This window comes from Pedobacter sp. UYP1 (assembly GCF_040547305.1).
In the GTDB taxonomy this organism is placed as follows: Bacteria; Bacteroidota; Bacteroidia; order Sphingobacteriales; family Sphingobacteriaceae; genus Pedobacter.
This window is the reverse complement of sequence record NZ_JBEPPL010000003.1, coordinates 461,371-519,041: the sequence shown is the minus strand read 5'-3', so window position 1 is coordinate 519,041 and position 57,671 is coordinate 461,371. Positions and strand designations below refer to the sequence as shown.

Genomic DNA, 57,671 nt, shown 5'->3' with positions numbered 1-57,671 from the left:
CAGCTGTGGTTTTATATAGATCCTCATGAAAATTTAGGTGCTGCATAAATCCCAATGCAAATTGCTCATCGATTCCATTGAAAAGCGTATCTATATGTCCATCGAACACTTCTAAGTAGATATCTTGGTAATTTAAACTTGTACGTCTAGTTATCATTTATGATAAAGTTAATTTAAAAACAAGGTAACATTAGTTTTTACAAGACAACCGAACTTCTTATATCAGATTAATCTATTTTAATGCCCTTTCTAATAATTCATCTGTTTGCTCATCTGAAAGGAGTATTTGTAACGTATCCTTTATTTCTCAGTTAGATTCCATAATGCCAAAAATTGACATTGGTCACCTTTTAAACATTATTTTCGCCAATCATTGGACAGGCAAAGATATCTATGTACTTTTTTTAGGGTATCACTTAATATTCCCTTATTGAACAATTTTTAGAATTTCAATAATAAACTTCACCAATAATACAACTTGATTGATGGCTTTAATCCATTCAATTATTTTATCCTTATGATCATACCAATCTTTAAGAAAGGCATATGCTTTTAATTTATACTTATCTGCCGTCAGGCAAATCTTTTTAATAAATAACTCCATATATCAAGTTCTAATACTTGATACAAACTTGCTTAAAACAGAGGTATGGTAACCGGTTATAAGCGATTACAAATTTTATATAGCATCCAAGATCGCTATTTTTAGGACTGCAATGTCAGCCATGATTTTGACTTTAAAACTTTCATTGTTGTTAAGAAGTGAAGCCACAGATTCAAAAAGTTGGATTTTGTTCGCGTTCTTTTTCTTTGAATCTTCCATACCGATTCGATTGGCTTTAGTACGGTAATAGGTGTAACGATTGAATAACGCATCGCCTGAAGCATGCCCATATTCTTCTGCGATTATCTTTGCGGTCTGTCTTGTGACTACCTGATCTGAATAATGGCAAATGAGCGCTATTTGTCGTAAGGTAAGTTTTGTATTTGTTTTTTTTGAAATTATTCCAATTGGTGTAACTTTAATTGGAACTTCTGGATTTTTATGGCCATTATAGGTTAGGAACTCAGAAAACACGTCTATGGTCAAGAACTCTTGATATTGCTCTTCATTGCGATATTCCCAGTCCTTACAAGCTTGTAACCAAACATTAAATTCATAATTGTAGATACTCTGTCTGATTAGAAATGCTTTTCGCTCATTTAAATTTTTGACCAACCCGCAATTTACAGCTTCAGTAAAAAGGTCGCTGAAGTTTTGAAAGACCTTCTGTTCTGATTCATCTATATCCATTGCCGCCAATATCTCATTGACATCAACATTGTTGTTAATCGCTGTGGTAAATGCTATCCCGTATTTTTCAAATTTGTTGCGCATAGCCTGATTCGCTCTACAAAATTTCTTTTCGGGAGTTTCACTTTCGAAGGCTAAGAATTCTTTCTGAACAAGTTTTAAAGTTTTGTCAAATTCCTCATCCATGTTATTGACCGGGTAGCCACCGAACCATTTCAGGATAAATCCATAAAGGGTGTGCTTTTTCCGATCCGATAACGGCAGGTCTTTTAGGTGTTGGACAACCAGTTCGCCTTTGTCATAATTTAATTTAGTAAATTCATATTGCTTATCTAAAAGGTTGAGAAACTCAAGTGGGGTAAATGTATCGGAACCTTCTCCGGTTTTAAAGTAAAAAATTGTATCGTTTACCAGTTCCTGATTGGGAATGTTTTTTTTGTCTGTGTAATATTCAATTAAGTGGCTGGAAGAAATATCCTTCGGTTTGTCGTAACTATTATCGTCCCTGTCATCCAAGAGAATTATAGCTTCATTCCGTAACACCTTAATCAAGCTTTTCAAATCGAACATACCCTTTTTCCATTCTCGCTTGATGTGTTCACGATCTGTAGTACTAATTTTGAGGGCACCAACTTTGGTGTCAAAATCAATCTCATTCCAAGCTTCAATATGCCTTTGACAACCAGGAAAACGGATATTGATAAAGGCAGCAATCTCTTTAAGGATATCGTCAAGTTTGGAGTAGGTATCCAAAAGCAAAGCCTTGTCTTCATCGTTAAACTTATATCCGACTTCAGCAGCTCGCAAATGCAATATATTAGGGAGGTTTTCTGTATCAAAAAGGAGCTTGTCTAGGATTCTAATATCTTTATTGGTTATTCTGTCTGGCATAATAATATTGTTTTGTGATCATTCCTGTCTTTTTAAATACTTTTGGATTTTTAGTGTTTGCTATTTTTAACAACGCGATTTACAATACCTTCTGAACCTGATATAGATGTCACTTATAATTTATAATGCAGATTATTAAAGTGGGTCATGGCCAAATAAATCGCTAAAAGTCATATTATTTTGAGCTGCAAGAGCAATGTGCTTATCCTGTTCAAGCTTTGCCAAGGTATGAATAAAGTCAAAATTACGGCTATCATAGTAAAGTGTATTGACGATATAATCTGTATCTAGATAGGTGCCTGCCAGCGTACGGATCACCTCTTCCGCAAACCCAACCAATACAAAACAATCATCGGTATTAATGAAAGTGTCAGTTTGCTCAAAGGGATCTTTGTCAGTATGGGCGTATAGTTTATCTCTTAACCTTGATACTTCTTTTATTGTAGGTATTAGCTCTGCCACCCGTTGGTTGAATTCTACAAGTGTTTCTGTATTGAATTTAAGCACTCCATAATAACCAGTTTTATCCATTTTTTGCAAAAGCTTCAGAATATTGAATTTTTGATTTGTTGAGTCACCAAATAGCTTACATAGTTCAATAACGGCTAAACGCCATAAAGACCAACCAATAAATCCCAAGTGCCGATGTTGACGAATATAATATTGTTCAAGCTGTGTTTCTGGTTGCTCAAAATACGCTGCAAATTTTAACACTTCTTTGATGATAATCAATATTTTCCATCTGATTTCTATTTCTGTTTTCAGAAGAAGCTTTTTCGATGCCATTTAGTTATTTTAATATGTGAATTTACAAAATGCTATATAATTTAGTAGTATCATTATTTGATCGTATTTTTATACCTGTTATGATGAACGAATTTTTCGATATAAGCACAGAAACAGAGTTGTCTGACGACGCGTTGCAACTCTCCAATTTAGGGAACCAAAAGATTTTCATGAGTATTGGTCACAGGGTACGGGGGGATTGGGGTGAAGATGAAGGAATTGAGACTAGCAACTTTTATGTGGATGTGACTGCTGATGATTATGACGACCAATTTATTTCCAAGCTACTGCGTATTAGACCATCCTATAAGATTGATGTACTAATTAACCATCATTTTAATTATTATATCTCAAAACACCCAGAGAATAAAACTGAATTTGTAATGCACATGCTGTATGAAATATTTCCTGCTTTGAAAAAACGAAGTGCTAGTGAAGCTTATATTGATTTGTTCGGTAAATGGCTAAACGGACAAGTTCCCCAAACGCAGGATAATAACCCTAACCAGACGGTAAACAACAATACTATTAACTTTGGGAGTGTTCATGCACCTATTCAATTCCAACAAAATTCACCAAATTCAGCTCAAACGCAGCATAACCGAATTAGCCAGGAACAGCTGAAAGATTTTTTCAAGTTGCTGCGTGATGATATTCGTAATATAGATGAAAAAATTCGTGAAGATTTTGCTATGGAAATGAACTATGCAATTAAGCAACTTGAAAAAGGACATGACCCTAAGCCACAGCTTTCCGCACTGGGAGATTTGATGAAAGATGTTGGCATCAACACATTTGCAAATGTACTTTCAGCGCCAGTATTTGAGTGGATGAAACCCTTCCTTGGATTTCAATGATTTAAATAGGTACGCAATGGAACATGTGAAAATTGACCGGCAATTTACCCTCGTCTATGATAATATCTTTGACGTAGAAATTGACATTCCTACAACTTTGAAAGATTTACCTCAGCTTTCGTCGGTCGAATTTATCAGTATGCTGCTACACTTGTTTAACATTCGTAAAAAGAGCGATACTGAATTTCAGAATATCCACCTTTATAGGTGGATGATGCGGATGGAAGGTCACGAGAAATCATTAGTGTTAGCTTTTGTCATGCAACATGCTGAGTTGATAAATAGTCCTTCTTTCATCCTACTAAGCAGAAGACCCTGCTTGGATCTTATTCAACACCTTCTGGTATACGCAAAGCCAAAAAGCGATCAGGAATTAAGCAAAAAGGATTATGCTGATTTGTTTAAAGTATTGCTCTTGTTTAATAAAAAAGAAGCAAATCTTCAGAAAGATGTTTTTCATTGGAATGGGGATGGGGATTTTGAAGAGTTCGCTGACAGGGTTTTAAGTGTACAAATTAGGAACATCGAGAACGAGCGACCTAAGAATTACGCCTTACAATTTTTAAAAGCTTACTACTTCTTCGGATTCTGTGAAACGGATGCCCAATACTCGACATATTTACAGACTTTTCTGGTTACGTTGGAACTTACATCTTACAAAAGTTACCTATGGCACATACTTTCCCCTTATCTAGATTTAATCACCAGCGAAGTATCTATACCAAAAATGTATGTCGCCCCTTCAATAGCCTTGAATTTCTTCATGCGACTTACCATTAATGAACGCGCAGGGTTAGATGATGATTACAAACAAATACGTTCGTATCCCTTACTGGAGCTAGTGGATAATACTTTCCTGTTTCTCGACTTCCGATTTTTTGTCGACAAATTCTATCACGGTTTTCTTTTTGATTTTGCAGCAACTACTGGACTGAACTTCCCTAAATTAAAGCAGGAACTGGGTGAAGGATTTTCTGAACAAGTGCTTTTCTATACCATTATGAAAAGCTGCTTCTGTGAATACGGAGATATTAATCTGAACGGTCAGATATTGAAAGCCAAACTTGGAAGTGCGGAGCCTGATTATTATATCCGTCAAGGAAATGCGGTATTTATTTTTGAATTTAAGGATATTGTTATACCAGCGCAGATCAAATATGCCGAAAATATTGAAAAAATTAAGGGTGGCATATTTGAAAAGCTAGAACGCGATGCCAAAGGATACCGCAAAGGTATTACACAGTTACTCAACAGTATAAAATCACTCTGCAACGGAGATTATAAGAGGGCGGAAATAGATATACTTCCAGATCGCATGATTGTTTATCCGATTATTGTGCACACTGACATTAGCTTAGAAAGCCAGGGGATTAATTATTTTTTAAACAAGCGAATACATCAACTCGCTGATGAGATGGATTTATCCAGGTCATTGATTGGAAATCTTATTTTAATTAACATTGAAACACTTATGCAACTTCAAGATTACTTTTGTGACGGAACGCTTGATCTGGTTAAATGTGTGGAATTGTATACACAATTTATCACAAGTGGAAATCCCGTTAATGATACTTTTGCGTTTGATGAATTTATAAAACGCCATTGTGTCAAAACAATAGGGAAGCGAATTAGACCACCAAAGATTTTCTTCAATATCATAAGGGATTATGAACGCAATGCTTAGATTTCGCTGTTCATAGGGAGGACATGAAAATATCACATTGGTGAGATTCAAGGTGTGTGTTATTGATGGTGTCTGAGATCAGCTTTTGATCGAACATATTCGAATCCTTATATAGGAGCAATCCACTTTAAAGCCCTTTCTAACAATTCCCCTGCTGGTCTGTCAGGATAGAACTTTGTTGCATATTCAAGAAACGCTTCTCTTTTATCTGGTCGGTCAAATTCCATAACGGTAAAAATGAGCATTGGCCATCTTTTAGTTTGGTTCATAAAGGCATAGATTGGGAGATAAGGAGGTGCGTAATAAAGGGAATTGGCAACGAGTTTTTCATAAAACGGTTTGCTGAAAACGCGCTTGAAATCCCTTACCACATCAAAGGCAATTACATTCTTGCACCCTTGCAATAGCACATCGCCAAAAGCTGGATTTCCTTCATCCCAAAAGAATGTATACAGATATTCAATAAATCCCTTCTCCATGATGTCGCATAAATCTTTACTGTAGTAGGCATAGGCGCTTTTAAAAAGTTCAAGCGAGAAATTGTCTTTATACTTTTCAATGATAAAGCTAATGACTTCGTTTTCCCGTTCAATGATCTGATCTATTGTAGGGACTTTACTACCTACACCTGGAACGGTAAGCAAATAGCGTGGTTTTGAAAAAAGTTCAAAATAGTAACTCTTAAAATAGATCGGTTTCCTTTCATAGGTTACTTGCACATATAATGGGAAAGTCAACTGCCCGTGGAAATCCACCTGTTTAAGACGATTATTCAGGTATATTTTATAACTAATTTTCATTTTTTTGTGACATTTTTTTTGCGGCTTTTTGCTTCGTTTAACAATGTTATTATTTAGCCTGTTCTAATTTTAGCTATCAAATCTAATCAAAATCGATCATTATAAATTCCAGTCTTTACTGGTGGAACAATACAAATATACTAAATTGTTATGATGTATTTTAAATTATCATAACAATGATATATATTTGTTGTGTTGGAGCTGTAAATGCCTGCAAATGATGCAGATTAACCTTCTCCAAGAAAAGTAATTTATTTTTTAACCTTAACAGTTTTTCAGATGACAGCGATTGAATTAATTACAAAAGAAGACTTGAAAACATTTAGAACGGAATTGCTAAATGACATTAAGGGACTATTAAAACCGGGGGTGGGAGCACAAAAACAATGGCTGAAAAGCTACGAGGTGAGAAAGTTTCTGAACATTTCGCCCGGCACATTACAAAATTTAAGGATTAACGGCACCCTGCGATTTAGTAAAATTGGCGGCATGCTGTACTATAAACTGGAAGACATTCACCGCCTATTGGAAGGAGGGCAGTAGTTACGCAGTTATACTGTTAGGTTGTATAGCCTGGTCTTTTGTCCGCTCGGTTGAGCGTGCCAAAAGGCCAGGGAATAGGAGTCGGGAAACCCGGCGAAGAATGGCACCCTGCCGCTCCTTTCAGGAGACGGCAGGGCATGGAAATCGCAAGCGTAAGGCGAAGCTTTCAGCACGCCATACTATGCGATTTGTAGGAAGCAAGTTTGTGTATTTGGTACCCAAATACTCCGTTCAGCCAAGGGGCTGGAACGGAAACTTGCTTCCTGCTCCCGATGGTCGCCGGAAGGCCGGCAAGACACTTAAAGCATGAGAACTATGACCAGTACTATATCAAAGAGGGGTCAAAATGACCAGCTCGATAAGCCAAAGAAAAGTGCCAAAGGCAGGGGCGGGGCACCTAAGAAGAGGATCAGGCGGGAAGTGCATGTTAAGGTACGACTTAAGACTACAGAACGTTTCCTGATTGAATCCAAAGCCCGGCAGGCGGGCATGCGGATAAGCGACTGGGTTAGGGAAGCCACCCTGAAAGCAAAAGTAGTATCACGGTTGACAGCCGAAGATAGGCGAGTTTTACACATGCTGGCGGGCATGGCAAATAATCTGAACCAATTGACCAAACTGGCACATACCAGTGGTATGCTGACTATTGCGATCAGGTGCGGTTCATTACTGGAAGAAATAGATCAGGCACTTAAATATTTGAACAGCGATGATGGGAAAGATACCTAAAGCGGGCAAAAGTTTTAAAGGTTGCGTAGAGTATTGCGTGCTGAAAAACGATGCGGAAATTCTGGATGCCAATGGCGTACGAATTGATCAGGTCGCTCACATTACCAGCGATTTTAACATGCAGCGGAAAATGCGCCCAAGTCTGGGGCAGGCAGTTGGACATATTGCGTTGAACTGGAGTCCGGAGGATGCACCAAAGTTGACCGATGAATTGATGGTCAATATCGCCAAAGAATACTTGCAGAAGATGAATATCACTGATACACAGGTGCTGATGATCAGGCATCACGATACCAAACATCCACACCTGCATCTTATTTACAACCGTGTTGATAATCAGGGAAAGCCGATTAGTGATGCCTATCAGCGGTGGAAAAATGTAAAAGCCAGCAAAGCACTCACCTTAAAATATAGTTTCCATATGGGTGAAGGAAAGGCAAAGGTCAACCGTCCGCAGCTTAAAGGAGCCGATAAGGTGAAATATGAACTCCATGATAAGATTAAAGCCATATTGCCAAAAGTCATCAGCATGGACGAACTCCAAAAGCAGTTGGGTAAACAAGGAATCGGGATGATGTATAAATACAAGAGTGGAACCGCAGAGGTGCAGGGAGTTAGTTTTACTAAAGGTAAATACCAATTCAAAGGATCGGAAATCGACCGCAGTTTGAGCTATGGAAAAATGAGTAAGGTTATAGCAGACCGTATGCAGGCACAGCAAGGGCAATCGCAAAAGGAAAAAAAAGAGCAGCCGAAAAGCCTTGCGGATCAGTTAAGGGAAGTGATAGAATCAACTTACCTAAAGTCCGAACCCGAAACTCACTACCTGCGGGAACAACCGGAAATCAATTACTTGCAGTCAGAATCACAGGCCAATTACATGAACAAAATATTACCTGATCCATTCTTACCGGAAATTCATATTTCGGATGACGTAGACGATGAAGCCATACATGGCCGTAATAGGCAGCGTAAGGGGCAAGCCCACACAAATAGGCGGTAAATAAGCTAACTAATCAATTTATTTATAACATTTTGAAGAAAGGAGTGAAAATATGAACAATCAACAAACACCTGAAAAAACAGTAATAGATGAAGTAGTTGAAAGCCTGATTAAAAGGACAGAGCTACTGGAAAAAGAGCAGTTAGTAAAGAATGAGGCGTTATTGGCAAAGGAAAAAGAGACACAGGCTTTATTAGCTAGCTTTGATAGCAAGTATAGTAATATAGTTATTCAAGCCCCAAAACCGGATATGTCCGGGGTAACCGCTGAATTGTTTAGAAGTTTAACGGACATAAAGGAAACTATTGAAAAATGGCAGAAGCCGCTAAAGAAAGAATATCGCATTACGTTATTTCCAGAACAGCTAAGAAGTGTGGAATATGTCAGGGCAGTTTTAACCAGATTAATCTTGGGTTTCATTGGTTTGGTATTTTTGATTTTCACTTACCTGCTCATGAATAAGTATATCCAATAAATTTTTTGAATATTTATTTAGAAACTGGTGCGCCGTGATTTCTGAAAGACTCAATAGATTAAAGAAAAGCGTACCTAGTTACGCTTTTCTTTAATGTGATCTAGCTATTTCTGAGACTCCTCATTTTGTGAAACAGGAAAAGCCTTTTTAGGTAAAAATTCTTGCGGTGAAATACCCCAGTGATCTGCAAGTCTATTGATATGATTTAGATTATATTTTGCATTATGCTCAAGATTCTCGATTTTATTAATGAAGCTACGGTCTACCCCAAGTATAAAGCCTAAATCCTCTTGGGTAAGTTTTTTCTCAGTCCTAATTTTTAATACAAAATCCACGACAAACTGTTCTACATCCGTTAAGGTCTTTTCCATTCTTCGAACCAATGAAAAAAATATAAGCAAAAGGTGATATATATGTCACCTTTTGCTTATATTTGATTTGAGCTTATTAAATGTGGGGTGAAGTTTTGATCAAACCTCTTTTTTCTTTCGCTCAAACATTTATTTAACTAGAATTGATTATGATTTAACATTTTTTGAATATTTATTTTAAGAGTCTTGCGGCGATTATCTGAGGCCGTATCGCAGGACAGCAGAATATCCCATGATCTATGCTTAGATATGCTATCTTTGCACATCAAGATAGATTTGGGGTCTGCTGTAATCCCGTGTTACGTAAGGCCTCAGAAACTTTAAGTCGCCACGGTTGGCAGATCCCAAATTTATCATCTCCAATTATCCAAGACTCATTTGAACAGTTTATAACTATAAATGAGATGATATATGGAAATGTACCCCTTGTCCCCGACAGATGAACATCCTTTCTATTTTAAGATATTCGTCAAATCACTAATTCAAAAATTCTTACCTCAACAAGTTTTCTGCTTTGCAAAAAAGAGTTTATTAGAGCAATCAAATGGCTGTTTTATCGATTCTGGAAATGACTACGATAGTCATTACTGCTTATTGATCGTAACGGAAACCACTACACGAATTGATCACGAGATACAGGAATTTGCTAATGTTCATTACAAGCATGGTGTAATTACTATTCTTTGCCACGGAAAAGAAACTATCCTGGAAGCCATGAAGGCCAATAACAGGTTCTTCATTACGGTTTTTAATACCGGACATCTGTTGTACAGCCATGACGGTATGACCGAGCCAGATTTCCCGGTCAGGTTTATCCCTACACAAGCCGGGATAAAAGCTAAAAAACAGCTACAGCATCGAACGCCATTAATTGAGGGTTTTCTTACTGGCGCATATCAATGTTTGATCAATGGGCAATATAATATATGCACTTTCATGCTTCACCAGACTGTAGAACAATGTTGTATTGTGCTGATTAGAGTGCATATAGCATACCGTTCAGAGATTCATAATTTAAAACGTCTTTTGAACCTCTGTAAATGCTTTTCCAGCAAACCTTTTAAAACATTACTATCAGGAACCTCTGAGGATGAAAGACTATTTGAAATTTTGATTAAAAGCTATTCGGAAGCACGTTATGGGGATCATTTCTCAGTTGAATCTGAGGATGTACAGCACTTATATGATAGGATTACAGATTTTGTAAGTCTTGTCAAAGCGATGTGTAAAGAGAAAATTCAGAAACTGGAAAACGAGGCCGCTTTATACAAAAGAGTAATGCAGGAAAGTGAGGTTATAAATGGATAAGCCGGATATAGAAGTCTCACTTTGCAATAAACGGTTCTTAATGCTCCCTTTTCAGAAAGGAACTAGAATCCTGCTGCGTCAAACAGTTGATCGGTATTCAAATTTAGCTTCATTGCAGTTTCCTGAAAATCAAGATCAGGTGCGTGTAGTCTCTTATAAGGGTGGGATCTTATTACTGGCTGTAATTGTACCGAAGGCAATAGAACAGCGTGTATCTATCAAGGTTACAGAAGATTTTCTACTGGTCAGTTGTAGTTCACATCAGGGTGAAAAATATCTCAGCTATTATGCCAGTTTATCGCTGAACTACCTGCTGTGCAAGGGTGATTCGGCAGATTTCCAAGAATTTTATTAAAAGCCACCCGTTATGAAAATTAAGAAAATTAAAAAACAATTGAACTATCAGCCTAGTGGCCTGACAGCCGATCAAATGGAAAATCCATTAAGATTGATGTCTTATTTTTTTGCAGACTTCCCCATCCATGAGACAAGAGACAATTTATGGGAACTATACAAAGCCTGGATTTATCATTCCGCAGCATATAGAGATGAAGACTTAACAAAAAATATGATGTGCTTTTATACCCAGTTCCTGGAAATGGTCAATGCCTGTTATGTCTATGCTGAAATGACAAAACCTAAAAAATGATTGATGAAACGAATTAACAAGCAACAAATCATAGTCCCTTTAGAATTTAGCGTGGCATGTGCGATATATAAAGTGGAGATGGTGGAAGTATTACAGGTTTTCGCCGACCATGTAACCCTATATGATACCATGCGTGAGGATTATTGTGAAGGGTTTTCAGAGGCCACCGGAACCGTTGGTTCTTATGTAAGGGCAAAAAGGAAACGGCCTGTGGAAAGTAAAGCCATGAAGAATTGCGGCGCATTACTCATATCCTGTCTATCAAATATTAAAGTATTGGCCACAAAAAAGGCTGGCATGACCGTTGTTAAAAGAGAGGAAACCCGCCCCCTTGTCAACATGATTTTTGAGAAAATGGAACGGGTTTATACCATTTCAGACACCTTATACCTAGATGAATATTCCGCTATCAAATTGAACAAAGATTTTTGCGTACTCTGTGAAGCTCATAATTGTTATCCCAAGGAATTTCTGGAATATTTTATGGGCAGAATTTCAGCAGCAGATGCCCATGCCCATAAAGGGTTAAAGATCAACTATGATAATTTTATTTTCTCTTTGTTCTCCAATATAGCAGAAGGTTTTGGAGGAAATGAGCCGAAAGCCTATCGATTAACAGAACCCGAACTCAATTTCTTTGGGAGAATGGAGGAATTACATTTAGGACTCTACATCATACGTGATCTGGAGGAACGCACAAATATTTTAAGAGAGATTTACCTCGCACACTATCTGGCTACCACTCAAAACTAAACTCACCTTTATGGAAACAGCAATTAACGTTACCCTACCAGAAGACTTTTACATACTTTGTAGTATTTACCAGATCAAACCAGAGGTGTTTATACAGCAATTCATCAATCAGGTTTCTTTTCCTTCTTATTTTAGTAATCCGACTGGAAGCGATTGCTGGGCAACCCTCTGCTTCCTCAATTTCATTGATGTGCAGAGTCCAAAATTTCAGGTGAATGAAGATTTGGAAATTCACTACCTAAATTTATTCAAGAAAGCGATCAGGTACAACCTTGTTACTAGCCCAGAGGACAAAGTTAAAGTTGTAAATAGTGGAAGAAAAGTTATCAGGCATTGGTTAAAAGCAGTATTAGCCGACCGCACCAAATATATAACTGATAGTTTATGACTTGCTTTCATCTTATCAATTAAACAGTCAAAATGGCTCCTAAGATAACTAGAGAATGACCCTAATGATGTAAGTTGGTTTGAGATAATTTATTTCTTTTGGAGTTGTTTGTTAAATCAATTGTGATAAATTTTAGTTACATTGAAAATAATTATCCATTTAGATCATTGTATACTTAATTTAACTGCCTATGTCTTCCTTTAAATCGATTTTAAGTCTTAGTAGTGTACATGAGGCATCAACACCGATAAATTCCAAAACGTATAATCTAATGCACAGTGAGTTTAGCTTGAATCAATCCACTCAACAGGATGGGAAAGCAGTAGGCTTAGTGGCAGGTGGGACAATTATTCTCCATTTAGATCACTTTGTAGATCAAAACCTAACAAAATGGGCTTTTGGTCACCGTGAAAGAAAAAACGGTCTATTATCATATCTAGATATTACAGGAATTGCATTTAACAAAATTGCATTTAAAGATGCTTGTTGTGTTGCGTGTTATTTGAGCTACTCTAAGTTTGGGGATAACAATATAGTTACCACATTAGTGATTCAGGCTAACGAAATAGAGTTAAATGGAGTTGTTCACAAAAACGAATGGAAATAATTAAATTAAAATGTTATGAACGTTAAAGCAATCTTATCAGTTGGAATTGAAAAATACGAGTTAGTGCATCTTGATTTTTCTGTCGAACAGGCAGTTGACGATAAAATGCAACCACAACACGAGGTTTATGGTGGTTTCTTTGAATTGGAAATCGCTCAACAAATAAATGCCTTAACTTATAAATGGATGGTTAACAATTTTGAACAGCGCGATGGTAAAATTGATTTCAAAGATGAAGGCGGACAAACTATGCACACAATCCATTTTACGAAAGGTTATTGTGTGAATTACCGTCAGCAGGTTAGTGCGACAGGGAATCAAAGTTTAACTACTTGGTTAACTATCTCGGCTGGTAAAGTCATGTTTAACAATATTGAACTGGATAATAATTGGGTAAAGAATTAGGCCATGGGTAAACAACAAGAACATGGGGTCAATCAAGCACCCTATAGGGTATATAGCTTAATTGAATTTCAAAGACTAGGCCGTTTGGGTATTTGGCCGGGTGCCAATGTGGAAGGCATCGGTTATGTTCACCAGGGAAGGCCAATCCCTAAATATATATCCGTTTACGCTTCAAAATGGACAAAAGGAACTCAACCAAAAAGAACATCCCTATTAGATAAAGTTAATTCTGGTGTTTTATATGGAGGAATTGCTGCAGGTATATCAGAACACGGTAAATTTGGGTCTATTGCTTTGCGGTACAAGGGTGGATTTAATCCGGTATATTATCGGTATAGCCCGAAGTTAGGAGCAGGTTATAGAGGGGGAAGCAGGGCTGCAATTGAGACGTTTCAAATTAGTGGTAATGGGGGAGTAGGGCACGTGGTAGGCAATACGATTGCCGTTGCGGGTATGGGAATTTCTTTTTATGTTGGAGTTGATTCCTATATGAAGGACGATAATGCCGGAGTTCGAAAGGCAATTGTCGACATTATTATGACTAGGGTTGGAATGATGAGCCCAATTGGATTCGTTATTAGTTCAGTATATTTTTTAATTGACCCTTTAGATCCAAATAGTCGTAATAGTGAAACGCGTAACCAAGAAATAACACCAATAGACAACCTTAGCGTTGATAAAAAAATCATGACCCCAGATGAGCAGGCGGCAATGAAAATGAGACAATTGAACAAAATAGAAAGACCAATTATTAAACGTAAATTTTAAAAATGTTAGACACCATAAAAAAAGCATACCGTTATTATTTCTATAGAATGTATTTATTTTATTTAAAGAGGTGGAATAATAGCAGGGGAATGGGAATATGGATGAGTCAAGCAGCTATGATGGGTACATTTATGGCAAATTTTGCTACATTATTTATAATATGGGTAAACATTTTTAAGATTAATAGAACTAACCTTTTGCCGGATTATAAGACGCATAAGCCACAAATTATTGTTGCTATTATTATCATAAATACCATTTTTTTAATATTCAATAGATTTATTTTGATAGATAAATTCGACGAAATCGTTCACGAATTTAAGAATGAGGATAAAAAGATCCATATAACCAGAGGATGGATAGTTACGATATATGAAATTGGCTCTTATGTTGCTCTTTTTGGATTAATGTTGGCTACAATTTAACGGGTAATAATAGAAATCTCCCCTCGCTCACTTGCGGCCTGCGGAACCCCACGCTCATGCCTCTGCGTTCCCGCTTTTGCATCTACGGAGTGGTAGCCGTGAGTTTCCTGCTTTCAAGTTTGGGCTGTGCGAGGTCGGGCGGTACACATCTACTTGTACCTTTAATAAATCAACTGGAGCTGTCTCTGAAATTAATTAATAAACCTTTGTTTTGTTGTGAAGAATAATCATGCTTCTAATTTCTCCCTCAGTCTGGCCATATCTCCTCCTAGCTTGCTATCTACTACTTTACTGTAGATTTGTGTCGTGCTAAGTTTTTTATGCCCCAGCATCCTGCTAATAGTCTCTATGGGTACACCATTGGTTAGAGTAACGGTAGTTGCAAAGGTATGCCTGGCAATATGGAAGGTTAAAGGCTTTGTAATTCCGCAAATGTCCGCGATCTCCTTTAAATATCCGTTTAATTTCTGATTGGACATTACAGGCAGTACTTTACCCTCTGCCAATGCTTGTGGATGCTTTCTGTATTTTTCAATGATATGAAGTGCTTTAGGTAATAATGGCACCGTTATCGGGGTATGGGTTTTTTGCCTTGTGGTTTTTATCCAAAATTCGCCCTCTGCAACTTCGATAATATGCTCAGGCTTTAAATTAAATACATCAATATAGGCCAGTCCGGTATAGCAACTGAATACAAAGAGATCCTTAATAGTCTGCAAACGTGAAATAGACATAGTTTTCGCCTCTAGGTTTGCCAGCTCCCATTCAGTTAAGCACTCACGTTCCACTTTTTCAAATTTTAGCTGGTAGGCATGAAATGGGTTCTTTTCCAGCCATTCCAGTTTTACCGCAAGGTTGATCATCTTACATAAACGTTCGAGGTGTTTCATTACCCCGTTATTTGCCATCGCAGATAAACCGTTTTTATCTTCTACCTGACGCAGATACATTTCAAGGTCGGTGATGAATTTATAATTCAGCTCTGAGAGGAATTTATCTTCTGTACCCTGCTTTTCTTTAAGGAACTGTATGATATACTTTTGGGTCGTGTAGTAGTTTTTCATTGTTCCCCATTCCAGATTATCTTTTTCCTGCTCGTTGTGGTAGTCAATCAATTTGGAAATGGTGAAATCCTGCTGGTCTTTTCCTAAGAACTTATCTTTAATCAGGTCGGCAGTAATTAATTTTTTCTGCAACAAAAGTGTTTGGTAGCTTTCAACAATTCCTGATCTGAATTTTTCGAGGTAATTGTTAAGCAGGGTCATTTCCTGTCTGCTCCCTTTTGCCATCCCTTTTTTTGTATTCCAGTTGTCTTCTTCAATTGTGCGTTTGATGGCAATGTCAGACCTTTTACCATTTACGGTAATCCGGGCGTAGATAGGTGTCTTTCCGTTACTGGTAGTCTTGTATTTTCTCAAATAGAAGATTACGCCAAATGTGTTCTGCTGCATACTCATATCATTAAATTTGTTTACAAATGTTTTGTCATTGGCTTTAATGGTATTGTGCCCTATTTGAAAAAGGGGTACAACAGACATCAAAAACAAGCAAAATAAAATATATAATTTATTGATAATCAAATAGATAAACGATGATTAGTGCCCTAATATAAGTGTTACAAATGGGGCACCGAATAGGGCAAGTTTTTCTTGATTTCGATTGATATAGATAGGGTTGAAATAAAACAAAAAACCCCTTAAATCTTTGATTTTAAGGGGTTTCGGTGCTTGTTAGCACTGTTTGTGTCGGGGTGGCAGGATTCGAACCTACGACCTCCTGCTCCCAAAGCAGGCGCGATACCGGGCTACGCTACACCCCGAAAAAATGGTATCACCTTTGTCCCTCTTGCGAAGGGTCTGCAAAACACGCAGAGACCAAACTTTAAACAATCATAAATGATCTTTCTGATTTGGTGTGCAACAAAGGTAAGTAAAGAATTGACATTTTTATCGCTCACGAGCATTTAAACCCTAAAAATATCTTAATGTGTTGCTTTTCAAGGAGAAAAAATTTCAGAGCAGATGCGGATACAGAACAGATAGGAGGGGATTACTTAAAAAAAGAAGTTCGGACACCTGTTTAAACTTATAAAATAATGCTTAAACAGGTGCCCGAACGCTTAAAATCTCTTGAAAATTCAATTATGCGATCAATTTTTTCCTTTTGTAGTGCCTGAAAACAAAATAACCAGCAACAGCAACCAATATTAATGCCCATAAATTGGCCAGGATCAGAATAAATTCCTTAAACACACTCCATCCATTCTCAAAACTTAACCAGAACCGTTTAAAAAAATCAGGACGATAGTCGGACAACTCATCATTGACCACTATCATTTTTTTAACCGTATTATCCTGGTAAAAATTTAGCGTAATCGTACTGTACCTTACATTCCGGTCAGTCAGCAAATTATTCACCTTATTATCTACCAAATCATCTTTCAATGCTAAAGACCTTTCAGCAACACCGACCTTTTTTCCTGAAACAGAATTATTCAATTGCGCTACCGCTTCAACCTTATTTTTGTTTTTCAACTGATTGCTCAAATAATTCAAACTCAGATCATCCTGTTTTAAAGACTGATCATCAATGAACACTGCCATTTTTGCGACCTGGTTCGTAAAATCATCCAGCTTTTCCGAAGGAATTTTTGCTACCACCAAGCCCTCTACACGGTAAGAGATTAATTCCAGCAGAGAATCAGCCGAATACTTTATTTTATCATTCTGTCTGACTACACTATGTGTATTAAACTCAGCAATCGTACCACCCTCAGCCTTCAGGATGCTGCCCAACGTTTCCTTCGTGCGCTGGACATCCTTTACCCTGAACTTCATGTCTGCCGTTTTAACAATTTTTTCAGCTACCGTAGTATCTGAAAGCGTAGCGATTGACTTTTGCTCAGCAATGTCATAAGCACCCGATTTTTTATCACTATTACAACCCAGGGCAGTTAAACCTAGTATTCCATAAATCAAATATTTCTTCATCATGTTAAGGATTAAATTTTCCCTTAATACTACTATACACCATTAAGTAACCCTATGTCACCTATATATAGCAGAACCCTTCCTCAATAATTTAAAGCCCCTTAACGAGAATCAGCCTTCCATATCGGTAATCAACCCTTCCATTTTGGAAGGGTTTCAACCTTGTCAATTTTCATGTAAAATTCGTTTTTCTGCTTAAAATACTGAAAAATAGCCCTTTACATCCCGTTCTTTTTCTTTGGTATAGCGATTGGATAAGGCCATAAAAAATAAACACCATGATGACTGTACTACTATTAATCGCTCTTCTGGTCCTGACCTGGATCTGCTACAAATCAATCGACTGGTTCGAAAAAATCTAAAATTATGATCGCACTATTTATTATCGCAATCGCAGTATTTATCTATATGATTTACGTGCTGATTAAACCCGAAAAATTTTAATTGAACGCTATGAACACTGAATTATTTGGAATCTTCGCTACTTACCTGCTTACCCTGGTTATAGCAATTCCTTTAGGTAAATATCTTGCAAAGGTATTTGCTGGTGAAAAAGTCTGGACTGACTTCTTAAAACCTATTGAATCTGGTATCTACAAACTTTCCGGAATTAACCCCAACGAGCAGATGAATTGGAAACAGCACATGAAAGCGCTGATGACCATTAACCTTGTCTGGTTAGTTTACGGATTTTTTGTTTTAATGCATCAGGATAAGCTGCCACTTAATCCAGACGGCAACCCGGGAATGTCTCCTGACCTTGCCTTTAACTCTATCATTAGTTTCGTTGTGAACTGTAACCTGCAGCATTATTCAGGAGAAAGTGGTGTGACCTATCTTACACAGCACTTTGTCATGATGTTTCTTCAGTTCGTGAGTGCCGCAACGGGTATTGCCGCTGCTGTAGTCTTCTTTAAAGCCTTCAGAGACAAAACCTCTACCAATCTGGGTAACTTCTGGGAATTCTTCGTGAAATCAATCACCAGATTACTATTACCTCTTTCCTTGATTATGGCTGTTATTCTTGCCTTTTCAGGAACACCAACAAGTTACGAAGGAAAAGATAAATTCATATCTCTTCAGGGCGATACTGTAAACGTATCACGAGGCCCAGCAGCTGCATTTGTAGCTATTAAACACTTAGGAACAAACGGCGGTGGCTGGTTTGGTACAAACTCTGCACACCCCTTAGAAAACCCATCATATTTTACCAACTCGGTAGAACTAATTGCGCAGGTGATCATTCCAATAGCAATGGTTATTGCTTTCGGTATTTTTATCAGACGCAGAAAGCTATCCTGGATGATATTCGGCGTAATGACTATTGGTATGCTCTTACTGCTGATTCCAACCGTAAGCAGTGAGCTGGGAGGGAACCCTGCAATTGCAAAAATGGGTGTCTCGCAGTTAACAGGTGCTATGGAAGGTAAAGAAGTACGATTCGGGCCAGCAATTACTGGTTACTGGAGTACCGTTACCACTATTATTTCTACAGGATCAGTTAACAGTATGCACGACAGTGCGATGCCATTAACAGGCTTCTGGCAATTGTTAGGCATGATGATTAACTCCTTTTACGGAGGATGTGGAGTAGGTATGCTAAATTATTTTATCTACCTGATTATTGCCGTATTTATATCCGGACTAATGGTAGGGCGGACACCAGAATTCCTGGGACATAAAGTAGAAGCCAGAGAAATTAAGATTGCAGCGTTAATCACCCTGTTGAGTCCTTTCCTGATTCTGGCAGGTACAGCACTATCAAGTTTCATCATTGTCAATCATGCAGATGCAGCATGGGCAGTACAACCAAAATCATGGTTGAATAACCCAGGCTTTCATGGTTTCTCAGAGATGTTATACGAAATGACTTCCTCTAACGCAAACAACGGTTCTGGCTTTGAAGGCTTGGGTGACAATAACGTGTTCTGGAATGTGGCTACAGGATTTGTATTATTCCTGGGCAGGTTCTTACCAATTATTGGCCCGATCGCTATTGCTGGATTACTGGGTGCTAAAAAATATATCCCGGAATCGGCTGGTACTTTAAAAGCAGATACGCTGACTTTCAGTCTGATGACTTTTGCAGTGATTATTGTGTTAAATGCCCTTTCATATTTCCCTGCCCTGACTTTAGGCCCGCTGGCAGAATATTTTACCCTGATTAAATAGATTATCATGAAGTCTTCTAATAAATTATTTGAACCTGCATTGGTTCAAAGCGCCCTTAAACAATCCTTTATAAAACTTGACCCAAGGGTGATGGTGCGTAATCCAGTGATGTTTACTGTTGAAGTAGGAACATTGGTCATGGCATACGTTACGGTTTATTCTTTCAGCCATGCTGGGCAAGGATCACCACTATATAACTTCTTTATTTTCCTGATCCTGTTTCTGACCGTCCTGTTTGCCAATTTCGCTGAAGCCATTGCTGAAGCCAGAGGTAAAGCTCAGGCAGACAGCTTAAGAAAAACCAGGGAAGAAACACCAGCTAAAGTAGTTCTGGCAGACGGAACTATAGAAATGCGTTCTTCAAGCCAATTAAAAAAAGGCGATGTTTTCTTTTGTGAAACCGGAGATACCATCCCAACAGATGGAGAAATTATTCAAGGTATAGCTACCATTGATGAGTCAGCTATTACTGGAGAATCTGCGCCAGTAATCAGAGAGTCCGGAGGTGATAAATCGTCCGTAACAGGAGGTACTAAAGTACTATCGGATGAAATTAAAGTGATGGTGAGTACTGAACCAGGAGAAAGCTTTCTGGATAAAATGATTGCCCTTGTAGAAGGAGCGTCCCGTCAGAAAACACCAAACGAAATTGCTTTAACAATCCTTTTAGCAAGTTTTACCTTAGTATTCGTGATTGTCTGCGTAACCTTGAAACCTTTCGCAGATTACGCAAATACACCGATCACAATTGCCGCATTAATCTCCCTGTTCGTTTGTCTGATCCCTACCACAATCGGTGGTCTGTTATCCGCTATCGGGATTGCCGGGATGGATCGTGCCTTACGTGCAAACGTAATTACTAAATCAGGTAAAGCAGTGGAAACCGCAGGTGATATCGACGTACTCTTGTTAGATAAAACAGGAACAATCACTATCGGTAACCGTAAAGCTACTAACTTCTATCCTACAGCAGCCGTAGACGCTAAACTGTTTACCAATGCCTGTGTACTGAGTTCCTTAGCAGATGAAACTCCAGAAGGTAAGTCAATTATTGAGCTGGCTAACGCACAGCATAATTTTGCATTGCCTACTACACCAGAAGGCGCAGTATTTATCAAGTTTACAGCCGAAACAAGATCCAGCGGTATCGATACCCCAGATGGAAGACGGATCCGTAAAGGGGCTTTTGATTCTATCCGTAACATCGTTCAGAAAGCAGGAAATATTTTCCCTCAGGATATCGAAGACGAAGTTAAAAAGATCGCTTCAAACGGAGGAACCCCATTGGTAGTTTCAGAGAATGAGAAAGCCCTTGGCGTAATTGAGCTCCAGGATATTATTAAACCAGGTATCAGTGAACGTTTTGACCGTCTGCGTAAGATGGGTGTGAAAACAGTAATGGTAACCGGAGACAATCCATTGACTGCTAAGTTTATCGCAGAAAAAGCAGGGGTAGATGACTTTATCGCCGAAGCAAAACCTGAGGATAAAATGAACTACATCAAAGACGAGCAGGCCTTAGGTAAGCTGGTTGCGATGATGGGTGATGGTACAAACGATGCTCCGGCCTTAGCACAAGCAGATGTTGGTGTAGCGATGAACAGTGGAACACAAGCTGCAAAAGAGGCAGGAAACATGGTCGATCTTGACAATGATCCAACCAAACTGATTGAAATTGTAGAGATTGGTAAACAGCTGTTAATCACACGTGGAACCTTAACAACCTTTTCTATTGCCAACGACGTAGCTAAATACTTCGCTATTGTTCCGGCCTTGTTTATTGGTTCAATACCAGCCTTACAAGCCTTGAATATTATGGGTTTACATTCCCCTGAAAGTGCAATTATGTCGGCTGTTATTTTCAATGCGATTATCATCCCGATCCTGATCCCGCTTGCTTTGAGAGGTGTAGCTTATAAGCCAATAGGAGCTAGTGCACTATTACGCAGGAACCTTTTGATTTACGGTCTGGGCGGAGTTATAGCACCTTTTATCGGGATCAAGCTGATTGACTTACTCGTTGGGCTATTCGTTTAAAAAACATAAAACAAGATCATACTCACAATAAAAGATCATGAAACCTGCATGAGCTGACAACGCTCCAACAAGTGACCAGGCTCACGCAAGCTTCAAACCATAAAAAATAAGAAACCATGAAAAAGTACATCTTACAATCTTTACGCCTTACCGCAGTTTTATTAGTGCTGCTATGCGTAATATATCCTTTAATCGTTGCCTTTGCCGGAAGTTTCTCTAAAGGCAGCGGTGGTGGTGAAAAAATCACTCAAAACGGTAAAGTAGTAGGTTATGCCCTGATCGGTCAATCCTTTACAAAACCTCAATACTTCTGGGGCAGACCATCCTCGGTAGGTTACAAAGCAGATGGATCTGGTGGATCAAATAAAGGCCCATCAAACCCAGATTACTTAAAAGAAGTAAACAGCAGGATAGACTCTCTGCTTAAATACCACCCTTATTTGAAACGCAGTGATATTCCTGCTGATATGGTTACTGCCTCTGGTAGTGGACTGGACCCTGATATTTCTGTAGAAGGGGCAGCGATTCAAATTAAAAGAGTAGCTATGAACAGGAAATTAAGTGAACAAGTGGTATCTGACCTGGTTAAAAAAACTGCGAATGGCCCATTGCTAGGTCTATTTGGCCCAGGTACAGTCAATGTACTGGAACTGAATGTCGCATTGGACAACCTGAAAAAATAAGTTGCGGCCTGTTTGAAATCAACAACCTGATGGAGGGGAAATGAATTTAAACAGGCTCTTAAAATCCGATGAATTATTACCCTTATCAACAAGAAAAACGCCTTACAATTTTATAGCCTTACATTTTACAATAGAAAATACAATGAACAAAATTTTGATGACAGCTGCCACTGTTTGTATGGGTTTAGGTGCCTTTGCGCAAGACGAACCGAAGATTAAAATTTCAGGTTATGCTGAAGTATACTATGGACACGACTTTAACAAACCAGAGAATAACAGCAGACCTGGTTTTATATATGCACACAATAGAAGTAATGAAGTGAATCTGAACTTAGGTTATATTAAAGCAGCCTACGACTCCGGAAAGATCAGAGCTAACCTGGCTATCATGGCCGGCACCTATGCCAATGCTAATCTTGCTGCTGAATCAGGAGTGTCAAAAAACATCCTGGAAGCAAACGTTGGCTTTAAAATATCCAACAAAGCCAACCTCTGGGTAGATGCTGGTGTATTCTCTTCGCACATTGGTTTTGAAAGTGCCATATCCAAAGACTGCTGGGTATTGACCAGGAATATATCTTCAGAAAACACTCCTTACTTCGAATCAGGAGCTAAGGTTACGTACAGTACCGATGACAACAAATTTACTGCTTCAGCCCTTTACTTAAACGGCTGGCAGCGTATAGCGCGTCAGGACGGGAACAGACAACCAGCCGGGGGCCTGCAACTTACCTGGAAACCAACCGATAAAATCACCGTAAACTACAGTAACTATCTGGGAACAGAAGGAGCTGATTCCGTAAGAGTGACCCGTTTCTATCATAACGTTTACGGTATATTTCAACTGGCGGATGCTTTTGGCGTAACCGTAGGATTTGACTATGCTACACAGCAAAAATCCAAAACAGATCATAGTAAAAACGAAGTATTATCCCCAGTGGTTATTGCCCGTTATACCATTAACCCTAAATGGGCTATGGCAGGCAGATTCGAATACTATCAAGATAAAAACGGTGTTCTGATTGCCACTGATACCCCTAACGGATTTAAAACCAAAGGCTATTCCTTAAACATTGACTATGCCCCGGTACCAAACGCAGTGGTCAGACTAGAAGGTAAAGTATATGACAGTAAAGACAAGATATTCAAAAGAGACCTGAGTGCTGTAAACTATAATGCAGCAGTCACCGCAAGTGTTGCAGTCTCCTTTTAATCTATATTGATCCTCCTTTTTAAAATGATTAGCCGGAGAAATAATTTCAAAATGATTAGCCGGAGAAATAAGTTCTCCGGCTTTAAAACTAAAAACTAAAAGCTATAAACATGGAAACATTTTTAGAATTTTTATTTACCGCTTCAATCACTGTTTTTGCAGGGTTTTTGTGCCTAAAATACGGCCCGAAAACAAAGAGAAAAGCAAGAATTGCCCGGCTGAAAAGAGGGCAGGAAATCAGGCTTAAAAACCCGCTTCAAACGATGGCAATTCAAACAAATTACCGGAATTATTCCGTTAAATTTATATTGATTTTATTGATAGGCATTACGTTTATTACCGGTGTATCCTATCTCGTTGATATTGGGTATGTGATCATTACATGGTAAACCGATTATATTGTGGAAGATAATAAAGAACAATCAGTACGTCAATTCCTTGACCTCGTGAAGAAATCACGTCGCGGCAAGTTCAAGATCTATATCGGCATGAGTGCAGGCGTTGGAAAAACCTACCGGATGCTGCAAGAAGCACATGCCCTGCTCAAAAGCGGGATTGACATACAAATCGGTTATATCGAAACCCATAACAGAGAAGAAACCCATGCCTTATTAGCAGGAATACCGCTCATTCCCAGGCGTAAACTATTCTACAAAGGCAAAGAAATGGAAGAAATGGACGTGCAGGCCATCCTTAGCAGGAATCCCGAAGTTGTCATCGTAGATGAGCTGGCCCATTCCAATATCGAAGGAAGTAAAAATACAAAACGCTGGCAGGACGTCATGGATATCCTTGAATCCGGAATCAGTGTAATCTCGGCCGTGAATATCCAGCACCTGGAAAGCATGAATGAGGAAATCGAGAAAATCACTGGTATTCCCATCACAGAGCGCATCCCGGATAGAGTATTGGACATTGCAGATGAGATCGTCAACATTGACCTGACCGCCGATGAACTCATAGACCGGCTTAAATCCGGTAAAATATATGATAAAACAAAAATAGAAAGAGCCTTAGGAAACTTCTTTCAATCCGAGCGTATCCTTCAACTCAGGGAACTCGCTTTGCGGGAAGTGGCTCACCACGTAGAAAGAAAAATCAGTGTAGAAATCCCTAAACAAATTAAACTCAGGCCAGAACGATTTATGGCCTGTATCTCCACCAATAACATAACCGCGAAGATCGTTATCCGTAAAACAGCCAGGCTAGCATCCTATTACAGATCCCCCTGGATTGTACTCTATGTGCAGAATAATAGTGAAAGTAGTGACCGGATTAAACTAGATTTGCAACGGCATCTGATCAATAACTTTAAGCTTGCTACAGAACTCGGAGCGGAAGTAATTAAAGTAAAAAGTGATGACGTCACTAAAACCATTATAAGAATTGCTCAGGAAAAAGAAATTACCACAATCTGCATCGGTAAACCTCACTTGAACCTCTTTCAGGTCATCATGAGAACCGCTGTCTTCAATGAATTACTCAGAAATATTTCATCCACAGAAACAGACCTCGTTATTCTATCCTAAAACAATCCAATTAGTGAACCAGTAAGCAATCCAATTAGTGAACCAGTAAGCAATCCAATTAGTGACCAGTAAGCAATCCAATTAGTGACCAGTAAGCAATCACAATTAGTGAACCAGTAAGCAATCCAACTAGTGAACCAGTAAGCAATCCAATTAGTGAACCAGTAAGCAATCCAATTAGTGAACCAGTAAGTAATCCAACAAATAAACCAATAAAAAAAATGAAATTGTATGCTAATTGCAACAGATAGCCCTAACCGGATATCCTAAAAAATATAGATGGTGCTAATGTGAAGAGCATTATTTATTCTGCCCGTTTCGGGCCTGAATAAATGCCGCTCGAACATAGCATCTCTATATTTTGCGAAGCCAGACAAACCCCGGGACTATACAATAAACAACGATGAAAATAAAAACCAAACTCCGCCTCGGATTCGGATTCCTATTTGTGGTGGTACTCTTATTCGGCTCTATCTCGCTCTACTACATGAACCAAATCTCGGTCAGTGCAAAAGTGATTCTGAAAGACAACTACGAAACACTAAGCTACACCAGAGAAATGCGTTCCATACTTGACCAGAACGAACTGCCCCTTACCACAGAACTGCGTAATAAATTCACAAAACAATTAACTCTCGAATCAAAAAACGTGACCGAGAAAGGAGAAGGAGAGGCCGTAAGGACTCTTAAAGAATCCTTCCAGAAACTAAACAACCCAACCCAACAAAAACCAGCCCTTGCTCAGATCAGATCACAACTCATGATCATTGACAAACTCAACATGGACGGTATCGTCAGAAAAAACGATGTTGCACAAAAGTCCGTTGAAAAAGCCAGCCTGTACCTCATTACCGCGGCCAGCTTCTGCTTTCTCGTTCTATTCTCCTTCATCGTCAACTTCCCTGGATTTGTCGCCAACCCCCTTAGAGAATTCTCCGAAGCCATCCAGGAAATCGGGCGTAAAAACTATAAACAAAGACTCGAATTTGACGGCACCGACGAATTTGCAGAACTCGCAAGATCATTCAATGAAATGGTTGAACAACTCAACAAATGGGAAAACAGTAACCTTGCAAAAATCCAATCAGAAAAACTACGGATCGAAGCCATCATCGAACAAATGCAAGACGCCATCATCGGGCTTAACGAAAAACAAGAAATTCTTTTCATGAATAAAGTTGCCGCACAAATCCTGAACCTTGACGAAGGAAAAGTAAACGGATCCAACGTCAAAGACCTTATGAAGAAAAACGATCTTCTGGCCAGGATCATGAATAACGAAAAAAACGACCAACCCATAAAAATCTACGCAGACCAGAAAGAATCTTACTTTCAACTCCAAAAAAGAGAAATTATCGTACCCATATTTGAAGATCAGGAATTACCCGTTCTGCAAACCGGCAAAACTGCAGGAACAGTCTACATCCTCAATAACATTACCCAATTTAAAGAACTCGACGAAGCTAAAACCAACTTTATCGCTACCGTATCCCACGAACTTAAAACCCCCATATCATCCATAAAAATGAGCCTCAAACTCATGGACGACGAAAGGATCGGGCTCATGAACACAGAACAAAAACAACTCGTTGAACACATCAAAGACGACTGCAGCCGCCTGTTAAAAATTACCAGTGAACTCCTTGACCTCGCACAAGTAGAAACAGGCAACCTGCAACTAAACTTTGTCAAAGCTAACCCATTAGAAATCGTGAACTACGCCCTCAACGCAGTCCGTTTCCAAGCCGGACAAAAAAACATTCAACTCGAACTTATCAGTAAAGAAAACCTGCCGCTTGTCAACGCAGACGTAGAAAAAACTGCCTGGGTGCTCATTAATTTTCTATCCAACGCCCTGCGCTACAGCTCAGAAAAATCAAAAGTTCAAATCGAGATACAAGAAAAAAAACAAGGAATAGAATTCTCCGTAAAAGACTTTGGAAAAGGAATAGACGAACAATATCAAAAAAGACTATTTGACCGCTACTTCCAGGTGCCCACAGACGGAAATAACAAATCAGGCTCTGGCTTAGGCCTGGCAATTTCCAAAGACTTTATAGAAGCCGAAAACGGTAAAATATGGGTGGAAAGTGAAATAGGGGAAGGAAGCCGCTTCTGCTTCTTCCTTCCCGTTGCTGAATAATCTTTTGGTTAGGTGATCATGCTAAAGGCCAGCGCAGCAGCTAATTTAGCCGTGCGCTGGTCTTGATCAAAAACCGGATTACACTCTGCAATATCCATACTGATAACCTTGCCACTAGCCATTACCGCCTTCAAACAACTAAAGAAAAACGCATCAGGAATAAGACCACTAAAAGCAGCAGCGCTTACTCCGGGCGCAAACGAAGACGAAAATACATCCATGCAAATCGTCAGGTAAATATGCGTTGAACCTGCAGTAAAATCATCCAGCTGACGCTGAATCAAATCCTGATTTGAAGCCATAAAACCTTCTGCAGGAATATGCTGAACACCCAGTCCCGCAGCCGTATCAAACAAGTATTTCGTATTGCTGTTCAGCTGAATGCCAACAGGCATATACCTGAAAGGCTTTTCCGATGCTTTACAATCCTCAGCGATCTGAAAAAAACCAGTACCAGAATTTGTACCATGCGCATCAGGCTCGCGCAAATCAAAATGTGCATCAAAATTGATTACACCAATACTATCCCCCTGATCTATATAACCATCAATACCCTTATAATGACCATAAGCAACCTCATGACCACCACCAATAACCAAAGGCCGGTAGCCATTCGCTAAAGCAAAGCTAACAACTTCAGAAAGCGAACGTTGTGCACCTTCCATATCCAGGTCCGTACAAACGATATCACCTAAATCAAGGAAAACAGTATCCTCAGGGAAATGAACAGGTAAATTGCAGCAAGCCTTACGAAAATGGGCCGGGCCATCTTTTGCACCAACTCTGCCACCATTACGTCTCACTCCCTCGTCACAAGAAAAACCAATCAAAGCAATTCCCTGCTGGCCCGGTGATAGCAATGGTACAACTCCAGGAAGAAGATCAACTAAAATAACCCGCTGATGCCAGCGTTGAACAGCCAGATCAGTCCCATCATTGCGTCCAGACCAGGTCTCCGCCAATGTTTTGCGATAAAATAAAGAGTCTATCATACGACTGTTCCGTTTTTCCAAACCATCCCTGGTTTAATTTTTCCCTGATGATATAAAATCTCCCGGTAATCGCTGCAAGGATAAGCCTGCATATCGGCCAGCATTCCTTCAGCGAGGAGACCACGATCCTTTAAACCCAACGCCTTTGCAGCTCTGAAGGTCAATCCTGCAAAAACCTCAGCTGTGCTCAATTTCTCTGCAGCACTCATTACCGCAGCTTGCATCAGCAAATCTCCCATAGGCGCAGAACCTGGATTCCAATCACTCGCAATAGCCAGACAAGCACCCGCATCTAATAACTTTCTTGCAGGCGCATATTGCATTCCTAAACCCAAAGAAGCACCAGGAAGCACAACCGCTACCGTCTCAGTACCCTTTAACAATGCAGCTTCTCTTTCCGTACTCGCTTCCAGATGATCTGCCGAAACAGCCCCAACTTCAATAGCTACTTCCAGTCCACTGGTGGTAAACTGATCCGCATGTACTGTAATCTCAAAACCCAGGGCTTTCGCAGCCAATAAATAAGGAACCGAAGCAGCCCGGTCAAAAGCACTCTCTTCAATAAAAATATCTGCACGATCAGCAAGGCCTTCCGCTTTCACAAGCGGTAATAAATCTGTCAAAACGTAATCCAGATACTCCACCTGCGAACCCTCAAAGTCCTTTGGTAAAAGATGTGCCGCTAAACAAGTAGGAACCAGGTCGGCTGGAGTCGTCAAAGAAACCGATTTAATTGCCCTGAGCATTTTCAACTCATTGCTTACATCCAGTCCATAACCACTCTTAATTTCTATCGTAGTCACCCCATCTGCCAAATGCCGCTGTACCCTTTGCTCCAGTAATTCCACAAGCTTTGGCAACTCTGCTGCGCGCGTTTGCGTTACAGAATCCCAAATACCACCGCCACTCTTCGCAATTTCCAGGTAAGTTTTACCTTGAATACGCAAGCTATAATCCTTCGCTCTGCTTCCCGCAAAACAGATATGCGTATGGCAATCAATAAAGCCAGGAAGCAAAACCTGCTCCCCTTCAATTTTTTCCAGCGGAAGCTCAGGATTTGCAAGACGTAAACTCTCAAAATTACCAGTAGCCACAATCTTTCCATTCTCTACAATAACTCCGCCACGAGGAATCACTTCAAGCTGATTATCATTTATAGCACCATTCAGCGCTAATCCCGACAAGGTCAGGATTTCGCTGAATGGACCGATTAGTTTCTTCATATCAAATGTGTTAAACTATCCTATTTTTAAACCGAACTTTTCGGCCCATATTTCTGCCTGCTCATAACCTGCATCCGCATGACGGAAGATACCCATAGCCGGATCATTGTACAACACACGGCTGATGCAGCTCGCTGCACGCTCAGTTCCGTCTGCCAATACAACCATACCCGCATGCTGCGAATAACCCATTCCTACACCACCACCATGATGGAAAGAAACCCAGGTTGCACCGCCCGAAGTATTAGCCATTAAGTTTAATAAAGGCCAGTCAGAAACCGCATCAGAACCATCCTTCATAGACTCAGTTTCACGGTTAGGAGAAGCTACAGAACCACAATCCAAATGATCACGACCAATAACGATCGGGCCTTTAACTTTGCCACTTGCTACCAGTTCATTGAAAATCAGACCTGCTTTTTCACGTTCGCCCATACCTAACCAGCAAATACGTGCCGGTAAGCCCTGGAAACTAATTTTATCCTGCGCTTTTTGCAACCAGTTGATCAAATGCGTGTTCTCAGGAAATGCTTCCATCAACGCACGATCAGTCACATAAATATCTTCAGGATCACCAGATAAAGCTACCCATCTGAAAGGGCCTTTACCTTCACAGAATAAAGGTCTGATATAAGCAGGTGTAAAACCAGGGAAGTTGAACGCATCTTTTTCTCCACCTTGTTTAGCAAACTCTCTTAAGTTATTTCCATAATCAAAAGTGACTGCACCCAATTTTTGTAATTCAAGCATGAAACCTACATGGCGGGCCATACTTTTCAATGATAGCGCTTTATATTTTTCAGGATCACTTTTTCTAAGCGCCAGTGCTTCAGGTAAAGATAAACCGTTAGGCACATACCCATTCAAAGGATCATGGGCAGAAGTCTGGTCAGTCAGGATATCCGGAATTAAACCATCAGCAGTTAAACGCTCCAGTAAATCACCAGCATCCATTACAATTCCGATAGAAATAGCCGCACCAGAAGCCTTAGCCTCATTCACCCAATGAATTGCTTCTTCATAAGAATGCGTAATCCGGTCAATATATTGCGTATCTACACGTTTTTGAATTCTGGTTTCGTCTACATCGGCCCCTAAAAAGATAGCACCAGCCATAGTTGCGGCCAATGGCTGCGCACCGCCCATACCACCAATACCAGCACTTACAATCAGTTTACCAGTCAAATCATGACCGAAATGCTGACGGCCACACTCTACAAAAGTCTCGTAAGTACCTTGTAAAATACCTTGCGTACCAATATAAATCCAGCTACCAGCTGTCATCTGCCCGTACATCATTAATCCTTTACTGCGCAATTCATTGAAATGCTCCCAGTTAGCCCATGCAGGTACTAAATTGCTATTCGCAATTAAAACGCGTGGTGCCTGAGGATGACTTCTGATGATACCTACTGGTTTGCCCGATTGTACCAATAAAGAATGGTGCTCATCCAGTTCCAATAAAATTTCAATGATCTTACGCAATGATTCCGGATTACGTGCAGCCTGGCCAATACCGCCATAAACTACTAATTCTTCCGGCTTTTCTGCAACCTCACCATCCAGGTTATTGAGCAGCATGCGCAATACTGATTCTGTCTGCCAGCTTTTAGCATGCAATTGCATCCCTCTTGGTGCTTTATAAAAGGGATGCTTGGCGTAGGTATTAATAAAGTCTGAAGTCGTCATCGTTGAATAGGTTTATATGGTTAGAAATAGCAGTTTCATTCGCAGTTTGCAATAATGAACCGTTGGTTATCAAATGATGTAATTGATTAATATCGTCTGCAAAAAGACGGTCTTCCTTGATATAAGGAACATGTTTTCTGATTAAATCATGGCAAGCCTCGATGACCGGAGTTGATTTCAGCGGACGTCTGAATTCTATCGCCTGTGCAGCATATAAAAGTTCAATCGCCTGGATAAATTCCAGATTATCAATGACCATATGTAATTTTCTTCCGCTGATAGAACCCATAGAAACATGGTCTTCCTGTCCTAAAGACGTAGGTACACTATCTGCACTTGCCGGGAAACATAAAGTTTTATTCTCTGTTACCAATGCTGCTGTAGTATACTGAGGGATCATTAAGCCGGAGTTTAACCCTGCATCAGCAATCAGTAATTTTGGCAGATCATATTTGCCCTCATTCATCAAATAACAACGGCGATCGGCAATATTACCCAATTCTGCAGCGGCAACGGTTGCATAATCAAGCACCATAGCTAAAGGTTGTCCATGGAAATTTCCTCCGCTGATCGTATCTTCTGCATTAAAAATAACCGGGTTATCGGTCACTGAATTCAACTCAATCTCTGTTAATTCTTTTAGATGCAACCAGGCGTTACGCGAAGCACCATGTACCTGCGGCATACAGCGGATAGAATAAGGATCCTGTACACGGCTGCAATTGATATGAGAAGATCCGATTGCTGAACCTTCCAATATTGCAGATAAACGATGTGCAACCAGTTTAGTGCCTTTATAAGGTCTTAGATTATGTAAACGCTCATCAAATGGACGGGTAGAACCAGTCAGGCCCTCTAAAGACATTGCTCCACTTAAATCGGCCAGATCCAATGCGTCATTTAATCGCTGAACCGCCTTAACAGCAAAAGCAAGAATAAACTGTGTTCCGTTAATCAGCGCTAAACCTTCTTTTGGGCCTAATACGATCGTTTTCAAATCATATTGCTCCAGCATTTTTGCAGCTGAGACTTTTTCTCCATTTATGAATACTTCGCCTAAACCAATTAAAGGTAGAAACAAGTGAGATAGGGGAGCAAGGTCACCAGAAGCACCTACCGAACCTTTTTCAGGAACAAAAGGAATAATGTCATTGTCAATATGCCAGATTATACGTGCTAAAGTTTCGGGTGCAATACCAGAAAATCCCTTCGCTAAAGCCTGAACCTTGGTAATCATCATGATTTTGGCAATTTCTAAAGGAATTGGCTTACCTACACCAACACTATGGCTTTTAAGGATATTACTTTGTAAAAGCGAAGTGTCTTTTTCTGAGATGTGGGTATCACATAATGGGCCAAATCCTGTATTAATGCCGTATACGGGTTTTTGACTGCGGACAATCTTTTGTACTTCTTCCCAGGAAGATTGAATATTTGCTGCTGCTTCAGGACTAATCTGGCCTTTGGTCTGACCAGCTGCAATAGCCAGGCAAATTCCACTGGTCAGGTGGTCAGTTCCATAAAAAAATGAGTTATGCATTGGATTGAGATTTAACAGGGTGATGTATTTTATGTTGAATATTTTTAACGATATCGATGGATTTGAAAGTAGTTTCCAGTTTAGTCAGCGTAGCTAATATCGCGCTGCCTTCTTCGCTTGCGCCTGCTACTTCTTCCATGGTTGCGGTGATGGCATCCCAAACAGGAATGATCCGTTCTAAAAGTGCTTTACCTTCTTCGCTCAGGGTCACTAATTGTTTGCGGGCATCTTCAGAACTGGTTGTGCTGATCACTAAACCTTTGTTTTTAAGGTTGGTAACTAACTGGCTAGCTGCAGGATGAGAGACTTCAATCTGCTCACATAGTTCCTGAATGGTTAACGTTTTATTTTCAGAGAGCAGGTAGAATACAGGGAACCAGGTGGTCTCGAAGACGATACCTTCTGCTTTATATGATTTATTGATTTCTGAAAGAAAGAGTTCACTCAGCCGTTTCAACCGGCTGCCTAAAACTAAATATCCTAATGACTGATAGTAATTCATACTCAAATATATAAGTAATTATATAAGTACTTATATAATTCTATGAAATAATTGTAAATATACTGATGGTTAGTTTCTTATGTGTGTTTAAAGGACGTTGATAAATGATTTATTCCTATTTGAACAAGAGATAAATAGTATTTTTGGCGAGGTATTGGTTAGGTTGTGTTCTCATTATTCAAAAAGACAAATAGAAGTTGAAAAAGGGAGATCACAGGTTTATGTGCAAACAAAAAGAAAACGGGAAAGATCATTTTGTTTCTCTGTGGCTAAATTTTATCAATTTAAAATGCCTTAGAGCTGATTAAAATCCGAAATTAAATTTCAGGCAAATCTAATGCAGATATTAAAGAAATATTAAGAAAAAACAAGATATAATAATTATTACTTTGTGATAGTCAATTGTTTATCTGTTTTGTTAAATTTTCCTTTTCCTGGCTGATAGCCGGAGATTCTTGCGCAAAGTGTAGTTTTTAGAATTATTTGGTTTAACTTTTTTTAACAATTATTTAATGATAGGTTTGGGAGCTCCTATCAAATGATATATGTTTCCATTAATATTTAAAGGCAGATACAGTGTTCTGTTTTCCTTCTTTGCTGTTTTTTTATTCAGCTCTTTTTTAATCCGGACAGCTCTGTTGGCCGTTTCATGTGGTAAGACAGATTTTTCTATATTATCTATCTTTCAAATATATTTTACAGGCTTTTTCTATGACTTTGGAGTTGGCCTTTTCCTGATTACGCTTTTCAGTATATATCTTTTATTTTTACGTCAGAAATGGGTTAATACGCTTACCAATAGAATCGTAACCTATAGCTGGTTGTTTCTGATCCTGCTGATCTCATTTTTCTCTTTCTTTGCAGAACTCACTTTCTGGCAGGAATTTGAAAGCCGCTTTAACTTTATCGCGGTCGATTACCTGATTTACACCTATGAGGTTATAAACAATATCAATGAATCTTATCCATTACCGCTTTTAATAGGTGGTGTACTATTACTGGTATTGCTGGTGATGTTTTTGTTTGCTAAAAGAAAAGTGTTTACGAACGCTTTTCAATCTAATACGCCATTCCTTACCAGGTTAAAGATTTCCGGTATATTATTAATCCTGACCCTTCTTTATCCTTTGTTTGTTCGCAATTCATTCGCTGAAAGAGGAACTAACCGTTATCAAAATGAATTGTCAAAAGCCGGGATATATTCTTTTTTTGCCGCTTTTAAAAACAATGAACTGGACTATAATGATTTCTATACTTTATTACCTAAGGATGAAGCTTTCAAGGTAATCAGGAATGAATTAAAAGAGTCGAACAGTACTTTTCTGGCAAACGGAAACTCTATTAAAAGAGAAATCAATAATTCGGGAATCACTTATAAACCCAACGTAATTATGATTACTGTAGAGAGTTTAAGTGCTGATTTTATGGAACACTTTGGCAATACACAGAAGTTAATGCCTGTGCTGGACTCTCTGGCCACAACAAATTTGTTGTTTACCAATATGTATGCTACCGGGACCAGAACAGTAAGGGGAATGGAGGCTTTAACTTTAGCCGGCCCACCGACACCAGGAAGCAGCGTAGTGAGAAGAGAAGGAAATGAAAAACTAACTACAGTAGGTCATATTTTTGAAAAAGCCGGTTATAGCAGAGCCTTTTTTTATGGTGGGGATGGCTATTTTGATAACATGAACGAATACTTTGGCAGCAATGGATTTGATATTATAGATAGGGGAAGAAATATCAAATTAGACGATGCTTATGAAACCAAAAGAACAATTATTCAAGACGATCAGGTTCATTTTGAAAATGCCTGGGGGATAAGTGATGAAGATTTGTTCGCTGCGGTTACCCGTGGTGCTGACGCAGAATTTAAACAGGGTAAACCATTTTATAATTTTGTGATGACTACTTCTAATCATCGTCCATTTACTTTTCCTGAAGGTAAGATTAAGTATGCATCGGGTAGTGGAAGAGAAGGAGCAGTACGTTACACGGATTATGCTATCGGTGAATTCCTGAAAAATATAAGTAGTAAACCCTGGTATAAAAATACAGTAATTATTATTGTTGCGGATCATTGTGCAAGCAGTGCGGGCAGAAATGAAATTGATATCAATAAATATCATATCCCTTGTGTCATTCTGAATCTGCCAAAAAAAGGTAGTCAGGTAATTGATAAAATGTGTTCTCAAATTGATATTTATCCTACATTATTCAGTTTGCTAGGCTGGAAATATGAGAGTAACTTATATGGGAAAAACCTTTTTGATCCCACTTATCAGCCCCGTGCGGTATTGGGTACTTATCAAAAGCTGGCTTACCTGAAACAGGATAGCCTGGTGATCCTTGGCCCTCAGCAAAAAATGGAAACCTTCTTGTATAACAAAGCAAAGAATGAACAAGTTCCTGCTAAATTATCAAAAAGGGTAACCGATCAGGCAATCGCGAACTATCAAACTGCTTACGACTTATTCAAAAGCGGGGGAATGCACCAGTAGCTACAAATTTCCTTCAGTATTCAATAGTTTCTTTGCTTAATATCTATAAGCTTAAAGATTATTGCATGAAGTTTTTCAGTTTTATCTTCGCGGTATGTTTACCCGGAATGGTGTTTGCCCAGCAGGTGGATACCCTCAGTAAAGATTCAATTCAACACACGCCGAAACAATCGGTGATGAAAACGCGCGGATTGAATCCTCCTCAAATTAAATCCTTTATAGTCCCGGCAGTACTGATCAGTTATGGCCTGGTATCTTTAGGGAATAATGCCATCCGAAGACTGGATTACAGTACCAGGGCAGAGTTGCAGGAAGACCATCCTACTTTTGCTTTGCATGCGGATAACTTTCTTCAGTTTGCACCAGGGGCCGCTTTCTACGCATTGAACCTTGCAGGCGTGAAGAGTAAACATGGAATTGTTGATGGTACGGCAATTTATGTACTGGCCGAAGCGATTATGAGCGGCTCAACTTTTAGTGTGAAACATCTGGTTGGCCGTGCACGTCCGGACGGGGCAGATAACTATTCTTTTCCTTCAGGGCATACCGCAAACGCTTTTGCAGCAGCCGAATTTCTGAACCAGGAATACAGAGATGTTTCCCCATGGATTGGCTATGCGGGTTATACCGTAGCTACGGCAACCGGTGTTTTAAGAATGTATAACAATAAACATTGGGTAAGCGATGTGGTTGCCGGAGCCGGATTTGGTATTGCTTCTACTAAGCTGGCTTATTTAATTTACCCACACCTTAAAAAACTGGTGATGGGTAAACAGGCTATGAAATATTCTTTAGTACCGATGTATCAGCAAAAGGCAGCAGGACTTTCATTCAATGGCACATTTTAAGACCTATATACTTTTTCTGGTGATGGCCGTATTTGGACTGTGTCCGGTTAGGGCACAGCAACCAGTTAGAAATCTTGAGTATTTTTACCAGGAGGCAGTTAAACGCAGTCCGTTGTTAAAAGATTACCACAATCAGCTACAAAGCAGCAAAATTGATAGTATGCGGCTTAAAGCAGGTTATCTTCCACAGGTTTCAGCATTGGCCAATGGAATGTATGCACCTGTGGTTAATGGTTATGGTTTTGATGAGGTGCTGACCAATGGGAAAGCACTTGAAGCGGTACTGAATGTAAATTATAACCTGGCCAGTAAAAAGAATATCGATAACCAATTGGAAGGTATCCACCTGCAAGCTGATTCTATCCGGTTTGCGACTGGTCTTTCTGCATTGGATTTACAAAAAGCAGTAACAGATCAGTATATCACTGCATTTGCCAGTCAACAGCAAGCTGCATTTAACCAGGAAGTTTATCAACTGCTCCATGAAGAGGAAATCGTGTTGAAAAAGCTGACGCGTGCAAACGTCTATAAACAGGTAGATTACCTGACTTTTCTGGTTACTTTTCAGCAGCAGCAATTACAGTGGAAGCAAGCTGAACTGCAATTGAAAAATGATTATTCTACACTGAATTATTTAACTGGTATTGCTGATACTACTGCGCACGAATTAGCGGAACCAATGATTGAACCAGTCTTGCTCAATGTTGAAACTGGTTTTTTTTATCAAAAGTTCGGAATTGATAGTTTAAAGTTAGTCAATCAGAGAAAAGCGGTTGACTTTAATTATAAGCCTAAAGCCAGTGTATATGCGAATAGTGGATACAATTCATCTTTTGCTTATCAGCCTTATCGGAATTTTGGTGCAAGTGCTGGTTTCACTGTTGCAGTACCAATTTTTGACGGACATCAGCGGAAAATGCAATATGATAAACTGTCAATTTCACAGCGGACTATTAATGTATATAAAGAGTTTTTTCAAAGTCAGCATACCCAGCAGCTTAACCTGCTCAGACAGCAGATTGCTGATCAGAATGGGTTATATAAACAGGTTTCTGAACAGATAAAATTTACTAAAAGCCTGATCCGGGTTGACAGCAGATTATTACAGACCGGAGATATCAGGATCGCTGATTTTGTCATTGCAATTAACAATTATCTGGCAGCGCAAAACCTGAAAAGACAGACTAATATTACCCGGTTAAAACTGTTTAATCAGCTGAATTACTGGAACAGATAACAATACTATTTTTAATAGGTAAACAGGCATACCAATAGATAACCAGGCTATCCTGAAAATGGAAAAGCTTAAAAATATAAAAATGAAAAAGCTAAAAGTTAACGCCTTATTTCTCCTTCTATTTAGTGGAATACTCGTTTCTTGTCAGCAGTCTTCTAAAACTGCGGCAGAAGATACGCCCGTTCCGGAAACTCCAGTACAGGTTACTACAGTAAGTAAGGCGACGCTGAGTGAAGATGTCGTTTTAAATGCTTCTTCTGCTTATCAGGAAAAGAGTTTTGTCAAAGCAAATACAAATGGCTATTTGCAAAGTTCAACATTACAAGCAGGTGCGGCGGTTAGCAGTAACCAGGTTTTATTTAAACTCATCACTAAGGAAGCCAGGGCAATTGGCAATTCGATTAATCAACTCGACCCTAGGTTTAAATTCTCAGGAATCTCAACTATCCGTGCAGAAAAAAGCGGCTATGTTATCCTGGTGAACCATCAAAAAGGAGATTATGTACAGGATGGTGAAGCGCTGGCGACAATTATCAATCAATCGAGCCTGGTGTTTTTACTGGATCTGCCTTATGAAATGAGGAGTGTCCTGTTGCAAAATAAAGCCTTGGAATTGACACTTCCTGATGGAGAGAAATTAAAAGGAACGATTACTTCCTCTTTGCCTGCTGTCGACTCTTTAGCGCAGACGCAGCGAATAATCATTAAGGTAAACGCTACGCACCCGATTCCTGAAAACCTGATTGCAAAGGTGAAAGTGATTAAATCGGCAGCCGACAATGTTCAAGTGCTGCCCAAATCGGCTGTGCTTACCAATGAAACCGAAGATGAGTTTTGGGTCATGAAACTGATCAATGATTCTACGGCAGTGAAAACGATCGTGAAAAAAGGAATGGAAGATGGAAAGTCGATTCAGATTTTGTCCCCGGTTTTTGGAGCGAAAGACCGTTTAATCACTATAGGGAATTACGGATTGGCGGATACGGCAAAAGTTAAAATCATGCATTAATGAAGAACTTCTTTATTTCCCATAAAAATCCGCTGCTGGTCGTATTGATCCTGATATTGGCGGGTGGACTGTTTTCTTATCAGCGGTTAAAAACTTCTTTGTTCCCGGAGATTACTTTTCCTAAAATAAAGATTATTGCAGATGCAGAATTGCAGCCTGTAGATCAGATGATGATTACAGTGACACGGCCGCTGGAAAATGCAGTGAAACAAGTGCCAGATCTTCATGTAGTGAGAAGCACAACCAGCAGAGGAAGCTGTGAGATTTCTGCTTACATGAACTGGAATGCTGATATTGATTTGAGTCAGCAAAGGATTGAATCTCAAATCGGGAAGATTAGGAACAGCTTGCCTCCGGGCGTAAATATCTCGGTAGAGAAAATGAATCCCTCGATTCTCCCGGTAAGTGGGTATACTTTAGAGAGCCATACAGAATCACCGATAGCGCTGAAAAAATTAGCTACTTATACGATTAAACCATTTTTGTCGCAGGTCGATGGGGTTTCGGAGATCAGGGTAATCGGTGGAAAAGATAAGGAATACTGGATTCAGCTGGACAGGCAGAAAATGAGTGCTTTGTCTATTAGTCCGGATTTACTGAATACGGTACTCACGCAGACAAATTTTATCAAATCCAATGGTTACTTATCAGATTATAATTATCTGTATTTATCAATTACTGATGCGACTATCAAAACAAAGACGGATCTGGAAAACCTGATTGTCAGTAAAAAGAATAACAGAATAGTTAAGGTCAAAGATATTGGTGAGGTCAAAATACAAGAAGCAGTAGCTTATACCCGGATTAATGCAAACGGTAAAGATGCGATCCTGGTTGCCGTTATTAAACAGCCGAATGCAAATCTGGTTGATTTGTCGGCGCAGATGCAGGAAAAGATTGGGGAGCTTAGAAAAATACTGCCTAAAGGGGTAACAATCAAACCCTATTATCAGCAGTCGGATTTTGTTGAAGCCTCTGTTAAAAGTGTAAGCGATAGTTTACTGATTGGATTGGTTTTAGCAATTGTTGTGGCCATTATCTTTTTACGTTCTATAAAGGCAAGTGCAACAATATTGATCACCATTCCAATTACGCTGTGTTTAACTGTGATTGTACTTTATGGCATCGGATATTCATTAAATATTATGACATTGGGTGCTATTGCTGCAGCTGTAGGATTGATCATTGATGATGCTATAGTTGTGGTGGAACAGATTCACCGGACACATGAGGAAAATCCGGAAGAACCTACTGTTACTTTGCTTAAAAAAGCAATAGATTACTTGTTCCCGGCTATGCTCGGCTCCTCTATCAGCACAATTGTAATCTTTGTTCCATTTATTTTGATGACCGGAGTTGCGGGCTCTTATTTTCAGGTGATGACCAATACCATGATCATTACGCTGGTGTGCTCGTTTTTTGTAACCTGGATTGGTTTACCGGTTGTATATTTATTATTAACGAAAGATGCTGCTTCCAATTCGGTAAAATCTGCTGTGCATCAGGTTCATCAGCAGAACTGGGTTTATTACTTTATAAAGAAGCCCTGGATCAGTTATGTTGCCATGGTGGTTCTGACTGTGATTATCTTTTTGATTCTGCCGCGGTTAGAAACAGGATTTCTGCCAGAAATGGATGAGGGAAGTGTTGTGGTAGATTATACTTCTCCTGCGGGAACTTCATTGGTGGAAACAGACCGGATGTTAAAAGAGGTAGAAAAGTTAATTGTTAAAATACCAGAGGTACAGACTTATTCCCGCAGAACAGGTACTCAAATGGGATTCTTTATTACAGAGCCTAATACCGGTGATTATCTGATTCAACTGAAAGCGGACAGGAAAAGAACTACGGATGAAGTAATTAGTGATATAAGAGCAAAGATACAAGCTTCTCAACCTGCTTTAGTCGTAGATTTTGGGCAGGTGATAGGAGACATGCTGGGAGATTTAATGAGTTCTACCCAACCTATTGAAGTGAAAATTTTTGGTAATGACCAGGATAAGTTAAAAGCTTTATCAAAGCAGGTGGCAGAACTCATGGGAAAAGTAACCGGAACTGCTGATGTGTTTAATGGAATCGTCATTGCTGGCCCTTCTGTAAACATCCAGCCTGATTTTGCCATGCTTGCGCAGTATGGGATAACGCCTGGAGATTTTCAGTTTCAGGTTCAAAATGCGTTGCAGGGAAATATTATTGGAAATGTATATGATCAGCAGCAGCTTACCCCGATCAGGATGATTTATCCGGGAAGTAATCAGTTTGGTGTGGCTGACGTTGGTAAATTACAATTGTTTTTGCCAGGTGGTGGATTAGTGCCTGTTCAGAATCTTGCAAGCGTAGCTATTAAGGCCGGAGATGCAGAAATTAAAAGAGAAAACTTACAGTCTATTGGTGTGGTTACAGCCAGATTGGAGTCCAGGGATCTGGGCAGTGTTATGGCTGACATTCAACAAGATATTCGTACGAAAATTAATTTGCCTGCGGGGTATCATATCGAATATGGGGGCGCTTATGCAGAGCAGCAGCAGTCTTTTAAAGAGTTACTTACCATCCTGGTGGCTTCAAGTTTACTGGTATTTAGTGTAATCCTGTTTCTTTTCAAGGACTTTAAAATTGCGTTTCTCATTCTGGTCATTTCCTTACTGGGGATTTCTGGAAGTTACCTTGCTTTGTATTTGACGCATACACCGTTAAATGTGGGGAGTTATACGGGTTTGATTATGATTGTTGGGATTATTGGGGAGAATGCAATCTTTACTTTCCTGCAGTTTAAAGAGTCATTAAAGGATAAAACTATGGAGGAAGCTATTGTTTATTCTATCTCCACGCGGTTAAGACCTAAATTAATGACTGCGCTGGGTGCTATTATTGCATTAATGCCGCTGGCTTTAGGAATCGGAGCAGGGGCACAGCTGCACCAGCCGCTGGCCATTGCGGTGATTGGCGGATTCATTATCGCATTACCACTGCTGCTTATTGTTTTACCGAGTATGGTGAGGAGACTTTACCAGGAAAAATAAGCGCATAAAAAAGCGGCAGATATTAAAATCTAACCGCTCTCTTGTTGGTGTGTTTATGATTATTGGTGTGTTATTTGCCGAATGTCAGTACTGTAAATGTTCCTGGAATGCGTGCTGCTTTTTTACCTTTTCCGGGTTTTAAATCGGCTGTTGGCAAGAAAATATGATGGTTGATCTCATCCAGTGCAATTGTACGGGCACCTTTCTTTGTTTTAACGTTTTCAAGAACCTCGAATTTATTAGCATTCACTTCTTTGATTACGGTAAGTGTACCTTCTCCATTCGCACTATAAACTAATTTTAGCTGCGGATCGAATACAACACCATCACTACCATCTCCGATAGGTAATGTACTGATTTGTTTACCTGTAATTGCATCCATCACGATTAATACTTTATTCGAGCAGCCCACAAATAAACGGGAAGTTAACCTGTCAATTGCTAAACCTGAAGGCTCTTCACCACCTGCTAATTTGAAACGTTTGATTACCTTTAAATTACGTGTATCCAGGCAAACTACTTCATTTTTATCTTCTATATTGACATAAACTTTTCCTTTACCATCCGATACACCCGTTTCAGGTTTTCCTCCTAAAGGAATGGTCGCAATAACCTGATCTTTGACAGGATCAATAACGCTTGCATTCAGGCTATGGCCATTAAATACGAAGATCTTTTTTGAAAAGTCATCATAGAAAATTGCATCGGGGTTTTCTCCGACTTTGATTTTACGCAATACTGCATTTGTCTGAAGGTCAAAAACAGTACATTCACCTGATTTCCCATTACTAGTATACCCTTTCTTTAACACTGAAACAAGAGCAATTCCATGTACTCCAGGTGTGTTTTTAACAATTCCTATGGAGTCTCCTGTAGTTTCATTGCTGATATTCACTTGTGTACCATGAGAAACATATAATTTGTTTTGGGCATGATCTGCCAGCAGATAGTCCCAGCCTTCGTCACCACTTAATTGGTGGCTGCTCAGTAAATGAATACCAGTTTTTGTTTGCGCGAATAAAGCTGTTCCTGTACAAAAAGAGAGGAGTAACAGGGCTAAGGCGGCCTTCTTTTTCATGATGTTTTTTATACAAACAAACACATAGAGTCTGTAGTAATTCTGAAGGTCATCCTTATTCGTTTAAAAGATAAGGATGACAGTCCCGCCTATGATCAATAGTACAGCAATGGCCGTTTTAATAGTCAATGGTTCTCCAAGAAAAACAACTGATAACAGAATTGCAATCGCTACACTTGCTTTATCTACAGGGGCTACCTGTGACACCTTTCCCAACTGCAGTGCTTTAAAATAAAAAATCCAGGACAGACCTGTTGCTAAACCCGAAAGGAGCAGAAAAGTCCAGTTCTGTTTGGTCAGGCTGGCTATACCATGGTGGTCATTCCTGAAAAATACGATGGCCCAGGCTAATAGCAAGATGACTACTGTTCTGATAGCTGTAGCTAGATTGGTATCAATACCTTTGATCCCTATTTTTGCTAGTATCGCAGTCAATGCTGCAAAGAAAGCTGATAATAAAGCATAGATCCACCACATAGAATTTAATTTATTTTGGTTTATTCTTTTACAAAAAAACACATAGAGTCTGTAGTAATTCTGAAGTGGCAAAATCTTTGAATTTAATAGCGTTACAGAATCTTTTACAATTAAAATGGTTAAAAAACATGCAATATTGGTTTAATTTGTGTTTACTTTAGGGTATTTTATTTGTTTAATTATAAATATATTCTCGGATTATATTTTAACTTTATAGCGCTCATATTCAATTATCCTTCACGATGAAATTAAGAATTATTACTGTTTTGCTAGGTATAGTATCGTTAAATGCGGTAGCTCAGCAATCAGTTGTTAAAGCAGATAGCCGCTTTAAGGGATTAGATACGACTTTCCAGCGGGTGCTTAAAACCTGGAATGCTGCAGGTTTCGCTGTAGCTGTTATACAGAAAAATAAAGTGATTTACGCCAAAGGTTTTGGTTACCGCGACGCTGAAAATAAGCTGCCTGTTACACCAAATACATTATTTGCGATAGGTTCTTGTTCAAAGGCATTTACGACCACATTGATTGGCAAATTACAAAAGGAGGGGAAAGTCGATATTGATCAGCCTGTAAATACTTATCTGCCCGGATTGAAGTTCTATAACAAGGATATGACCAATCACATTACGCTTCGTGATATGATGAGTCACCGGACGGGGTTATCCAGGTTTGATATGTCCTGGTACTTATTTAATACGTCTTCTGCTGACAGTCTTTTAAAACGTATTCAATATATGGAACCTAATGCGGGATTGAGAGAGAAATGGCAGTACAATAATTTTATGTATATGGCGCAGGGGGCATTAATTGAAAAATTAACCGGTAAAAGCTGGGGAGATAACATCAAAGAGAAGCTTTTTATGCCATTGGGCATGACCCATTCAAATGTCAGTATACCTGAGCTTTTAAAAGGTGGAGAGATTGCTAAAGGATACGGTGTAAAACCTGATCATACATTAGAGAAATTGGACTATTACAACATTGACGGTATGGCACCTGCAGGTGCTATTAATAGTAATGTGAACGATATGGCGAAATGGATGAGCGCATGGATCAATAACGGAAAATACGAAGGCAAAGAAATTATCCCTGAAAACTTCCGCAACCAGGCTATCAGTTCACAAGCTATTGTTGAAGACGGCCTGCCAGGGAAGGAGTCTCCAGATGTTTATTTCGGGAATTACGGTTTTGGCTGGTTCCTTGATTCTTATAAGGGACATTACCGGGTGGAACATGGCGGTAATATTGATGGGTTTTCAGCCATTTCTTCCTTTTTTCCGGCAGATAGTATAGGCGTTGTTGTACTTAGTAATCAAAATGGTTCAAAGGTGCCTGTTGTAGTGAAAGATATCATTGTTGACAGATTACTTCACCTAAAATATCAGGATTGGATTAGTAAAGTTAAAAATGCGCAGGATAAAGATGAGCTATCCAGGGCTAAGGAAAAGAAAATAACAACAGCAAATCCGCATCATCTTTCTACCCATCCTGTAGCAGATTTTGCAGGCAGCTATAGTCATCCTGCTTATGGTGCTATGAAGATTTACGTAGAGAACGATTCCCTGTTTGCAAAGAGCAAAATCCGTACTTACTGGTTAAAGCAATCCAATTATGATATTTTTGAGTTGTATGATAAAGACCCTGTAGATGGAGTAAATACCGCTACAGGATATGCTGGCTTTAATCTGCAGTTTCATATGGATTTATCCGGAAATATTGATGGTTTTGAAGCTCAGCTTGAAAGCAGATTAAAACCATTTTTATTTGTCAGAGCGAAAGACATTAAACAGGTTAAGGCCCCTGAATAATAAAATTAATGGGAGTTCTTGAAACTCCCAAATTATTTATTTTGGTTTATTTTTCCTGAAAAATGGAAATTTAATCAATTGAAGAAAGTTAGAGGGAGAATGGCCATGATATACATCCAGTCCGAACTTTATTTCACTGGCCTTCATTTCTTTATAAGTACCAAATAACCTGTCCCAGATACTAAATACATCGCCGTAATTGCAGTCTGTATATGGCAATTCAAAGTGATGGTGTACGTGGTGAAGGTTAGGTGTAATAAATAGCAGGCCGCATATCTTTTCTGTTTTAGCTGGTAGCTGCAAATAGGTATGCGCAATTAAATTTGCAAACGTCTGTACGGTTTGTCTCAGTAAAAGCAAACCTATAGAAGCTCCGGCCAGAAATACCCAGATTACCTGGAAGCATACCCTGACAAAAGTTTCTCCTGGATGCTCTCTTACTGTCGTTGAAACATCCATTTCTATGTCGGTATGGTGAACGAGGTGGAAATTCCAGAGTGGGCCGGCTTTATGCATGATTACATGATAGACATATTCAAAAAAGTCCATTAAAAAGAAGCCGGCAACATATTTTACCCATGCACTTTGACTATGTGGTAACAGATATAAAATACCCCAATGATGAAGGGTGACCCAGCCTGAAACGAAGATCACGAGAACGGTCATGGCCAGCTGAACTGGAAGCGCAGTCAGGATAAACATCAGGTTGACCGAAGTGTGCTGCCATTTTTCTTTAAGAGAGTGCAGGGCAACTCTGAATTCTGCAAGCCAGATAGAAACGATAACTACAAGATATAAAATGATTTGTATAAGTGTTCCATGATCATTTAGCATGGATGATATCGTGTTCATGTTGTGGTGGTTATGAATTTTAAATTTAATATAAACAAGGATATAAATTAATACTGTAGCAAAACTAAAGTTATAACATGTTTCTATATCACCACATTAAAAGGCGATTAAAATCGATTAACTCAGATTTTGTGATTTCCCTGATTTATCATTAATTTGTAACACCTATCGTCTATTTATTCTTAAGTTTTCCAATTTATGTTTCACGCGCAACTTTTGATTGTACTCACGCTGCTTTTTGCTGTTTTTATCCTTACTATGCTGGGGCAAAAACTCCATATATCTTATCCTATTTTTTTAGTACTTGCTGGTTTGGGAATAAGTTTTATTCCTGGTATGCCCCGGATAGCAATAGAGCCGGACATGATTTTTCTGCTATTTCTTCCACCACTGCTCTATGAAGCAGCCTGGTATACTTCATGGAATGATTTCTGGAAATGGAGAAGGGCCATTGGGATGCTTGCCTTTGGCCTGGTATTTCTTACTTCTACGATTGTAGCCTTTGTTTCTACAGCCATGATTCCTGGTTTTACTTTGGCTATGGGCTTTTTATTAGGAGGGATTATTTCGCCACCTGATGCAGTTGCTGCAAACTCAGTTTTGAAAACCCTGAAGATTCCTAAACGTTTGACAGCAACTTTAGAAGGTGAAAGCCTGATCAATGATGCGTCCAGTTTAATTGTTTTTCGTTTTGCATTGGCAGCAGTGCTGTCAGGTTATTTTTCTATGGGACAGGCTGTTGGCCAGTTCTTTTTGGTGGCGGGTATGGGTATTGTCGTTGGTTTGGTAATTGCGCATATGATGTATGTAGTGCATCGGTTTTTACCAACAACACCGAGTATAGATGCTGCCCTGACCTTGATTACTCCTTATATGATGTATATAGCTGCAGAAGAATTTCACTTTTCTGGCGTAATGGCAGTAGTGAGTGGAGGATTGTTTTTATCTTATCGTTCTCATGAACTATTTACGACCGGTAATTCGCGTTTGCAGACCATTGGTGTATGGGCTACTGTGATCTTTATTTTGAATGGCCTGGTCTTTATCTTAATTGGCCTGGAACTTCCGGTGATTATGGCCGATATGGATGGTTATTCCATCGCGGAAGCGATCAAATATGGAGTAGTGATCAGCTTAATTACGATCATAGTCAGGATTATTTATGTGATGTCACTCGCTTATGTGCCTAAATGGGTCGGAAGTACTAAAAGAATGGATCATTATAATCCAACCTGGAAGGCACCGCTTATTGTAGGCTGGGCAGGTATGAGAGGTGTAGTTTCTTTAGCCTCTGCATTGGCTATTCCATTGTTATTAACCAATGGACAAGTCTTTCCGCACCGGAGCCTGATCTTGTTCATCACTTTTGTCGTGATCCTGATTACTCTGGTTTTTCAGGGACTGACCCTTCCATTAATCATTAAATGGGTTAAAATGAAGGACACTGGTGATTATTTGCCAGATGAAGAGCAAGAGGCAGGCATCAGCCTCAGGTTAATGAATATCGCAGTGAATGAGCTCGATGAAAAATACGCAGATGAAATACGTAATAATCCATTTGTAGGCTGTTTGAGAGATCAGCTGCAAAATGACAAGGCTATTATGGAACAGCGGTTAGAATCCCTGGAATGTGATGGGATGAAAAGAGAAGAAGTAGAACATTATAACCGGATATTATTGCATATTTATAAGCTACAGCGTCGGGAGCTGCATGTTTTACGGACGGAAAATTTTTACAGTGATGAAGAAATTCGTAAGCATGAGAGTCAGCTTGACCTGGATGAGACTAAATTGATAAAAGCTGAACATTAGCGGACAGTAACTGTTCATTTCCGTACAGCTTATTTTTAATAATGCCTTTTTTTACTTCTGCACCCTGCTTTTTAGCATGGCATCAGGATGGCTAATACTTTTCTGGAAATCAAGCACAATTATGTTTCAACATCATTTATTACTGATCTATAGAAATTTCAAAAAGTATAAAAGTTCATTTTTCATCAATCTGATCGGATTGAGTGCAGGGTTAACCTGTGCTTTACTGATTTATTTATGGGTAAGTGATGAGGCGCAAATGGATCATTTTCATGCAAAAAGCAGCCAGCTTTATCAATTGATGGAAAATGAGCAGACAGAAAGCGGAATAACTACCACTGATCAGACTGCGGGGATTCTGGCGGAAGCTTTAGCTAAGGAAATGCCTGAAGTGGAGGATGCTGTAGCGGCTTCGCCTGCGTATTGGATCGCAGAAACTAAACTCTCCGCTAAAAATGAAATGGGTGTCAGGGGCGGTGGACTTTTTGCTGGAAAGGACTTTTTTAAAGTATTCTCTTATCCTTTGATTTCAGGAAATATCAACCAGGTGCTAACCGCCAGAAATTCAATTGTTGTTTCCGAGCAGCTGGCCATGAAATTATTCCATACTACTGATGTGCTGGGAAAAGAAGTGGTTTGGGAAAATGCAGATATGGCCGATGAAAACCACGCCTTGATTTCGGGGGTGTTTAAGGCTATACCAACCAGCTCTTCGGTGCAATTTGATTTTGTCGTATCACTGCAAGTGGTGATGGGACCATCTTCTCCATTGTTAAGCTGGGGGAATCACGGACCAAATACTTTCATTGTGCTGAAAAAAGGTGCAGATCCGGAAACCTTGAATGCAAAGCTTAAGAGCTTTATGAAAACAAAGGGAGAAAACCGCAGGGAACTCTCCATACGGCCTTATGCAAAAGGCTATCTGTATGATCAATACGAAAATGGTAAACAAGTGGGTGGCAGAATTGAATATGTTAAACTGTTTGCGTTGATTGCTATCTTCATTTTGAGTATTGCTTGTGTGAACTTTATGAATTTAGCTACTGCCAGAGCTGCTGTCAGAATGAAAGAGGTAGGAATCAAAAAAGTAATGGGAGCGAGCCGCCAATCATTGATTCTGCAGTATTTGGGGGAATCTGTTTTATTAACTTGTCTGTCTTTATTTTTCTCCTTGCTTTTTGTAGAGTTGTTACTTCCACAATTTAATGTACTGACGGGTAAACATTTGTTCCTTCATTTTGACTGGAAACTTATTTGGACTTTAACAGGGATCACCATTTTTACCGGGTTGATTTCGGGTAGTTATCCGGCTTTGTATTTATCTGGATTTAATCCTGCGGCTGCCTTAAAAGGAAAATTAAGCTATAGTATGGGGGAGTTATGGACACGTCAGGGATTGGTCGTTTTTCAATTTACACTTTCAGTTATTCTGATAGTTTGTGTTTTGGTGGTTTATAAGCAGATTGAATTTGTTCAGCATACTCAGGTCGGATACAAAAAAGACAATGTGTTATATATTGAGAGCGACGGAAAATTGAAAGAGAATCCTGGTGCTTTTATCGCAGAGATCAGAAATATACCGGGTGTAATGAATGCTTCGAGCATAGATAAGCGCTTTATCGGAGATCTGAAAAGCACAGTTGGCTATTTTAACTGGGAAGGAAGAGATCCAAAACGGGTGATCAAGTTTCAATTTGCGGGCATCAATAGCGGGTTAATTGAAACCATGGGCATGCAGATGGCTGGTGGACGTTCTTTTTCGAGTAAATTTGGTGCTGACAGTACGAAAATCATCATCAATGAAGCTGGAATAAAAATGATGGGTTTAAAAAATCCGATTGGTAAGATATTCAGTTTATGGCATAAGGAATTACAAATTATAGGAATAGTTAAAGATGTCCATTTTGAATCGATGCACGAGATCGTGAAACCTATGTTTTTTCTATACAATTCTAAACAGGCGAGCAGGATTATGGTTCAGATTAAAGCAGGACGGGAAAAGGAGGCTATCACTGAATTGCAGCAACGCTATCAAAATTTTAATCCCGGAGCTGGCATGGTTTACCGGTTTTTGGATCAGGATTTTCAGTCTCAATATGTAGCTGAGAACAGGATCTCCCTATTGTCAAGATATTTTGCAGGACTAGCTATTCTTATTTCTTGTCTGGGGCTTTTTGGACTGGCTTCTTTTACGGCACAGCGAAAACTTAAAGAAATTGGTGTCAGAAAAGTACTGGGGGCAAGTGAATGGGGGATTATTTACAGCCTGTCTAAAGACTTCGTCAAGCCTGTACTCATTGCTATTGTGATTGCTTTGCCTTTAAGTTATATCATTACGAAACACTGGCTGGATACTTTTGCTTACCGGATAGATTTACAGGTGTGGTATTTTGCAGGAGCTGGATTTCTTGCACTCTTTATTTCCTGGCTTACGGTTAGTTTGCAGGCGATCAGGGCAGGATTGAAAAATCCGGTGGAGTGTTTAAGAGACGAATAAGTAGCAAAAGCAAACCAGATTGGCCATTAAAAAAGAATTGCTATCATCTTCCTATTAGATGATAGCAATTCTTTGTTTAAACATAAAGTTTAATCCAGTAAAGTCCAGGTTCTTTTGGTCTGAACCTGTTGTACCATTTGCTGTTCTGCAACCACAATGTTTTCTTTACGCTGCCCGATATATTCAAGCATGCTGAGTTTATTCCAGAGTGCAACCATTACTTTTAAGAACTCTTCAATGGTAGACATCGAAGCGTGGATATTCTGGTGGTCATAGATCATTTCGATGTTACGCGCCAGCAGTTCTTCAAAGTTTCCGGGAGTTACATCACGCCATTCGTAGAAATACTTCAGCATTTCTTCTCTTTCTTTAGGTTCAATCAGTTTAATGCCTGTAAAAAATACATGCGCCAGGTTTGAGCAATAACCTACAATGTAAACAGGTGATTGCTGATAACCCAGGTTTCTGTAATTGAAAAAGATCTGAGCAATATAGTCCAGTAGTTTTTCAGACAATAAACGAATGTTTTTTCCCAGTGGAGTAATCGCATCTCTTGCTGAAGTCTTATCAATGATTTTAAAAGCAGCCAGCTGCAAATCATTGATTAATGTACTAAATGATTCATAATACCTGATCAGTCCCGGGTGGCTCACAATAGAGCTGCTTGGTGGGATGTAACTGGTGTTAATAGAAATCCTGCCATTCTCCAGTACAAACTGGCCGATAGTCAAATGATAGTTATCAGTAGCATTCGGAGTCATTTCTGAGGCCGGAAGAATTGAAATACTATATTTTTTGCTGATGTCGGGGTATCTTGGTGGGTTATCCTGTGGATCTGGAGTTCCTGAAGGTACCCTGTCAAAAGGATTCACGAGCAGCAGGATGTTATAGATGGCAACTTTAGAATAATCAGTATTTTCATTGCTGAAAAACTGACTGTAAGAAAGCTGGTTATCATAGTTTGAAGTGTTTGGAATATCAATTCTGCATCCTTCGGCAGTAATCGCATTACAATGTCTTACTTTGATTTCAATATGATTTGTTGCCTTTTCTGAGATTTCTATATCATGTGATACGCGCTCACCTGCAAATGGAGGGAGCAGACCATAATTGAAGTTGTTGAGCGATACCGAGTTGGCATCTCTCACAAAGTCCTGGTTAAACTGATCTGTAGCAACAAAATGGCTGCTGGATAGTTTCATCCCATCCACCCAGTTAACGGGTTTGTATTTTAATGGTGAAATCATAGTAATTTAGTTAGATGAAAATAGATTCGTCTCCGATGGTTTCGGGCTTATTGGCGTTTTCAGATACTCTTTTTGCGTAAATAGTAATCTTCTCTGTAATCCGGTTATTGACAATATCGTGTTCAGGATCTATGAAAATATTCTTCCTGAAGAAAGATGTTTTGATGAAAAAGATCCATTTATAAGACTCCCCATCTTCTCCAATATATTTAACCGGGCTTTTAGGGAATTTCAGGTTATAATCTTCAATGAATTTATAGAACCAGTTACCGAATATCATATTCTCTGGTGCTTTGGCTTTAACACGCAAAGGCTCAGGATCGCTGGTGTTTTTATACAGTTCAAGCTCGAGTACCAGCATACGGTCAAAATCCAGGTGATCCATATCGATATTGATTGGACTGGCTGGGTATTGCCAGATCTTATAAATCTCTGTCGGGATACTGATCAGGGCTACATAGGCCCACCAGAAAAGTAAAGGAACAATAAAGGTCAGGATACTGGTTGCTGCCCATAGCCCAAAGTGAATATCACTCAGCCAGTTGAACGCAAGTTGAAAAAGGTAAAAACTGAGCAGTGAACCGACTAATATGCCGAAAACAATAAAAAGCTTTCTGTCCAGCAGTTCTTTCGGATATTTCTTAGTGAACAGGTAAACAAAAAAGGTCCCGGCCATCATGTAGTAAATCTGGCATATAATATATCCCCAGGGCATAAAATCAAAACTCAGGAATCCAAGGAAACCAGGCAGGGCCAGTACTAAACTTAATACAAGGATGCCAATGATCAGTCTTTTGTTATTAAGAAATTGATTTTTCTTATTTACAATTGAGAGCAAAGCAGCGGATACAACAAATATTAAAGGGAATAATAAATATCGGATAAAGAATGATTGAACGTCCATTAAATTGTACTTGATGTTTTTGTTTAACTGTTAACAAATATAATACCTTAAATCTATCAAAATAAGAATGGTATAGTTATTAGTGTATATTAGTTTAATTATACCGTAAATAAATATATGAAACAGAGACTGCATTTAAGGAATGATCTCAATACTGATTTTGAAGCTATCACAAAAGTTGCAGAGTTAATAGAGAATGGTGATTTTCACACTGATCAGATTGCAGTACTCCCTGTAGGTGCTAAACAAAGGGCTTATGCGAAGGATATCAGCAATTATTCATTCTATTATTCTGATAGTAAACGCAAGGACTGTTTAAATATAGAGGTTAACCAGGAAGGTTTTTATGATATGCTCCCTGAGGGCTTGTTCCATACACCACCTACTGGCAGTGCGGGCATGTCTGAAGAGGAAATGGTAGAAGATGTACGCCTGAGAAGAACCGAAGAAAAAGACGCACGGAAGTTCTTCATGCCTTTTGAGGCTGAGGTGAATTATCTTAAAACGGTATTACAACTTTATGAGAACAGGCTGGATAAAAGAACTACTTATAATGACCTGACAAATATCTTTGCAGCTGGTTGGAAAGAGTTTGAATTGCTTGATAAAGAGCAAAGTATAATCTGGATGCATTTTCTTCCGGTGATCCATCAGAAAAGAAATGATCTTAAATTTCTTGGGCAATTATTGACTGTCCTTTTTAAAGTTCCGGTAGAAGCGGTTTTAAAAAGTACGAATGTAAAGCCTTCACCGATCGATGAAGGGTTGCAGTTCAGGCTTGGCTCTGGTGCCTTGGGGATAAATTCTATTATCGGAAGCAGTTTTTTAAGTGATGAGGAGCAGGTGTTTATCAATGTAGGACCTGCGGATATTAAAAAACTAGTCAATTTTATGCCGGGTACAGCGCATGCACATTTAATAGATCTTGCGGTATCTTATCTGGTACCTGTTGAAACTGAGGTGACTACAAATTTAATAGCTAATCAGCAAAACCAGGTTGGATCGCTGGGTGCGGATACCAATAATTCCTATTTAGGGTATACTGTTTATCTTTAACCCAGGATCGCTTCTTTTTTTTATTAAACGTTCTTTTTTAACTTAGTAAAAGCCTGTAGTGAATATTCATGGTGCTGCGGATTTCCAGTTTAGATTTAGTTAAACTGAGCATAGATTTCCATTCTTCTTCGTTTAATTCATTTTGCTGAGCAGGAGTAATAATGATGTCCGTGGTTTTAAGGAAACCTTCTTTTGGATTTTGTGCAGGCATCAGTCCTTTGCGGATATTTACAGCCTTGATCTTATTCCCTAATTCAAAAAAGCAGAAGTTAATAATGTCCGACTGGGTGACCAGCCTGTTACCTGTTGTGAGCCCGTATTTATAGGCCTGCACTCTGTTGGTCGCATTTAATCTGGATCTTCCTCCTTTAGTGTTACTTAATAAAAACAGACTTTCTGGTATCGTTTTACTGCTTTCAAAGGATTGCAGGTGACTTCCGGATTTAATTTGATTCCCCATTTCGGCGTTCGTTGACCAGAATTCAAGAAAGAGTATATCTGCGTTATTCAATGGTTTAACAATGATATAATTCAGCAGTTCTTTAATAGTAATGAGCTGTGCTTTTGTCTTTTGTTCAATAATGGAGATGTTTTGCTCCAGTTCTTTTAAGGAACTGTTCAGGAAGTCAGATCCATAGGCAGAGAAGGCAGCTTTCTCATCTCTCAGCAGTTCAAAAAGATAGTCTACAATTTCCTTCGCATTTCTGTTGTCAAAACGCTCTGAACCTCCGTAACGTATTGAAAATGAACCGGCATTCGCATCGTCATCATGACTGTGCGGAATCTCAGTATAATAGTTTCCTGCTTTATCAGTCAGTGAGTCTACACATAGAAACTGATCATGATCCTGAAGTTTGATGGGCATAATGTTGGTCATCATTTTCAGCCGGTGCTTAAAGTCATGTATTCTTTTATTAACCACTGGAAAGGCGTTGATAGAAACATGCAATTCATCGAGCATAGCCTCATTAATTGCAGCTGGGAAAACGACTTTTAGCCAGAGTATAGGTTTTTTGAAACTGCTCATGCTACCTGCCTGAAATACAGTGTCAAATTCTTTCGGGTAGTTTTGAAGATAGGGCTGATGCGGGAATATGTTTTCTTCATCAATTGTCAGGAACCTGTTTGCGTAGAAGGCATTCACGTCTTGGGTAATCAGATTTAAAACATCCTGATTATCAAATGGGGATTGTCTGTTTTGTGCTGTTTCCAGGTAGAATTTATTCAAAGAAAGGTTGACTGGCAGATCATCTAAAAACCATTTAGACAAGGCAATCAGATCGTATACATTATCATTGACAGCGTAATTACGCCAGTCAAAATAGAAGCTTAGTCCAGGTAAAAGGCTTATTGCAGGTGGATTTTCTATTCCGATATAGAGTGTGTTTTTCTCTAGCCCGTCTCCTGGATTACTATGGGTGAGTAAAGTCTTGTTATGCTGCGCGTCAATTTTAAATATATTACTTCCATTGGCGAGATAAGCTATTTCTGAATGAAATACTTTAACAGCTTTTAAAGGACTAAAAAAGATGTCTGATGTGTTTTCTCCGCTATTTTCACTTTTATCTTTCAGCCTTTTTCTAAAAAAGAATTGGGTTTTGGTATCAATTGTCTCTGTAGGCTCAATAGCACGTGCATGTAATATCGCATGTGCTGGGAGGGCAGAGGTCAGGGTATCTGAAGCTAAGATGCGGGAAATACGGTCCAGTATACGGTTCTCCAGATTTTTTACGTCATTAGAAACATTGAAAAGTTCTGTACTTAATGCTTCAATCAGGAGTTTAACCAGCGGATCAAAATCATTCGTGTTTTTTATACCCCAGTAATCTAATGCATTTTTTAAAATCCTGTTCCTTATTTCGTCTTTAGAGGAGTAAAATATGTTCTTCATTTAGCGTTTGTAGTTTAATGGGTGATGAAAATGATTTTTCACCGTTGTTTTTTGCGCTTAATCGCGGTAAAGATCGTGTAAGCTTAAGTAAATTAATTTAAAACAGTAATGTTATCCTGTCTTTATCGTATTGTAACAGCTTTGTGATGTAGTGTGCTGTATATAAATTAGTTCAATGTTTCCTTTAAATAGAACACTCTGGTTAACTTGAAAGTGGACTTAAGAATAAGCCAGTGTTAAAATAATATTTTTCTCCTGTAATATTCATTTTGCCCCAGATAGAAATATCCACTTTTTTCTTGATTTCTGTAACATTTCTGAGAGAAAATTTCTTCTCTACTTCGGTCATATTGATTTCAACCTCAACCTGATACAGGCGGCGTTCATATTCTGTAATAGACCTGAGCAAAGATTGTCTGAATTTTTCTTCCCAGGTTGTCTCACTAACTATTAATTCGAAGTCTAAATCCCATATTTCGCAGCCAAAGTTCCTGTTATGCCTGTGTTCTCCATATCTGGTAAAAATAATCAACTCTATATTCTGAGAGATTGATTTGCCCAAATCGGCCTCTGTAAGGTCCTTGTTATCGAGAATGTTTTTTAATCGAAATGGTTTGTTATATAAGAAATCTGACATTGGTTAATACTTAAATGGAACAATAATTGGTAAATGGTTAATCAATATTACGTCCAAAATTTATATATTGGAATATAATACTAACAGACTTTTAATAAACATGTTATTATAATTAAAATCTTACACCTCTCAAATCTAACCAACTTCCGATGAAACCTATAAATGCTCAGGAACTGAACAAGTCATACCGGCTCTTTATTTTTAATTTCATTTCCCTTACCATTTTTGCCGTAATCTGTGTTTATCTGTTTTTTGCAGCTTCCAGATTTGAATACGAGCTTTTGGAAAAGGAAGTAAAACAAACCGAACAGTTGCTTTCTAAACGGAAAGATATCAATACTAAGTTTGATATGATCCTGTTAAGATTCAAACAACTTTCAAAATACACCTCCATCAATTCTGAGGAGATGAATAATCAGGCTATCATGCTTGAAGATATTCAAAATACAAATTTCAAAATCAAAGACATCATTAAAAAAGAAAAGACCACAGTGAGTAGTTTTCTTTTGTATAAAAAAATGACTGAAGATATTTCTCAAATGGCGGGAATTCAGGATTCTTTGTTTACCACGAGATTTCAGATTGAAAATGTAAAAACACAATTGGATGCTTGTTTCAAAACGAACAACAATGCGGCTAAAAAAATAAGAGGGGGAAGGTTTACCAGGTAATTATGATTAAATTAAGTATAAAAGAACGAAGAGATCAATTCCTTTTTTTTATTGGAATATTTCTATTTACTACCGCATTATTAAGTTTCGGCCTGTTTTACGATTATGGAAATGGCCGGGTAGTTTCCAAACAGGATCTTGCTGATAAACTGGAACAGAATGCAGAATTTGAAGCGACGGTTAAAGAGCAAAGAGCTACTATTGATACCACCTATAAAGACATTATGACTTTTGATCCTGGGGTACAGGCTGTGTTCCTGGAGAATGATATCAAAAACTCGATGGCTTCTATTAAATCGAATTATGAAAGGAAAGCTTATGATGTACGTTACAAAACATTTCTGCAGGCTTCTCAGCTTTACAGTGATTTATTCTACAACAGAAGAGAACTCAAAGGGAATAACAGGGACATAGAGAAATTAAGCAAATCCTTAGAAGATTGTAAGTTATCTACACGCCAGCTCAGACAGACCATGGGCAGCCAGCCGAACCAGAGATAACCAACCAAACCGAATTAATAACAACAAAATATAAACCTATGGCCGATACTAATACTACGAATGGAAAATCAGTAAGCAGTAATTCACAGGGATACATCTTCCTGTATATTTTTATTGCAATCCTGATTATTGCTGCACTTATCTTTTTATTGAAAAGCTCATTTTTTGATAAAC

At 39.0% G+C, this 57,671-nt stretch carries 55 protein-coding genes and 1 tRNA gene (2 of these 56 only partly in view); 35 read left to right on the top strand and 21 right to left on the bottom strand.

Annotated elements, in window-relative coordinates:
* From ABIB30_RS10120 to ABIB30_RS10105, 4 genes are all read right to left on the bottom strand, one after another.
* On the bottom strand, nt 1–157 hold the beginning of the coding sequence (locus tag ABIB30_RS10120) for a hypothetical protein (RefSeq protein ID WP_354301615.1). 836 nt of this gene lie to the left of the window's left edge; 157 of the gene's 993 nt are visible here — the first part of the coding sequence; its start codon is at nt 155–157; its stop codon lies beyond the left edge, outside the window.
* Between the two features lie 270 nt (nt 158–427).
* Nucleotides 428–604 (bottom strand): hypothetical protein, encoded by a 177-nt coding sequence (locus ABIB30_RS10115; RefSeq protein WP_354301613.1) that lies wholly within the window; start codon nt 602–604, stop codon nt 428–430.
* A gap of 75 nt (nt 605–679) precedes the next feature.
* Complete coding sequence (locus ABIB30_RS10110) at nt 680–2,185, bottom strand: hypothetical protein (RefSeq protein WP_354301611.1); 1,506 nt, start codon at nt 2,183–2,185, stop codon at nt 680–682.
* A 135-nt stretch (nt 2,186–2,320) separates the two neighbouring features.
* Complete coding sequence (locus ABIB30_RS10105; protein WP_354301609.1) at nt 2,321–2,971, bottom strand: AbiU2 domain-containing protein; 651 nt, start codon at nt 2,969–2,971, stop codon at nt 2,321–2,323.
* Between the two features lie 80 nt (nt 2,972–3,051).
* On the opposite strand from ABIB30_RS10105, the gene ABIB30_RS10100 reads away from it, so the two are divergent.
* Nucleotides 3,052–3,828, top strand: a complete 777-nt coding sequence (locus ABIB30_RS10100; protein WP_354301607.1) for a hypothetical protein — start codon at nt 3,052–3,054, stop codon at nt 3,826–3,828.
* A 16-nt stretch (nt 3,829–3,844) separates the two neighbouring features.
* Nucleotides 3,845–5,512: a hypothetical protein gene (locus tag ABIB30_RS10095; RefSeq protein WP_354301605.1), complete on the top strand. Its 1,668-nt coding sequence runs from the start codon at nt 3,845–3,847 to the stop codon at nt 5,510–5,512.
* 107 nt (nt 5,513–5,619) lie between these two features.
* Here the strand turns inward: ABIB30_RS10095 and ABIB30_RS10090 are convergent, their stop codons facing one another.
* A complete protein-coding gene (locus tag ABIB30_RS10090) occupies nt 5,620–6,312 on the bottom strand; it encodes a hypothetical protein (RefSeq protein ID WP_354301603.1) in 693 nt (230 codons plus the stop codon).
* A gap of 279 nt (nt 6,313–6,591) precedes the next feature.
* Here ABIB30_RS10090 and ABIB30_RS10085 point away from each other — a divergent pair, with 279 nt between their 5' ends.
* The 4 genes from ABIB30_RS10085 (at nt 6,592) to ABIB30_RS10070 (ending at nt 9,062) form a co-directional block, all read left to right on the top strand.
* Nucleotides 6,592–6,855, top strand: coding sequence for a helix-turn-helix domain-containing protein (locus tag ABIB30_RS10085; RefSeq protein ID WP_354301601.1), 264 nt, complete (start codon nt 6,592–6,594; stop codon nt 6,853–6,855).
* A gap of 315 nt (nt 6,856–7,170) precedes the next feature.
* Entirely contained in the window at nt 7,171–7,584 is a 414-nt protein-coding gene (locus ABIB30_RS10080) for a plasmid mobilization protein (RefSeq protein ID WP_354301599.1), read from the top strand.
* Entirely contained in the window at nt 7,565–8,587 is a 1,023-nt protein-coding gene (locus ABIB30_RS10075; RefSeq protein ID WP_354301597.1) for a relaxase/mobilization nuclease domain-containing protein, read from the top strand. Before ABIB30_RS10080 ends, ABIB30_RS10075 begins: the two co-directional genes overlap by 20 nt.
* A 52-nt stretch (nt 8,588–8,639) precedes the next feature.
* Complete coding sequence (locus ABIB30_RS10070; protein WP_354301595.1) at nt 8,640–9,062, top strand: hypothetical protein; 423 nt, start codon at nt 8,640–8,642, stop codon at nt 9,060–9,062.
* Between the two features lie 104 nt (nt 9,063–9,166).
* Here the strand turns inward: ABIB30_RS10070 and ABIB30_RS10065 are convergent, their stop codons facing one another.
* Nucleotides 9,167–9,433 carry a helix-turn-helix domain-containing protein gene (locus tag ABIB30_RS10065; RefSeq protein ID WP_068395807.1) on the bottom strand — a complete coding sequence of 89 codons (267 nt, stop codon included), beginning with the start codon at nt 9,431–9,433 and terminating at the stop codon, nt 9,167–9,169.
* Nucleotides 9,434–9,844: 411 nt separating this feature from the next.
* On the opposite strand from ABIB30_RS10065, the gene ABIB30_RS10060 reads away from it, so the two are divergent.
* From ABIB30_RS10060 to ABIB30_RS10020, 9 genes are all read left to right on the top strand, one after another.
* Nucleotides 9,845–10,741, top strand: a complete 897-nt coding sequence (locus ABIB30_RS10060) for a HEPN domain-containing protein (protein WP_354301593.1) — start codon at nt 9,845–9,847, stop codon at nt 10,739–10,741.
* Between the two features lie 40 nt (nt 10,742–10,781).
* On the top strand, nt 10,782–11,096 hold the full coding sequence (locus ABIB30_RS10055; protein ID WP_354301591.1) for a hypothetical protein: 315 nt from the start codon (nt 10,782–10,784) through the stop codon (nt 11,094–11,096).
* A gap of 12 nt (nt 11,097–11,108) precedes the next feature.
* Nucleotides 11,109–11,390 (top strand): hypothetical protein, encoded by a 282-nt coding sequence (locus ABIB30_RS10050; RefSeq protein ID WP_068399308.1) that lies wholly within the window; start codon nt 11,109–11,111, stop codon nt 11,388–11,390.
* A gap of 3 nt (nt 11,391–11,393) precedes the next feature.
* Nucleotides 11,394–12,143, top strand: coding sequence for a hypothetical protein (locus ABIB30_RS10045; RefSeq protein WP_354301589.1), 750 nt, complete (start codon nt 11,394–11,396; stop codon nt 12,141–12,143).
* Between the two features lie 10 nt (nt 12,144–12,153).
* The gene (locus ABIB30_RS10040; protein WP_354301587.1) at nt 12,154–12,531 is read left to right on the top strand and encodes a hypothetical protein; all 378 of its coding nucleotides are present in this window, start codon (nt 12,154–12,156) and stop codon (nt 12,529–12,531) included.
* Nucleotides 12,532–12,721: 190 nt separating this feature from the next.
* Nucleotides 12,722–13,138: a type VI secretion system tube protein TssD gene (tssD, locus tag ABIB30_RS10035; protein ID WP_068395824.1), complete on the top strand. Its 417-nt coding sequence runs from the start codon at nt 12,722–12,724 to the stop codon at nt 13,136–13,138.
* A 15-nt stretch (nt 13,139–13,153) separates the two neighbouring features.
* Nucleotides 13,154–13,543, top strand: coding sequence for a type VI secretion system tube protein TssD (gene tssD / locus ABIB30_RS10030; protein ID WP_354301585.1), 390 nt, complete (start codon nt 13,154–13,156; stop codon nt 13,541–13,543).
* Nucleotides 13,544–13,546: 3 nt separating this feature from the next.
* Complete coding sequence (locus ABIB30_RS10025; RefSeq protein WP_068395837.1) at nt 13,547–14,311, top strand: hypothetical protein; 765 nt, start codon at nt 13,547–13,549, stop codon at nt 14,309–14,311.
* Nucleotides 14,312–14,313: 2 nt separating this feature from the next.
* A complete protein-coding gene (locus tag ABIB30_RS10020) occupies nt 14,314–14,736 on the top strand; it encodes a hypothetical protein (protein WP_354301583.1) in 423 nt (140 codons plus the stop codon).
* A gap of 227 nt (nt 14,737–14,963) precedes the next feature.
* On the opposite strand, the gene ABIB30_RS10015 is transcribed toward ABIB30_RS10020, so the two are convergent.
* From ABIB30_RS10015 to ABIB30_RS10005, 3 genes are all read right to left on the bottom strand, one after another.
* The gene (locus ABIB30_RS10015; RefSeq protein ID WP_354301581.1) at nt 14,964–16,193 is read right to left on the bottom strand and encodes a site-specific integrase; all 1,230 of its coding nucleotides are present in this window, start codon (nt 16,191–16,193) and stop codon (nt 14,964–14,966) included.
* Nucleotides 16,194–16,481: 288 nt separating this feature from the next.
* A tRNA-Pro gene (locus ABIB30_RS10010) sits at nt 16,482–16,555 on the bottom strand.
* A 322-nt stretch (nt 16,556–16,877) separates the two neighbouring features.
* The gene (locus ABIB30_RS10005) at nt 16,878–17,729 is read right to left on the bottom strand and encodes a DUF4349 domain-containing protein (RefSeq protein WP_354301579.1); all 852 of its coding nucleotides are present in this window, start codon (nt 17,727–17,729) and stop codon (nt 16,878–16,880) included.
* 363 nt (nt 17,730–18,092) lie between these two features.
* Here ABIB30_RS10005 and ABIB30_RS10000 point away from each other — a divergent pair, with 363 nt between their 5' ends.
* From ABIB30_RS10000 to ABIB30_RS09965, 8 genes are all read left to right on the top strand, one after another.
* Nucleotides 18,093–18,170 carry a potassium-transporting ATPase subunit F gene (locus ABIB30_RS10000; protein ID WP_082035969.1) on the top strand — a complete coding sequence of 26 codons (78 nt, stop codon included), beginning with the start codon at nt 18,093–18,095 and terminating at the stop codon, nt 18,168–18,170.
* A 9-nt stretch (nt 18,171–18,179) separates the two neighbouring features.
* On the top strand, nt 18,180–19,898 hold the full coding sequence (kdpA, locus tag ABIB30_RS09995; protein ID WP_354301577.1) for a potassium-transporting ATPase subunit KdpA: 1,719 nt from the start codon (nt 18,180–18,182) through the stop codon (nt 19,896–19,898).
* Nucleotides 19,899–19,904: 6 nt separating this feature from the next.
* On the top strand, nt 19,905–21,935 hold the full coding sequence (kdpB, locus tag ABIB30_RS09990; RefSeq protein WP_354301575.1) for a potassium-transporting ATPase subunit KdpB: 2,031 nt from the start codon (nt 19,905–19,907) through the stop codon (nt 21,933–21,935).
* Between the two features lie 116 nt (nt 21,936–22,051).
* A complete protein-coding gene (locus ABIB30_RS09985; RefSeq protein ID WP_354301573.1) occupies nt 22,052–22,618 on the top strand; it encodes a K(+)-transporting ATPase subunit C in 567 nt (188 codons plus the stop codon).
* A gap of 142 nt (nt 22,619–22,760) precedes the next feature.
* Nucleotides 22,761–23,831 (top strand): porin, encoded by a 1,071-nt coding sequence (locus ABIB30_RS09980; protein ID WP_354301571.1) that lies wholly within the window; start codon nt 22,761–22,763, stop codon nt 23,829–23,831.
* A 110-nt stretch (nt 23,832–23,941) separates the two neighbouring features.
* Nucleotides 23,942–24,220, top strand: a complete 279-nt coding sequence (locus ABIB30_RS09975; RefSeq protein ID WP_354301570.1) for a hypothetical protein — start codon at nt 23,942–23,944, stop codon at nt 24,218–24,220.
* Nucleotides 24,221–24,229: 9 nt separating this feature from the next.
* Entirely contained in the window at nt 24,230–25,360 is a 1,131-nt protein-coding gene (locus ABIB30_RS09970) for a sensor protein KdpD (RefSeq protein ID WP_068395874.1), read from the top strand.
* Nucleotides 25,361–25,763: 403 nt separating this feature from the next.
* Nucleotides 25,764–27,503 carry a HAMP domain-containing sensor histidine kinase gene (locus ABIB30_RS09965; RefSeq protein WP_354301568.1) on the top strand — a complete coding sequence of 580 codons (1,740 nt, stop codon included), beginning with the start codon at nt 25,764–25,766 and terminating at the stop codon, nt 27,501–27,503.
* Between the two features lie 8 nt (nt 27,504–27,511).
* On the opposite strand, the gene hutG is transcribed toward ABIB30_RS09965, so the two are convergent.
* Genes hutG through ABIB30_RS09940 form a run of 5 tightly spaced genes read right to left on the bottom strand, consistent with a single transcriptional unit; the run spans nt 27,512 to nt 33,449 of the window.
* Entirely contained in the window at nt 27,512–28,495 is a 984-nt protein-coding gene (hutG, locus tag ABIB30_RS09960) for a formimidoylglutamase (protein ID WP_354301566.1), read from the bottom strand.
* Nucleotides 28,492–29,718, bottom strand: a complete 1,227-nt coding sequence (gene hutI, locus ABIB30_RS09955; protein WP_354301563.1) for an imidazolonepropionase — start codon at nt 29,716–29,718, stop codon at nt 28,492–28,494. Before hutI ends, hutG begins: the two co-directional genes overlap by 4 nt.
* Nucleotides 29,719–29,733: 15 nt before the next feature.
* Nucleotides 29,734–31,407 carry a urocanate hydratase gene (gene hutU / locus ABIB30_RS09950; RefSeq protein WP_354301561.1) on the bottom strand — a complete coding sequence of 558 codons (1,674 nt, stop codon included), beginning with the start codon at nt 31,405–31,407 and terminating at the stop codon, nt 29,734–29,736.
* Complete coding sequence (hutH, locus tag ABIB30_RS09945; RefSeq protein WP_354301559.1) at nt 31,385–32,947, bottom strand: histidine ammonia-lyase; 1,563 nt, start codon at nt 32,945–32,947, stop codon at nt 31,385–31,387. The genes hutU and hutH overlap by 23 nt, the downstream gene beginning before the upstream one ends.
* Nucleotides 32,940–33,449 (bottom strand): MarR family winged helix-turn-helix transcriptional regulator, encoded by a 510-nt coding sequence (locus ABIB30_RS09940; RefSeq protein ID WP_354301557.1) that lies wholly within the window; start codon nt 33,447–33,449, stop codon nt 32,940–32,942. Before ABIB30_RS09940 ends, hutH begins: the two co-directional genes overlap by 8 nt.
* A 638-nt stretch (nt 33,450–34,087) precedes the next feature.
* Between ABIB30_RS09940 and ABIB30_RS09935 the strand changes: the two genes are divergently transcribed.
* The 5 genes from ABIB30_RS09935 to ABIB30_RS09915 all read left to right on the top strand — a co-directional run bounded on the left by ABIB30_RS09935 (nt 34,088) and on the right by ABIB30_RS09915 (nt 42,064).
* Nucleotides 34,088–35,950, top strand: coding sequence for an LTA synthase family protein (locus ABIB30_RS09935; RefSeq protein ID WP_354301555.1), 1,863 nt, complete (start codon nt 34,088–34,090; stop codon nt 35,948–35,950).
* A 65-nt stretch (nt 35,951–36,015) separates the two neighbouring features.
* Nucleotides 36,016–36,798, top strand: a complete 783-nt coding sequence (locus ABIB30_RS09930; RefSeq protein WP_354301553.1) for a phosphatase PAP2 family protein — start codon at nt 36,016–36,018, stop codon at nt 36,796–36,798.
* On the top strand, nt 36,785–38,035 hold the full coding sequence (locus ABIB30_RS09925; protein WP_354301551.1) for a TolC family protein: 1,251 nt from the start codon (nt 36,785–36,787) through the stop codon (nt 38,033–38,035). Before ABIB30_RS09930 ends, ABIB30_RS09925 begins: the two co-directional genes overlap by 14 nt.
* A gap of 82 nt (nt 38,036–38,117) precedes the next feature.
* Entirely contained in the window at nt 38,118–39,044 is a 927-nt protein-coding gene (locus ABIB30_RS09920; protein WP_354301549.1) for an efflux RND transporter periplasmic adaptor subunit, read from the top strand.
* Nucleotides 39,044–42,064, top strand: coding sequence for an efflux RND transporter permease subunit (locus ABIB30_RS09915; RefSeq protein ID WP_354301547.1), 3,021 nt, complete (start codon nt 39,044–39,046; stop codon nt 42,062–42,064). The genes ABIB30_RS09920 and ABIB30_RS09915 overlap by 1 nt, the downstream gene beginning before the upstream one ends.
* Before the next feature lie 70 nt (nt 42,065–42,134).
* On the opposite strand, the gene ABIB30_RS09910 is transcribed toward ABIB30_RS09915, so the two are convergent.
* Both ABIB30_RS09910 and ABIB30_RS09905 read right to left on the bottom strand, forming a co-directional pair.
* A complete protein-coding gene (locus ABIB30_RS09910) occupies nt 42,135–43,142 on the bottom strand; it encodes a YncE family protein (protein ID WP_354301545.1) in 1,008 nt (335 codons plus the stop codon).
* 63 nt (nt 43,143–43,205) lie between these two features.
* Nucleotides 43,206–43,619 carry an EamA family transporter gene (locus ABIB30_RS09905; protein WP_354301543.1) on the bottom strand — a complete coding sequence of 138 codons (414 nt, stop codon included), beginning with the start codon at nt 43,617–43,619 and terminating at the stop codon, nt 43,206–43,208.
* 242 nt (nt 43,620–43,861) lie between these two features.
* Between ABIB30_RS09905 and ABIB30_RS09900 the strand changes: the two genes are divergently transcribed.
* Entirely contained in the window at nt 43,862–45,430 is a 1,569-nt protein-coding gene (locus tag ABIB30_RS09900) for a serine hydrolase (protein WP_354301541.1), read from the top strand.
* A 36-nt stretch (nt 45,431–45,466) separates the two neighbouring features.
* Here the strand turns inward: ABIB30_RS09900 and ABIB30_RS09895 are convergent, their stop codons facing one another.
* Nucleotides 45,467–46,282, bottom strand: a complete 816-nt coding sequence (locus ABIB30_RS09895; protein ID WP_354301539.1) for a sterol desaturase family protein — start codon at nt 46,280–46,282, stop codon at nt 45,467–45,469.
* A gap of 198 nt (nt 46,283–46,480) precedes the next feature.
* Between ABIB30_RS09895 and ABIB30_RS09890 the strand changes: the two genes are divergently transcribed.
* Together ABIB30_RS09890 and ABIB30_RS09885 are read left to right on the top strand one after the other, a co-directional pair.
* Nucleotides 46,481–48,094 (top strand): Na+/H+ antiporter, encoded by a 1,614-nt coding sequence (locus tag ABIB30_RS09890; RefSeq protein ID WP_354301537.1) that lies wholly within the window; start codon nt 46,481–46,483, stop codon nt 48,092–48,094.
* Nucleotides 48,095–48,215: 121 nt separating this feature from the next.
* Entirely contained in the window at nt 48,216–50,591 is a 2,376-nt protein-coding gene (locus tag ABIB30_RS09885) for an ABC transporter permease (RefSeq protein ID WP_354301535.1), read from the top strand.
* Nucleotides 50,592–50,680: 89 nt separating this feature from the next.
* On the opposite strand, the gene ABIB30_RS09880 is transcribed toward ABIB30_RS09885, so the two are convergent.
* Complete coding sequence (locus ABIB30_RS09880) at nt 50,681–51,838, bottom strand: hypothetical protein (protein WP_354301533.1); 1,158 nt, start codon at nt 51,836–51,838, stop codon at nt 50,681–50,683.
* Between the two features lie 10 nt (nt 51,839–51,848).
* Nucleotides 51,849–52,742: a TssN family type VI secretion system protein gene (locus ABIB30_RS09875; RefSeq protein ID WP_354301531.1), complete on the bottom strand. Its 894-nt coding sequence runs from the start codon at nt 52,740–52,742 to the stop codon at nt 51,849–51,851.
* 117 nt (nt 52,743–52,859) lie between these two features.
* Here ABIB30_RS09875 and ABIB30_RS09870 point away from each other — a divergent pair, with 117 nt between their 5' ends.
* Nucleotides 52,860–53,798 carry a type VI secretion system baseplate subunit TssG gene (locus ABIB30_RS09870; RefSeq protein WP_354301529.1) on the top strand — a complete coding sequence of 313 codons (939 nt, stop codon included), beginning with the start codon at nt 52,860–52,862 and terminating at the stop codon, nt 53,796–53,798.
* Nucleotides 53,799–53,835: 37 nt separating this feature from the next.
* Here ABIB30_RS09870 and ABIB30_RS09865 read toward each other — a convergent pair whose 3' ends face one another.
* Together ABIB30_RS09865 and ABIB30_RS09860 are read right to left on the bottom strand one after the other, a co-directional pair.
* Complete coding sequence (locus tag ABIB30_RS09865; protein ID WP_354301527.1) at nt 53,836–55,689, bottom strand: hypothetical protein; 1,854 nt, start codon at nt 55,687–55,689, stop codon at nt 53,836–53,838.
* A gap of 202 nt (nt 55,690–55,891) precedes the next feature.
* Nucleotides 55,892–56,326: a GPW/gp25 family protein gene (locus ABIB30_RS09860; protein ID WP_068395934.1), complete on the bottom strand. Its 435-nt coding sequence runs from the start codon at nt 56,324–56,326 to the stop codon at nt 55,892–55,894.
* Nucleotides 56,327–56,475: 149 nt separating this feature from the next.
* Here ABIB30_RS09860 and ABIB30_RS09855 point away from each other — a divergent pair, with 149 nt between their 5' ends.
* The 3 genes in view from ABIB30_RS09855 to ABIB30_RS09845 are tightly spaced (at most 38 nt apart) and all read left to right on the top strand, a layout consistent with a single transcriptional unit that may run on beyond the window.
* Complete coding sequence (locus ABIB30_RS09855) at nt 56,476–56,997, top strand: hypothetical protein (RefSeq protein WP_354301525.1); 522 nt, start codon at nt 56,476–56,478, stop codon at nt 56,995–56,997.
* 2 nt (nt 56,998–56,999) lie between these two features.
* The gene (locus ABIB30_RS09850; RefSeq protein ID WP_354301523.1) at nt 57,000–57,497 is read left to right on the top strand and encodes a type VI secretion system transmembrane protein TssO; all 498 of its coding nucleotides are present in this window, start codon (nt 57,000–57,002) and stop codon (nt 57,495–57,497) included.
* Nucleotides 57,498–57,535: 38 nt separating this feature from the next.
* Nucleotides 57,536–57,671, top strand: partial view of a PKD domain-containing protein gene (locus tag ABIB30_RS09845; RefSeq protein ID WP_354301521.1) — the beginning only. The gene runs 815 nt beyond the window's last position; only the first 136 of its 951 coding nucleotides appear in the window; its start codon is at nt 57,536–57,538; the stop codon falls past the right edge of the window.

What these genes read in the sequence shown, in the direction of transcription:
- tssD (WP_068395824.1), top strand. Translation starts at nt 12,722, where the DNA reads ATGTCTTCCTTTAAATCGATTTTAAGTCTTAGTAGTGTACATGAGGCA.
- ABIB30_RS09920 (WP_354301549.1), top strand. Translation starts at nt 38,118, where the DNA reads ATGAAAAAGCTAAAAGTTAACGCCTTATTTCTCCTTCTATTTAGTGGA.
- ABIB30_RS10095 (WP_354301605.1), top strand. Translation starts at nt 3,845, where the DNA reads ATGGAACATGTGAAAATTGACCGGCAATTTACCCTCGTCTATGATAAT.
- ABIB30_RS09855 (WP_354301525.1), top strand. Translation starts at nt 56,476, where the DNA reads ATGAAACCTATAAATGCTCAGGAACTGAACAAGTCATACCGGCTCTTT.
- ABIB30_RS10070 (WP_354301595.1), top strand. Translation starts at nt 8,640, where the DNA reads ATGAACAATCAACAAACACCTGAAAAAACAGTAATAGATGAAGTAGTT.
- ABIB30_RS09905 (WP_354301543.1), bottom strand. Translation starts at nt 43,619, where the DNA reads ATGTGGTGGATCTATGCTTTATTATCAGCTTTCTTTGCAGCATTGACT.
- ABIB30_RS10025 (WP_068395837.1), top strand. Translation starts at nt 13,547, where the DNA reads ATGGGTAAACAACAAGAACATGGGGTCAATCAAGCACCCTATAGGGTA.
- ABIB30_RS10065 (WP_068395807.1), bottom strand. Translation starts at nt 9,433, where the DNA reads ATGGAAAAGACCTTAACGGATGTAGAACAGTTTGTCGTGGATTTTGTA.
- ABIB30_RS09915 (WP_354301547.1), top strand. Translation starts at nt 39,044, where the DNA reads ATGAAGAACTTCTTTATTTCCCATAAAAATCCGCTGCTGGTCGTATTG.
- ABIB30_RS09865 (WP_354301527.1), bottom strand. Translation starts at nt 55,689, where the DNA reads ATGAAGAACATATTTTACTCCTCTAAAGACGAAATAAGGAACAGGATT.
- ABIB30_RS09925 (WP_354301551.1), top strand. Translation starts at nt 36,785, where the DNA reads ATGGCACATTTTAAGACCTATATACTTTTTCTGGTGATGGCCGTATTT.
- hutU (WP_354301561.1), bottom strand. Translation starts at nt 31,407, where the DNA reads ATGACGACTTCAGACTTTATTAATACCTACGCCAAGCATCCCTTTTAT.
- ABIB30_RS10080 (WP_354301599.1), top strand. Translation starts at nt 7,171, where the DNA reads ATGACCAGTACTATATCAAAGAGGGGTCAAAATGACCAGCTCGATAAG.
- kdpA (WP_354301577.1), top strand. Translation starts at nt 18,180, where the DNA reads ATGAACACTGAATTATTTGGAATCTTCGCTACTTACCTGCTTACCCTG.
- ABIB30_RS10110 (WP_354301611.1), bottom strand. Translation starts at nt 2,185, where the DNA reads ATGCCAGACAGAATAACCAATAAAGATATTAGAATCCTAGACAAGCTC.
- ABIB30_RS10015 (WP_354301581.1), bottom strand. Translation starts at nt 16,193, where the DNA reads ATGAGTATGCAGCAGAACACATTTGGCGTAATCTTCTATTTGAGAAAA.
- hutH (WP_354301559.1), bottom strand. Translation starts at nt 32,947, where the DNA reads ATGCATAACTCATTTTTTTATGGAACTGACCACCTGACCAGTGGAATT.
- ABIB30_RS09940 (WP_354301557.1), bottom strand. Translation starts at nt 33,449, where the DNA reads ATGAATTACTATCAGTCATTAGGATATTTAGTTTTAGGCAGCCGGTTG.
- ABIB30_RS10115 (WP_354301613.1), bottom strand. Translation starts at nt 604, where the DNA reads ATGGAGTTATTTATTAAAAAGATTTGCCTGACGGCAGATAAGTATAAA.
- kdpB (WP_354301575.1), top strand. Translation starts at nt 19,905, where the DNA reads ATGAAGTCTTCTAATAAATTATTTGAACCTGCATTGGTTCAAAGCGCC.
- ABIB30_RS10090 (WP_354301603.1), bottom strand. Translation starts at nt 6,312, where the DNA reads ATGAAAATTAGTTATAAAATATACCTGAATAATCGTCTTAAACAGGTG.
- ABIB30_RS10020 (WP_354301583.1), top strand. Translation starts at nt 14,314, where the DNA reads ATGTTAGACACCATAAAAAAAGCATACCGTTATTATTTCTATAGAATG.
- ABIB30_RS09930 (WP_354301553.1), top strand. Translation starts at nt 36,016, where the DNA reads ATGAAGTTTTTCAGTTTTATCTTCGCGGTATGTTTACCCGGAATGGTG.
- ABIB30_RS09860 (WP_068395934.1), bottom strand. Translation starts at nt 56,326, where the DNA reads ATGTCAGATTTCTTATATAACAAACCATTTCGATTAAAAAACATTCTC.
- tssD (WP_354301585.1), top strand. Translation starts at nt 13,154, where the DNA reads ATGAACGTTAAAGCAATCTTATCAGTTGGAATTGAAAAATACGAGTTA.
- ABIB30_RS10000 (WP_082035969.1), top strand. Translation starts at nt 18,093, where the DNA reads ATGATCGCACTATTTATTATCGCAATCGCAGTATTTATCTATATGATT.
- ABIB30_RS09890 (WP_354301537.1), top strand. Translation starts at nt 46,481, where the DNA reads ATGTTTCACGCGCAACTTTTGATTGTACTCACGCTGCTTTTTGCTGTT.
- ABIB30_RS09985 (WP_354301573.1), top strand. Translation starts at nt 22,052, where the DNA reads ATGAAAAAGTACATCTTACAATCTTTACGCCTTACCGCAGTTTTATTA.
- ABIB30_RS10040 (WP_354301587.1), top strand. Translation starts at nt 12,154, where the DNA reads ATGGAAACAGCAATTAACGTTACCCTACCAGAAGACTTTTACATACTT.
- ABIB30_RS09900 (WP_354301541.1), top strand. Translation starts at nt 43,862, where the DNA reads ATGAAATTAAGAATTATTACTGTTTTGCTAGGTATAGTATCGTTAAAT.
- ABIB30_RS10055 (WP_354301591.1), top strand. Translation starts at nt 10,782, where the DNA reads ATGCTCCCTTTTCAGAAAGGAACTAGAATCCTGCTGCGTCAAACAGTT.
- ABIB30_RS09965 (WP_354301568.1), top strand. Translation starts at nt 25,764, where the DNA reads ATGAAAATAAAAACCAAACTCCGCCTCGGATTCGGATTCCTATTTGTG.
- hutI (WP_354301563.1), bottom strand. Translation starts at nt 29,718, where the DNA reads ATGAAGAAACTAATCGGTCCATTCAGCGAAATCCTGACCTTGTCGGGA.
- ABIB30_RS09910 (WP_354301545.1), bottom strand. Translation starts at nt 43,142, where the DNA reads ATGAAAAAGAAGGCCGCCTTAGCCCTGTTACTCCTCTCTTTTTGTACA.
- ABIB30_RS10060 (WP_354301593.1), top strand. Translation starts at nt 9,845, where the DNA reads ATGGAAATGTACCCCTTGTCCCCGACAGATGAACATCCTTTCTATTTT.
- ABIB30_RS09975 (WP_354301570.1), top strand. Translation starts at nt 23,942, where the DNA reads ATGGAAACATTTTTAGAATTTTTATTTACCGCTTCAATCACTGTTTTT.
- ABIB30_RS10100 (WP_354301607.1), top strand. Translation starts at nt 3,052, where the DNA reads ATGATGAACGAATTTTTCGATATAAGCACAGAAACAGAGTTGTCTGAC.
- ABIB30_RS09980 (WP_354301571.1), top strand. Translation starts at nt 22,761, where the DNA reads ATGAACAAAATTTTGATGACAGCTGCCACTGTTTGTATGGGTTTAGGT.
- ABIB30_RS09885 (WP_354301535.1), top strand. Translation starts at nt 48,216, where the DNA reads ATGTTTCAACATCATTTATTACTGATCTATAGAAATTTCAAAAAGTAT.
- ABIB30_RS09880 (WP_354301533.1), bottom strand. Translation starts at nt 51,838, where the DNA reads ATGATTTCACCATTAAAATACAAACCCGTTAACTGGGTGGATGGGATG.
- ABIB30_RS10005 (WP_354301579.1), bottom strand. Translation starts at nt 17,729, where the DNA reads ATGATGAAGAAATATTTGATTTATGGAATACTAGGTTTAACTGCCCTG.
- ABIB30_RS10050 (WP_068399308.1), top strand. Translation starts at nt 11,109, where the DNA reads ATGAAAATTAAGAAAATTAAAAAACAATTGAACTATCAGCCTAGTGGC.
- ABIB30_RS10085 (WP_354301601.1), top strand. Translation starts at nt 6,592, where the DNA reads ATGACAGCGATTGAATTAATTACAAAAGAAGACTTGAAAACATTTAGA.
- hutG (WP_354301566.1), bottom strand. Translation starts at nt 28,495, where the DNA reads ATGATAGACTCTTTATTTTATCGCAAAACATTGGCGGAGACCTGGTCT.
- ABIB30_RS10075 (WP_354301597.1), top strand. Translation starts at nt 7,565, where the DNA reads ATGATGGGAAAGATACCTAAAGCGGGCAAAAGTTTTAAAGGTTGCGTA.
- ABIB30_RS10105 (WP_354301609.1), bottom strand. Translation starts at nt 2,971, where the DNA reads ATGGCATCGAAAAAGCTTCTTCTGAAAACAGAAATAGAAATCAGATGG.
- ABIB30_RS09870 (WP_354301529.1), top strand. Translation starts at nt 52,860, where the DNA reads ATGAAACAGAGACTGCATTTAAGGAATGATCTCAATACTGATTTTGAA.
- ABIB30_RS09875 (WP_354301531.1), bottom strand. Translation starts at nt 52,742, where the DNA reads ATGGACGTTCAATCATTCTTTATCCGATATTTATTATTCCCTTTAATA.
- ABIB30_RS09895 (WP_354301539.1), bottom strand. Translation starts at nt 46,282, where the DNA reads ATGAACACGATATCATCCATGCTAAATGATCATGGAACACTTATACAA.
- ABIB30_RS09850 (WP_354301523.1), top strand. Translation starts at nt 57,000, where the DNA reads ATGATTAAATTAAGTATAAAAGAACGAAGAGATCAATTCCTTTTTTTT.
- ABIB30_RS10045 (WP_354301589.1), top strand. Translation starts at nt 11,394, where the DNA reads ATGAAACGAATTAACAAGCAACAAATCATAGTCCCTTTAGAATTTAGC.